The 57,671-nt window shown below is 46.6% G+C and carries 51 protein-coding genes; 24 read left to right on the forward strand and 27 right to left on the reverse strand.

The window, feature by feature from the left end; all coding sequences use genetic code 11:
- Both L4C42_RS13800 and L4C42_RS13805 read right to left on the reverse strand, forming a co-directional pair.
- On the reverse strand, window positions 1–209 hold a 209-nt coding region (locus L4C42_RS13800; protein ID WP_429760881.1), incomplete at its 3' end, for a transposase domain-containing protein.
- A 140-nt stretch (window positions 210–349) separates the two neighbouring features.
- Entirely contained in the window at window positions 350–787 is a 438-nt protein-coding gene (locus L4C42_RS13805; RefSeq protein WP_353498301.1) for a YcgN family cysteine cluster protein, read from the reverse strand.
- A gap of 137 nt (window positions 788–924) precedes the next feature.
- On the opposite strand from L4C42_RS13805, the gene L4C42_RS13810 reads away from it, so the two are divergent.
- On the forward strand, window positions 925–1,173 hold the full coding sequence (locus L4C42_RS13810) for a YkgJ family cysteine cluster protein (RefSeq protein ID WP_353498670.1): 249 nt from the start codon (window positions 925–927) through the stop codon (window positions 1,171–1,173).
- A gap of 84 nt (window positions 1,174–1,257) precedes the next feature.
- Window positions 1,258–1,971 (forward strand): aquaporin Z, encoded by a 714-nt coding sequence (aqpZ, locus tag L4C42_RS13815; protein WP_353498300.1) that lies wholly within the window; start codon window positions 1,258–1,260, stop codon window positions 1,969–1,971.
- Between the two features lie 121 nt (window positions 1,972–2,092).
- Here the strand turns inward: aqpZ and recR are convergent, their stop codons facing one another.
- The 6 genes from recR to L4C42_RS13845 form a co-directional block, all read right to left on the reverse strand.
- The gene (recR, locus tag L4C42_RS13820; protein WP_353498299.1) at window positions 2,093–2,692 is read right to left on the reverse strand and encodes a recombination mediator RecR; all 600 of its coding nucleotides are present in this window, start codon (window positions 2,690–2,692) and stop codon (window positions 2,093–2,095) included.
- A gap of 23 nt (window positions 2,693–2,715) precedes the next feature.
- A complete protein-coding gene (locus L4C42_RS13825; RefSeq protein WP_042474318.1) occupies window positions 2,716–3,045 on the reverse strand; it encodes a YbaB/EbfC family nucleoid-associated protein in 330 nt (109 codons plus the stop codon).
- A gap of 119 nt (window positions 3,046–3,164) precedes the next feature.
- Window positions 3,165–5,399 carry a DNA polymerase III subunit gamma/tau gene (gene dnaX / locus L4C42_RS13830; protein WP_429760884.1) on the reverse strand — a complete coding sequence of 745 codons (2,235 nt, stop codon included), beginning with the start codon at window positions 5,397–5,399 and terminating at the stop codon, window positions 3,165–3,167.
- A gap of 12 nt (window positions 5,400–5,411) precedes the next feature.
- A complete protein-coding gene (apt, locus tag L4C42_RS13835; RefSeq protein ID WP_042499230.1) occupies window positions 5,412–5,957 on the reverse strand; it encodes an adenine phosphoribosyltransferase in 546 nt (181 codons plus the stop codon).
- A gap of 158 nt (window positions 5,958–6,115) precedes the next feature.
- Window positions 6,116–6,490, reverse strand: a complete 375-nt coding sequence (locus L4C42_RS13840) for a YbaN family protein (protein ID WP_353498297.1) — start codon at window positions 6,488–6,490, stop codon at window positions 6,116–6,118.
- Between the two features lie 334 nt (window positions 6,491–6,824).
- A complete protein-coding gene (locus L4C42_RS13845; RefSeq protein ID WP_353498296.1) occupies window positions 6,825–7,919 on the reverse strand; it encodes a response regulator in 1,095 nt (364 codons plus the stop codon).
- Between the two features lie 355 nt (window positions 7,920–8,274).
- Here L4C42_RS13845 and L4C42_RS13850 point away from each other — a divergent pair, with 355 nt between their 5' ends.
- Complete coding sequence (locus tag L4C42_RS13850) at window positions 8,275–9,150, forward strand: LysR family transcriptional regulator (protein ID WP_353498295.1); 876 nt, start codon at window positions 8,275–8,277, stop codon at window positions 9,148–9,150.
- An 82-nt stretch (window positions 9,151–9,232) separates the two neighbouring features.
- Here L4C42_RS13850 and purF read toward each other — a convergent pair whose 3' ends face one another.
- The 10 genes from purF to fabB all read right to left on the reverse strand — a co-directional run bounded on the left by purF (window position 9,233) and on the right by fabB (window position 23,479).
- Window positions 9,233–10,747: an amidophosphoribosyltransferase gene (purF, locus tag L4C42_RS13855; RefSeq protein WP_353498294.1), complete on the reverse strand. Its 1,515-nt coding sequence runs from the start codon at window positions 10,745–10,747 to the stop codon at window positions 9,233–9,235.
- Between the two features lie 36 nt (window positions 10,748–10,783).
- On the reverse strand, window positions 10,784–11,272 hold the full coding sequence (locus L4C42_RS13860; RefSeq protein ID WP_353498293.1) for a CvpA family protein: 489 nt from the start codon (window positions 11,270–11,272) through the stop codon (window positions 10,784–10,786).
- Between the two features lie 61 nt (window positions 11,273–11,333).
- Window positions 11,334–11,876, reverse strand: a complete 543-nt coding sequence (locus L4C42_RS13865) for an SPOR domain-containing protein (RefSeq protein WP_353498292.1) — start codon at window positions 11,874–11,876, stop codon at window positions 11,334–11,336.
- A 20-nt stretch (window positions 11,877–11,896) separates the two neighbouring features.
- Complete coding sequence (gene folC / locus L4C42_RS13870; protein ID WP_353498291.1) at window positions 11,897–13,171, reverse strand: bifunctional tetrahydrofolate synthase/dihydrofolate synthase; 1,275 nt, start codon at window positions 13,169–13,171, stop codon at window positions 11,897–11,899.
- A gap of 42 nt (window positions 13,172–13,213) precedes the next feature.
- Window positions 13,214–14,140 (reverse strand): acetyl-CoA carboxylase, carboxyltransferase subunit beta, encoded by a 927-nt coding sequence (gene accD, locus L4C42_RS13875; RefSeq protein ID WP_353498290.1) that lies wholly within the window; start codon window positions 14,138–14,140, stop codon window positions 13,214–13,216.
- Between the two features lie 175 nt (window positions 14,141–14,315).
- Window positions 14,316–15,119 (reverse strand): tRNA pseudouridine(38-40) synthase TruA, encoded by an 804-nt coding sequence (gene truA / locus L4C42_RS13880; RefSeq protein WP_353498289.1) that lies wholly within the window; start codon window positions 15,117–15,119, stop codon window positions 14,316–14,318.
- Between the two features lie 222 nt (window positions 15,120–15,341).
- Window positions 15,342–19,631, reverse strand: coding sequence for a FimV/HubP family polar landmark protein (locus L4C42_RS13885; protein WP_353498288.1), 4,290 nt, complete (start codon window positions 19,629–19,631; stop codon window positions 15,342–15,344).
- Window positions 19,632–19,881: 250 nt separating this feature from the next.
- On the reverse strand, window positions 19,882–20,895 hold the full coding sequence (locus L4C42_RS13890; protein ID WP_353498287.1) for an aspartate-semialdehyde dehydrogenase: 1,014 nt from the start codon (window positions 20,893–20,895) through the stop codon (window positions 19,882–19,884).
- Entirely contained in the window at window positions 20,892–22,025 is a 1,134-nt protein-coding gene (locus tag L4C42_RS13895) for a 4-phosphoerythronate dehydrogenase (RefSeq protein ID WP_353498286.1), read from the reverse strand. Before L4C42_RS13895 ends, L4C42_RS13890 begins: the two co-directional genes overlap by 4 nt.
- Window positions 22,026–22,267: 242 nt before the next feature.
- A complete protein-coding gene (fabB, locus tag L4C42_RS13900; RefSeq protein WP_353498285.1) occupies window positions 22,268–23,479 on the reverse strand; it encodes a beta-ketoacyl-ACP synthase I in 1,212 nt (403 codons plus the stop codon).
- 175 nt (window positions 23,480–23,654) lie between these two features.
- On the opposite strand from fabB, the gene mnmC reads away from it, so the two are divergent.
- From mnmC to dgcA, 8 genes are all read left to right on the forward strand, one after another.
- Window positions 23,655–25,658, forward strand: a complete 2,004-nt coding sequence (gene mnmC / locus L4C42_RS13905) for a bifunctional tRNA (5-methylaminomethyl-2-thiouridine)(34)-methyltransferase MnmC2/FAD-dependent 5-carboxymethylaminomethyl-2-thiouridine(34) oxidoreductase MnmC1 (protein WP_353498284.1) — start codon at window positions 23,655–23,657, stop codon at window positions 25,656–25,658.
- Between the two features lie 205 nt (window positions 25,659–25,863).
- A complete protein-coding gene (locus tag L4C42_RS13910; protein ID WP_353498283.1) occupies window positions 25,864–26,940 on the forward strand; it encodes an ABC transporter substrate-binding protein in 1,077 nt (358 codons plus the stop codon).
- Window positions 26,937–28,760, forward strand: a complete 1,824-nt coding sequence (locus L4C42_RS13915) for a GGDEF domain-containing protein (protein WP_353498282.1) — start codon at window positions 26,937–26,939, stop codon at window positions 28,758–28,760. The genes L4C42_RS13910 and L4C42_RS13915 overlap by 4 nt, the downstream gene beginning before the upstream one ends.
- A gap of 143 nt (window positions 28,761–28,903) precedes the next feature.
- On the forward strand, window positions 28,904–29,977 hold the full coding sequence (locus L4C42_RS13920; RefSeq protein WP_353498281.1) for a DUF4056 domain-containing protein: 1,074 nt from the start codon (window positions 28,904–28,906) through the stop codon (window positions 29,975–29,977).
- A gap of 3 nt (window positions 29,978–29,980) precedes the next feature.
- Complete coding sequence (locus L4C42_RS13925) at window positions 29,981–30,355, forward strand: diacylglycerol kinase (RefSeq protein ID WP_353498280.1); 375 nt, start codon at window positions 29,981–29,983, stop codon at window positions 30,353–30,355.
- Between the two features lie 133 nt (window positions 30,356–30,488).
- On the forward strand, window positions 30,489–31,382 hold the full coding sequence (locus L4C42_RS13930; protein ID WP_353498279.1) for a LysR family transcriptional regulator: 894 nt from the start codon (window positions 30,489–30,491) through the stop codon (window positions 31,380–31,382).
- A gap of 108 nt (window positions 31,383–31,490) precedes the next feature.
- Window positions 31,491–32,495 (forward strand): N-acetyltransferase DgcN, encoded by a 1,005-nt coding sequence (dgcN, locus tag L4C42_RS13935; RefSeq protein ID WP_353498278.1) that lies wholly within the window; start codon window positions 31,491–31,493, stop codon window positions 32,493–32,495.
- A gap of 31 nt (window positions 32,496–32,526) precedes the next feature.
- Complete coding sequence (gene dgcA / locus L4C42_RS13940; protein WP_418642292.1) at window positions 32,527–33,492, forward strand: N-acetyl-D-Glu racemase DgcA; 966 nt, start codon at window positions 32,527–32,529, stop codon at window positions 33,490–33,492.
- 270 nt (window positions 33,493–33,762) lie between these two features.
- Here dgcA and L4C42_RS13945 read toward each other — a convergent pair whose 3' ends face one another.
- The 4 genes from L4C42_RS13945 to L4C42_RS13960 form a co-directional block, all read right to left on the reverse strand.
- Window positions 33,763–33,963 (reverse strand): hypothetical protein, encoded by a 201-nt coding sequence (locus L4C42_RS13945; RefSeq protein WP_353498276.1) that lies wholly within the window; start codon window positions 33,961–33,963, stop codon window positions 33,763–33,765.
- 1 nt (window position 33,964) lies between these two features.
- A complete protein-coding gene (locus L4C42_RS13950; protein WP_353498275.1) occupies window positions 33,965–34,111 on the reverse strand; it encodes a hypothetical protein in 147 nt (48 codons plus the stop codon).
- A gap of 326 nt (window positions 34,112–34,437) precedes the next feature.
- Window positions 34,438–34,650, reverse strand: a complete 213-nt coding sequence (cspE, locus tag L4C42_RS13955) for a transcription antiterminator/RNA stability regulator CspE (protein ID WP_353498274.1) — start codon at window positions 34,648–34,650, stop codon at window positions 34,438–34,440.
- A 440-nt stretch (window positions 34,651–35,090) separates the two neighbouring features.
- Window positions 35,091–36,473, reverse strand: coding sequence for an MATE family efflux transporter (locus L4C42_RS13960; protein ID WP_353498273.1), 1,383 nt, complete (start codon window positions 36,471–36,473; stop codon window positions 35,091–35,093).
- 269 nt (window positions 36,474–36,742) lie between these two features.
- Here L4C42_RS13960 and L4C42_RS13965 point away from each other — a divergent pair, with 269 nt between their 5' ends.
- On the forward strand, window positions 36,743–38,137 hold the full coding sequence (locus L4C42_RS13965) for a DEAD/DEAH box helicase (protein ID WP_353498272.1): 1,395 nt from the start codon (window positions 36,743–36,745) through the stop codon (window positions 38,135–38,137).
- A 91-nt stretch (window positions 38,138–38,228) separates the two neighbouring features.
- Here the strand turns inward: L4C42_RS13965 and L4C42_RS13970 are convergent, their stop codons facing one another.
- Window positions 38,229–38,864, reverse strand: coding sequence for a murein L,D-transpeptidase catalytic domain family protein (locus L4C42_RS13970; RefSeq protein WP_353498271.1), 636 nt, complete (start codon window positions 38,862–38,864; stop codon window positions 38,229–38,231).
- 285 nt (window positions 38,865–39,149) lie between these two features.
- Entirely contained in the window at window positions 39,150–41,339 is a 2,190-nt protein-coding gene (locus L4C42_RS13975; RefSeq protein ID WP_418641607.1) for a putative bifunctional diguanylate cyclase/phosphodiesterase, read from the reverse strand.
- Between the two features lie 345 nt (window positions 41,340–41,684).
- Here L4C42_RS13975 and L4C42_RS13980 point away from each other — a divergent pair, with 345 nt between their 5' ends.
- Both L4C42_RS13980 and L4C42_RS13985 read left to right on the forward strand, forming a co-directional pair.
- The gene (locus L4C42_RS13980; RefSeq protein WP_353498269.1) at window positions 41,685–42,968 is read left to right on the forward strand and encodes a DEAD/DEAH box helicase; all 1,284 of its coding nucleotides are present in this window, start codon (window positions 41,685–41,687) and stop codon (window positions 42,966–42,968) included.
- Between the two features lie 128 nt (window positions 42,969–43,096).
- The gene (locus L4C42_RS13985) at window positions 43,097–43,969 is read left to right on the forward strand and encodes an aspartoacylase (protein ID WP_353498268.1); all 873 of its coding nucleotides are present in this window, start codon (window positions 43,097–43,099) and stop codon (window positions 43,967–43,969) included.
- Window positions 43,970–44,037: 68 nt separating this feature from the next.
- On the opposite strand, the gene L4C42_RS13990 is transcribed toward L4C42_RS13985, so the two are convergent.
- From L4C42_RS13990 to L4C42_RS14000, 3 genes are read right to left on the reverse strand one after another with little or no spacing between them, the layout of a single operon-like run.
- Window positions 44,038–45,045, reverse strand: coding sequence for a CobW family GTP-binding protein (locus L4C42_RS13990; RefSeq protein WP_353498267.1), 1,008 nt, complete (start codon window positions 45,043–45,045; stop codon window positions 44,038–44,040).
- Window positions 45,035–45,391, reverse strand: coding sequence for a DapH/DapD/GlmU-related protein (locus L4C42_RS13995; RefSeq protein WP_353498266.1), 357 nt, complete (start codon window positions 45,389–45,391; stop codon window positions 45,035–45,037). The genes L4C42_RS13990 and L4C42_RS13995 overlap by 11 nt, the downstream gene beginning before the upstream one ends.
- 24 nt (window positions 45,392–45,415) lie before the next feature.
- Window positions 45,416–46,750, reverse strand: a complete 1,335-nt coding sequence (locus L4C42_RS14000; RefSeq protein ID WP_418641609.1) for a dihydroorotase — start codon at window positions 46,748–46,750, stop codon at window positions 45,416–45,418.
- 174 nt (window positions 46,751–46,924) lie between these two features.
- Here L4C42_RS14000 and L4C42_RS14005 point away from each other — a divergent pair, with 174 nt between their 5' ends.
- From L4C42_RS14005 to L4C42_RS14050, 10 genes are all read left to right on the forward strand, one after another.
- Complete coding sequence (locus L4C42_RS14005) at window positions 46,925–47,776, forward strand: hypothetical protein (protein ID WP_429760897.1); 852 nt, start codon at window positions 46,925–46,927, stop codon at window positions 47,774–47,776.
- Window positions 47,777–47,875: 99 nt separating this feature from the next.
- Window positions 47,876–48,823, forward strand: a complete 948-nt coding sequence (locus tag L4C42_RS14010; protein ID WP_429760899.1) for a hypothetical protein — start codon at window positions 47,876–47,878, stop codon at window positions 48,821–48,823.
- Between the two features lie 104 nt (window positions 48,824–48,927).
- The gene (locus L4C42_RS14015; RefSeq protein ID WP_353498262.1) at window positions 48,928–49,929 is read left to right on the forward strand and encodes a 5'/3'-nucleotidase SurE; all 1,002 of its coding nucleotides are present in this window, start codon (window positions 48,928–48,930) and stop codon (window positions 49,927–49,929) included.
- A gap of 9 nt (window positions 49,930–49,938) precedes the next feature.
- Window positions 49,939–50,574 carry a hypothetical protein gene (locus L4C42_RS14020; RefSeq protein WP_353498261.1) on the forward strand — a complete coding sequence of 212 codons (636 nt, stop codon included), beginning with the start codon at window positions 49,939–49,941 and terminating at the stop codon, window positions 50,572–50,574.
- Between the two features lie 209 nt (window positions 50,575–50,783).
- Window positions 50,784–52,088 carry an MATE family efflux transporter gene (locus L4C42_RS14025; protein WP_418641614.1) on the forward strand — a complete coding sequence of 435 codons (1,305 nt, stop codon included), beginning with the start codon at window positions 50,784–50,786 and terminating at the stop codon, window positions 52,086–52,088.
- 202 nt (window positions 52,089–52,290) lie between these two features.
- Window positions 52,291–53,046 (forward strand): ATP-binding cassette domain-containing protein, encoded by a 756-nt coding sequence (locus L4C42_RS14030; RefSeq protein WP_353498259.1) that lies wholly within the window; start codon window positions 52,291–52,293, stop codon window positions 53,044–53,046.
- A complete protein-coding gene (locus L4C42_RS14035; RefSeq protein WP_429760902.1) occupies window positions 53,046–53,900 on the forward strand; it encodes an ABC transporter ATP-binding protein in 855 nt (284 codons plus the stop codon). The genes L4C42_RS14030 and L4C42_RS14035 overlap by 1 nt, the downstream gene beginning before the upstream one ends.
- 12 nt (window positions 53,901–53,912) lie before the next feature.
- Window positions 53,913–55,418, forward strand: coding sequence for an ABC transporter substrate-binding protein (locus L4C42_RS14040; protein ID WP_353498257.1), 1,506 nt, complete (start codon window positions 53,913–53,915; stop codon window positions 55,416–55,418).
- A gap of 5 nt (window positions 55,419–55,423) precedes the next feature.
- Window positions 55,424–57,160, forward strand: coding sequence for an ABC transporter permease subunit (locus L4C42_RS14045; protein WP_353498256.1), 1,737 nt, complete (start codon window positions 55,424–55,426; stop codon window positions 57,158–57,160).
- 112 nt (window positions 57,161–57,272) lie between these two features.
- Window positions 57,273–57,527: a hypothetical protein gene (locus L4C42_RS14050; protein ID WP_353498255.1), complete on the forward strand. Its 255-nt coding sequence runs from the start codon at window positions 57,273–57,275 to the stop codon at window positions 57,525–57,527.
- The last annotated feature ends 144 nt before the right edge of the window (window positions 57,528–57,671 follow it).

Below are 57,671 nucleotides of genomic sequence, written 5' to 3' on the forward strand. Positions count from 1 at the left end.
CTCTTCTCCATGGACAAATGGCGATACAGAGACATCCCAACAACACTCCAAACCATCATTTCCATTGGTAACCTTCGTCTGCGAATAGTCGTAATTCCTGTATCTTCCAAACACTGGGAAATGAGTTCTGGAGAAAGCAGATCAGATAAACCCGAAAGTTGCTCTGCAGAGAATTGATGAACTTGGTTAAGAGCCTGTCTTAAAAACATAAAAAAAATCCGAGTGCATTGAATACACTCGGATTTTGACACTTTGAATGGATCGTTCAACCGATCATTTAGTTGTTAACTGATCGGCATTAGGCTGTCTCAGCCTGCTTTTTTATTGGATGAAGCCTTACCGCCTGTAATTAGCGTGAAGGGTGATTGAGGATGTGGTCTTCCCAATCAACAACATCAATTTCATACACGACTTTGTTGCGAACACTTTCGCCTGCTGCGTGCATCGCTGACTTGGAGCCAGTAATTAGAGGATGCCACTCTGGGATCGATTTACCTTCTGAAAGCAAACGGTAAGAGCAAGTTTCTGGTAACCAATTGAACTCGCTAATTTTATCGCGTGTTAGCTTCAAGCACTCTTCGCCTGATTCAAAACGATTCGGGTAGTCTTTGCACGAGCACGTTTTGCTGTTGAGCCAACTGCAAGCTACGTTGGTGTAGTAGACTTCATCGCTATCTTCATCCATGAGTTTATGCAGGCAACATTTACCGCAACCGTCACATAGAGATTCCCATTGTGATTCGCTCATTTCTTCAAGTGGCGTGGTTTCCCAAAACGCATTGCTCATTCGTGTTACCCTTTTCATCATTGGAGGCGTTTTATACCTCTAGAGGCTAAAAACTGCAAGCATTGATGCATGATTCACATATGTACAATTCTAGCGCATCTGGTAAACTCGCCGCCTTCATTATCGAGGGTGTTAAGATGGATTGTCGATTAGGCTGCGGTGCGTGTTGTATCGCCCCAAGTATTTCTTCTGCTATTCCAGGCATGCCAAAAGGCAAGCCAAGCGGCGAGCGCTGCGTTCAACTTGATGACAACAACCTTTGCAAACTGTTTGGAAAACCCGAGCGCCCTAAAGTTTGTCTGAGTTTCAAAGCTTGTCCAGACGTCTGTGGTGACAGTGATCGTGCCGCTATGGACAATATCTTTGAGCTCGAAAGGCTCACATAACCGTTTTTATCCGTTGTTTTAAAGCTAATTTCCATCCGAGATTCGCGATTTTCACCAAATAGACTATTGTCAGATAAACCTCCCATGCACAAGGTATCTGAAATGAACAAGTATTTGGCAGAGTTGTTTGGCACATTTTGGTTAGTACTTGGCGGCTGTGGCAGTGCAGTATTAGCTGCAGCCTTCCCCGATGTTGGTATTGGCTTACTCGGCGTATCCTTCGCCTTCGGTTTAACCGTCTTAACCATGGCCTTTGCCATCGGACACATTTCTGGTTGCCACCTAAATCCCGCAGTGAGTATTGGTTTATGGGCTGGCGGGCGTTTCGAAACGAAAGAGCTAGTGCCGTACATCGTGGCTCAAGTTATTGGTGGCGTTTTGGCTGGCGGCGTGCTTTATGTTATCGCTTCCGGGCAAGCCGGCTTTGATGCGGTAAGCTCAGGTTTTGCTTCCAATGGCTATGGCGCACACTCTCCAGGACAATACTCTCTCACCTCAGCACTGGTCACCGAAGTAGTGATGACAGCCATGTTCCTGCTGGTCATTATGGGGGCGACCGACAGTAGAGCACCACAAGGTTTCGCTCCGATTGCCATTGGTCTTTGTTTAACCCTTATCCACCTCATTAGTATTCCGGTCACCAATACCTCTGTTAACCCAGCAAGAAGTACCGGTGTTGCGCTGTATGTTGGGGATTGGGCAGTTGCCCAGCTTTGGCTATTTTGGGTCGCGCCTATCATAGGGGCCATCATAGGTGCCTGGATCTATCGCTCACTTATCAGTAATAACAGTGAATAGACCGGCATACAGAATCAACAACAGATTAAGGTTACCTAGATAACCGATACAGAAAAGGCGCGATAATTCGCGCCTTTTTATATAGAGTCGTTTGCACAATTGCTTAGATCTTTTGAATTGCTTAGATCTTTTGTCGTCCCATAAGAGAGTGCGACAGGGTTGTGCCATCAACAAGTTCAAGCTCACCACCTACCGGAACGCCATGAGCGATGCGGCTAGCTGACACTTGGTGTTCATGACAAAGCTCTGCAATGTAGTGTGCAGTGGCTTCACCTTCTACTGTCGGGTTAGTTGCAAGAATCACTTCTCCAATATCACCCTGTCGTAAACGGTAATCCAATACATCTAATCCAATATCGCTTGGTCCAATACCGTCTAATGGCGACAAGTGCCCCATCAGAACAAAGTAACGACCAGAAAACTGTCCGGTTGCTTCCACTGCTGCGATATCCGCAGGGCTTTCTACAACACACATTTGACCATTTTCTTTGCGTTTTGGGTTACTGCAAATATGGCAAACTTCTTCTTCAGTAAAGGTTCTACATTGCTGGCAGTGACCGATTTCAGTCATGGCACTTGAGAGTGCGTCCGCCAACTGTAAGCCACCTTTTCGGTCACGCTGTAACAAATGAAAGGCCATGCGTTGTGCAGACTTGGGACCAACCCCAGGTAAGCATCGCAAGGCCTCCATCAAATGCTCCAGCATATGGCTAGTTCGCATTAATTACGTCTCTAATCTTCCAATTAGAACGGCATTTTCATGCCAGGTGGAAGTTGCATACCACCCGTTACTGACGCCATTTTTTCCTTTTGAGTTTCCTCAACACGACGAGCTGCGTCGTTGAATGCTGCTGCAATCAAGTCTTCTAGCATCTCTTTGTCGTCTTCCATTAGACTTTCGTCAATTTCAACACGACGTGTGCTGTGGCTACCAGTGATAGTCACCTTAACAAGGCCAGCACCAGACTCGCCAGTTACTTCCATGTTCGCGATTTCTTCTTGAAGCTTTTGCATGCGGTCTTGCATTTGCTGGGCTTGCTTCATCAGGTTGCCCATACCACCTTTACCAAACATAGGTTTCTCTCGGTTTATTCATGTTTCAATTAATAACATGGGGTCTCATTCATCAAATGCAACCCCTGCTCACCGACAATCCCTGTACCCATTGAGTACAAATCACGTCGCCAAGCGACTTATAACGGTCGAATGCTTTCTTCGTCCAGCTGCGCGGAAAAACGCGTCAACATGAACTGCACATTGGGATCCGTTTGTAGGCTTTGCGCTGCATCCGAGAGTTTTTGCTGATACAAATTCTCACGAAGCTCAAGCGGCGTTATGCCTTGCTCAGAGATCTCAATGGACAAATGACACTCTTGTTGTAGTAAGACATTTAACCCAGCAAGTAGTTCGGATTGGTTTTTATCCGAGTTCAAGTGCGCGTGGGTGGGTCTTAATCCAAGCTGAATCGAAGTACCATCGATAGCGTAAACTGAGTTGAGTGCGAGTTGCTGAACTAACTTACCTACTTCCAGCTTCTCAATCATCTCCGCCCACTTATCTTGGACAGCAGCCTCTTCGGTCAAACGCTTTGCCATCTCAGGCGTTTTCTCGTGCTCAAGTGCTTTCTTTAGCGTCGACGGTTTAATCGTCGGCTCACTCTTTTGCAAAGTTGCATTATTCGAAGGTCGCCACTGATAGGGCTCACTCGAAGTCGGTTGTTGCACTTGTGGCGCTGCGACATCTGACACCGGAGCCGAGCTTTGGACACGACCCTGAGTACGCATTGCAACTCGCTCTAGTACGGAGCTTGGTTCAGATGACGCTTTAGGCTTTTTTGCAGGAGTCGCTCCTGAGCTTTGCGGATTCTGCCCACCAGCCTGTCTACGAGAGCGAAGCTGATGACGTAGACCACCTGCAGCAGGACGAGCACTGGTATTTTGCGAACCACCACTTGGTGCTGGCGCGCTTGCTGATTGCCCTTGCGGTGGTACTGGCTGATTCTGCGAGGGATGAGCCACAGGCGATGATTGCTGTGGATACCCTTGCGGTGCACTTGGCGGCTGAGAAGAACTCATTTGCGAGGTATCAATGTACGGCTCAGGCCCTTCATCATACTGAGGAATAGAACCCGCATACTGTGGCGCGCTTTGAGTATGTGACATTGGTGGTGTCGACATGGTTTCTACCGGTGCAGTCTGAGGTGGCGCCAGATTGACATTCGTAGCAGGTTGCACAGATTGTGGCTGCATTGGTTGTGACGGCACGTGTTTTGAAGACACTGCTTTTGAAGATTCTTCTTTTGAAGACAAGGTCGCTGCGGTTATTTCACTCGCTTGCAATTCAGTCACGGGTCTAAAGGCCAGCATTCTTAGCAAGGTCATTTCCACCGCAACACGCTGCGACGGTGAGAATGGCAGATCTTGGCGGCCTTTAAGGGCAATCTGGTAGTAAAGCTGCACATCTGTGGCAGGCAACACTGTCGCAAGATGACGAACTTTGTCTCCGTCAGCGACTTCTCCATCCACACTGGTTGGTAGTGCTTGAGCCATAGCGATACGATGCAGCTGTGTCGCTAACTCAGAAAGCAGAATGTCCCAATCAACGCCGTTGTCGGCTAGAACTGATAACGTCGCCATCACTTGCTGTGCATCGCCTGTGACAATTGAGTCAAGCAGTTGCAGAGCTTGTGCGGTGTCCAAAGTGCCGAGCATTTGGCTCACCACTTCTGTAGTAACATGGCCATTACCAAGCGCAATGGCTTGATCGGTCAGACTCAACGCATCACGCATACTGCCATCAGCGGCATGAGCAAGCAGCGACAAGGCTCTGTGCTCCTGCTCAACTTGTTCATGGCTCAGCACATGCTCTAGCTGTTGGTGAATGTTATCAACGGTAATCGGCTTTAGATGGAACTGCAGACAGCGTGACAAAATGGTCATCGGCAGTTTCTGAGGATCCGTCGTCGCCAGAAGGAACTTCACGTACTCTGGTGGCTCTTCAAGCGTTTTCAAAAGCGCGTTAAAGCTATGACGAGACAGCATATGCACTTCGTCAATTAAGTAAACCTTGAAACGGGAGCGTGCTGGCTTGTACTGAACGTTGTCCAGTAATTCACGAGTATCTTCTACCTTAGTGCGAGATGCGGCATCGATTTCTAATAAATCAACGCTGCGACCTTCATCGATCTCTTTACAGCTCGAACATTCACCACAAGGCGTTGCCGTAATGCCAGTTTCACAGTTCAAACCTTTGGCAAACAAACGACCAATCGTCGTCTTACCCACACCACGCGTGCCGCTAAACAGGTAAGCGTGATGAAGTCGGTTCTGGTCTAGCGCATTCTCAAGAGCAGTCAGGACATGAGTCTGTCCTACTACTTCAGAAAACTTCTTTGGTCGCCATTTTCTGGCTAACGCGAGATAACTCATGAGGCGTCCTAATTAGTGGCCTTCAAATTCACACAGACTGTATACGTCGATACCCAGCGCTTCAAGACGTTTGTCACCACCAATTTCTGGTAAGTTGATAACAAAAGCAGCGTGTGCAACTTCACCACCTAATTGGCGAATAAGTTTTGTTGTTGCTTCGATTGTGCCGCCGGTTGCCAGTAGATCGTCTACCATCAACACTTTGTCACCTTCAACAATAGCATCTGTATGAATTTCTAGTGTGTCCATGCCGTACTCTAGCTCATATGACTGCGCCACAGTTTCGCGAGGCAATTTACCTGGCTTGCGAACAGGAACAAAACCTAACCCTAGTTCAAGTGCTAGTGGCGCACCAAACAGAAAGCCGCGAGCTTCTGTACCAACAATTTTAGTAAAGCCTTGGTCTTTGTACTTCTCTACCAATAGCTCAATTGTCGCTTTGTAGGCTGCTGCATCTTCCATCAGACTGGTTACATCACGGAACAGGATCCCTGGTTTTGGGTAATCTGGAATACTTTTGATGCTTGCTTTAATAAGGGAAATTTTGTCGATAGTCATAGTATTGATCTCTGGAAAGGTCTTTGGGTGCCTGTCGTTCAGAGTACGGGTCTTGGCATGTCACCGCCGAAAAATGGCAACAACAAGCTAGATACGTTCATTCTGTAAGGTATTAAGTAAAACGCCCACATTTAAAGTGGGCACACAACCTTCTAATGTTAGTGATTTTCGTGGTGTTCAGCAACGGGCGGTTTCACAGGAATCCGCAAAAAGAAGACAAAAGTGACCACAAACACCGTCAACAGCATAAGTTTTAACCAAAGCGGTTTAACGACAAAGATAGATATTGAGAAGCTAGCAACAATAAGCATTGCACCTCGGCGCTTAACAGTTTTCGTTACGCAGCGATCTTGTTCCCAATCGGTGATGATAGGGCCTAATTTGGGATGCGATTGCAGCCATTGATGGAAGGCAGGACTACCACGAAAAAAACACGCACTAGCCAAAAGGAGAAAGGGGGTCGTTGGCAATAGAGGAAGGGCTATTCCAACCACACCCAAAACTACAGAAATAGTACCCACTGTGTTCCACATTAAGCGCTTTACAGTGGTCAAATTTTTTATGGTCAAAAACCTGCGTATCCGTTCATTACTCTGATCCAAGTCAGAGTAGCGGGAAGTGTTGGGATTAGCAATGCGGCGATAAAGCCTAGAAAGTAAAAAATGTTGTAAGGTTCTTTGAATTCTTGATCTGACATGACTCTTGCTCTTAGATTGGGCTAAAATTCAGCTCTTGAACTGGGCTAAAACGTGTACGAAAAAGGGAGGCAATTGCCTCCCGAAGCGTTAACATTTTTACTATAACTCAATTACAACCCGTCAAAAACCGAGTAATTGTAGGGGTATTGTTGCCCCTTAAAACGAGCGATTACACCATCAAACCAATATCCCAACTAAAGCTGCTGGATCCAACTCGACTCATCGTCAACTTACCCGATTCTTGAAGCGCGAGATCTTTGGTCATGAAATTACTCAAGCAATTATCGCCCAATCGTCGCCCTCCTGCGATGTTAAACTGTGCCTGGCCGTTATCCCATCGACAACCTAGACCCGCTGGCAATATAGACACCGAGCCTTCAGCAAGATCGATGGTGCCAAACAAGGCTTCTACAGTACTGGCTCCTCTGGCGCATGCCATGCCTTTTTCTAAATTACGTGCCAAACCTTTCAAATCAATGGAGTTATGCTGTAAGCGACGTACATAATCATCAAACAAAGTCCGAACCAGCAAGGTACTTGCCACGCCTCCTTGGTCGGCGGAATCGGCATCGACTAAATAGAAAGCGAGCTGCCCACTCATCAACCAACTGTAATCAAACACCAATGGCAAACTGGTCGTGGACTGCAGCAAGCGATAGCTACTACGCCAAGCTCCCAGCGATGAGTCTTTCTCCGGAAGCAGCGCTGTAAGTAACTCTCTTGCTGCATTTGGATTTTGCTGTAAGTAATCCAAGTGCCAATGAAGCTCTTGTTCCTGCTGCTCACTATCACTGCCATCCTCGTCCAACCGGAACCAACGGCTGACAAAGTCGGATTGCTCGGCAGTACTTGAGCTCTCTTCTAGTACAACCTCTATAGCTTCAGCGAGATAGCGATAATCGCTGAGCGGTTTGGTTAGAAAATCTTTCACTCCCATTCTCAGCGCTTTGGCTACATCGCCCATATCCCCTGTAGCGGAAATCACGATCACTGGCAGTGACGGATACTCCACTCTCACCTCTTCGGTGAACTCCATGCCTGTCAAAAGCGGCATAGCTAAGTCGCAAAGAACAAGATCAGGCTGAACCTCACCTAGCATTTTGAGGGCTTCGAGGCCATCTCCAGCCTCAACAACTTGGTGACCAATCGCTTCCAGGAACTTTCTGGTTACACTTCTAAATACTGGGTCATCGTCAACGACCATCACCCTAGCACTGTGTTGCTGCTCGATAGCCACAGCAACTTGACTGTCAGTTTTAGACATAAGACTACGCCTCACAAATTCCATTGAGCGTGTAATTGTTATTATTTTTGGTTTACATCAAACGTCGTATCGTAAGGAAACGCTACAATGATGCAATTCATTGACTATTGAAAACAGGACATACTCCGTTCCTGAGTACTTTAACTGTAGGCAGAAATCCACTTTTATACAAATGCCCCCAATTGTGGCATTATCTTGTGTTCTCGGTTTTGCTATAAAAGTGTCCAATTCGCTGATTTCCCCGTACTTAATATCTAAATACGCGAAATTTCTTGAGAGGGTCTGACTGAAAACCCGGTGGCTTTTCCAAGTTTTGGACTATATTAAAAACCAATAATTACAAATAGTTGAATATATGAAACTCGATGATCTAAATCTGTTCCGACTTGTTGTGGAAAATGGGAGTTATACAGCAACTTCTCGTAAGACCATGATACCTGTTGCAACAATCACTCGACGCATTCAGGCACTAGAGGATTCGTTGAACCTTCGCTTGCTCAATCGTCATGCGCGAAAACTGTCACTGACTGAAGCGGGCGAACGCTTTTACAATGAGTGCTCACCTTTACTGCAACGACTAACCTCTGCGTCAGAAGAAATTGCCGACGAGTGTAAAGGGGCATCGGGTAAACTGAAGATTTCCTCACCATCGAACCTCACTAAGCGTTTGATGATGCCTATGTTCAATGACTTTATGGCTCAGTACCCAGACATCAGCCTTGATTTGACCATGAGCAATCACGCAGATCAACTTGACCCGACTGAGTGGGATGTCATTTTCCGCGTTGGACCGCAGCGCGACTCTAGCCTCATCGCTCGCAAACTCAGCACAGTCAAAGATGTCTTAATCGCAACGCCTGAGTACTTAGCCAAATATGGCGAGCCTAAGCACGCTGAAGAGCTCTCATCTCATCGACTACTCAAAGGTGCACCACTGATTAAATGGCAACTTAAGAACGTCAGTGGCGAGTCCATCATCAACAATACTAAAGCTCGATTTGAAGCTAACAGCCTCAATGTAGTGCGTCGTGCCTGCTCCGCTGGACTGGGTATTACCTTGATGCCAGATGTGATGATTCAAGAGCACATCGACAACGGTGATTTGGTGCGAATTTTGCCAGAGTGGAGCTCCAACCCGCGTGACATCTACATGCTCTACAACCACAAAGATCATTTACCCGAAAAAGTGCGTTTGTTTATCGATTTCGTCATCGATTACTCTCTTCACTAAGTTTCTAGACCATAATCGCTAGACAATAAAAAACCAGAGCCAAGGCTCTGGTTTTTTTGTGCTTCTTTTAGATAAGAGCGTCTTAGATGCCTTCGTTATGAAGCTCTAAGTTAGCTAAATCTTGCTGAATATCGCGCTGGACTTTTGTATCATCGTTACGCAATGAGTCAACGTAATCCAAGTACGACTGATCGATATCACCCGTCACGTATTCACCATTAAATACTGAGGCTTCGAACTGCTTAACATCTGGGTTACCTAGGCCTACCGCTTCCAAAAGATCTGGAACCGTTTGGTAGATTAGCGCATCGGCACCTATTTGCTTACAGATTGCATCATTATCACGGCCGTGAGCAATAAGCTCATTAGCACTTGGCATATCGATACCGTATACGTTCGGGAAACGAACTTCTGGCGCAGCCGAGACCATGTACACTTTGTTAGCACCAGAGTCACGAGCCATCTCAATGATCTGTTCTGATGTTGTGCCACGAACGATAGAATCATCGACTAACAGTACGTTCTTACCTTTAAACTCAGAACGGATAGCATTGAGTTTACGGCGCACTGATTTCTTACGCTGCTGTTGACCAGGCATGATGAAGGTACGACCGACGTAGCGGTTCTTAACGAAGCCTTGACGGTATGGTTTATCAATCGCTTGAGCGATTTGCAGTGCGATATCGCATGAAGTCTCAGGGATTGGGATAACAACATCGATATCAAGGTCAGCAAACTCATCTTTGATGCGCTCACCAAGCTTCTTACCCATTTCAACGCGCGCGCTGTATACCGAGATTTTATCGATAAATGAATCCGGACGAGCAAAGTAAACAAACTCAAAGATACATGGGTTTAGTTTAGGATTGTCTGCACATTGACGGGTGAATAGCTCACCATCAAATGTGGCGTAAATCGCTTCACCTGGCGCAACGTCACGGACAAAATCAAAGCCTACTGCATCCAGAGCAACCGACTCAGACGCGACCATGTATTCGGTTTTACCTTCAACTTCACGCTTACCTAAACATAGAGGACGGATACCGTTTGGATCGCGGAATGCAATCATACCGTGACCGATGATCATCGCCGCAACCGCATAAGCACCTTTAATGGCACGGTGAACATTAGTCACTGCGCGGAAAACGTCATCCGACGTCACGTTGCCTTTTACGGTATCAATTTCGTGAGCAAGAACGTTAAGCAGAACTTCAGAGTCCGATGTCGTGTTTACGTGACGACGGTCTTTTTCGAACAACTTTTCACGAACTTCGTGTGCGTTGGTGAGGTTACCGTTGTGTGCCAGGGTAATACCAAACGGAGAGTTTACGTAGAACGGTTGTGCTTCAGAAGCGCTAGAGCTACCAGCGGTAGGGTAACGAACATGTCCAATACCTACGTTACCTTGAAGGCGCTGCATGTGCTTCGCTTCAAAAACGTCTTTAACTAGACCATTCGCCTTACGCAGACGAAAACGATTGCTTTCTATGGTAACAATACCAGCGGCATCTTGGCCACGATGCTGTAAAACGGTCAAAGCGTCATAGATAGACTGATTCACAGGCGTTGAGCCAACGATTCCAACAATACCACACATGTCCTAATCCTCGATTTGCGACATTAGCTGACGCCGCTAAGCGCCAGACAAGAAACTAGAAGTTGCTTCGATGTGTTCAAAAAACGGCTCAATGACCAATTTAAAGTGTGGAACCAGTTCTGAGGTTTCCCACCACTCGCTGTTATTCAGCGTGGTAAAGGTATCAACAAAGAACAGTACCGCTGAGACGATAAGCACACCGCGCAAACCGCCAAATACGATACCAAGTACTCTGTCTGTACCCGAGAGTCCCGTTTTCTGAACCAACTGCCCTATGACATAGTTAATGAGAGCTCCGACAATCAAGGTCGCAACAAACAAGGCAGCGATAGCGGCGCCATTACGAAACATGTCGTCTTCGATATTAGAAAAGTACACCGCTAATTTTGCGTAGTACTGACTGGCGATAAAAAACGCGCCAAACCATATCAAAAGCGACATTGCCTCTTTGGCAAAACCGCGAACTAAACTGATCAAGGCCGATAGCCCAATCACACCCAAAATGACAAAATCTAACCAATTCATGAATTCTTCATCTCAAGTTGGCGCGCATTTTAACAGAAAAATGAGCGACGCAAACGTTTTCTTATGGATTTAGTGGCTTAAATTTGAGCAGTTGACCTCTAGAGCCGGTAATTTCCTCTAATTCAATCAACTGCTTCTCTAATTTACTTTTTGAAACATCTGGACCGATAATCACGCGAGTAAAGGCCTCTTCTTGCTTCACGTGAGCTTGATAACCGCGCTTCTGCAGATCTTTCACAAGTGCCGCAGCATTATCGGCATTTTTCAGTGCCATCAGCTGAATAATCCAAGCACTATCAGCGTAATCGTTACGCTCTGGTACCTCTTGCGCTGACACATTGACAATATCCGCTTCAGGCTCTTGAATGATCTCTTCGCCGACAGTAGCCTGTACAGGCGCTTCTGGAAGTACCGAAATGTCCTCTTCTGGCTCCAACACTTCAAACGATTCCACGTCAGCGTTAATTTCTGGCTTAAGTGGAATGCTGGCAAATTCTTCTTTGTAGTGAAGCTTCTTACCGTCAAGCAGGTCTGGCAGGATAATCACCCCGACTGCCACCAGTACGATGGTGCCCACTAAGCGGCTTTGGAATTTACTCGCCATGATTTCTCCTAGATTCGATTTTACTCTGCGGTTTTACCGCCGCAGTGCTCCAACACCTCACCAACCGTATGGAATGAACCCACGACCAAAATCAGATCGTCTTGTTTCGCATCTGATTTCGCCGCTTCAAATGCCGCCACAGGCGAATCATAGCGAGTCAGAGTTTGGTTGGAATCAAGATGAGCACATAGCTCGTCCGCAGATGCAGCTCTTGGACCACTCAATGATGCAGGATACCAATGCTCTGTCAGAGGATTCAAAACTCGGATAGTTTCGGCGATATCTTTATCATGCAACATACCCATCACCACTTTAAATCGAGTGTTGGGATACAAGCGATTAAGCTGAGTGACTAAATACTCTGCTGAGTGAGGGTTGTGCGCGACATCGAGAATGGTGGTTGGCGTGCCTGCGATTACCTGCATTCGTCCGGCCAGACGAGCGTCTTTAAGACCGTTAACAATGTTTAGGTCGGTAATGTCCAAATTGGCAGCACCCAGCGCCATCAGCGCTGTGTTGGCATTCATCAGCGGAAGAACTGGCATAGGTAAATCTTCTAGCGCGAAGGTGCCGTGGTGCCAGCTCCAAGTCGTGTCTGAGGTTTGCTTATAGTCGAACTGAATACCCGTTTGATAGAACTCTGCACCAATGTCATCGGCATGAGCAGGTACTGTTGCAGGCGGTTTCGGCTGACCACAAATAGCCGGCTTTCCGGAACGATAAATGCCCGCTTTTTCAAAACCGATAACGTTGATGTCATCACCCAGCCAGTCGACGTGATCCACTGCAAGGCTGGTAATCACCGACACATCATGATCAACCACGTTCGTCGCATCCAGCCTACCGCCTAGACCAACTTCAAGCAGCACAACTTCCACCTTGTGCTGTTGGAACTGCTTAAGAGCCGCTAATGTCGCGTACTCGAAAAAGCTCAGGCTGACATCACCACGCAGCTTTTCGATATAGTCGAAAGCTTGGGTGTGTGACTCGTCAGGCAGTTCTTGGCCGTTGATACGTACACGTTCATTGTAACGAATTAGGTGGGGAGAACTGTAGACACCAACAGAGTAGCCCGCATCTAATAAGATGGCTTCCATTAATGCACAAGTCGACCCCTTGCCATTGGTACCGGCAACGGTGATAACGGTTGGGGCTGGTTTGGTAAGTTGACCTTTTTGTGCCACGACGGACACTCGGTCTAGGCCAAGATCAATGGCACTGGTATGAATACTGGTTAAGTAATCAAGCCACATCTGTAGTGTCGATGTGGCTTGTGGAATGGATTGTGAACTCATTTAGCCGTCAATATCTTAACGTTTGATAACTTAGTGAGTACTTTACCCTTTTTCGTCCGCTTCTGGTACTTCATATGCAGGTTCTTGTGGAGAATCTTCCACAGAAACCACAAGCGGTGACGCTTGGTTAGTCATTTTCGCAAGCAGACTACCTACGCGCTGACGCATTTCACGGCGATCAACAATCATATCAATCGCACCATGCTCAAGTAGGAACTCACTGCGTTGGAAGCCTTCAGGAAGGTCTTCACGTACTGTCTGCTCGATAACACGACGGCCAGCAAAACCGATAAGCGCTTTTGGCTCACCGATATTGATGTCACCCAGCATAGCAAGACTTGCTGAAACGCCGCCCATGGTTGGGTCAGTCATTACAGAAACAAATGGAAGCCCTTTTTTAGACAGACGCTCAAGTGCAGCACTGGTTTTTGCCATCTGCATTAGCGACATTAGCGCTTCTTGCATACGTGCGCCGCCACTTGCTGAGAAACAAACAAGACCGCAATTGTTTTCCATTGCAGCTTCGACTGCGCGTACAAAGCGAGCACCAACAACAGAGCCCATTGAGCCACCCATAAATGAGAACTCAAATGCACACGCTACCACTGGCTGACCAAGCAATTCACCTTGCATAACAACCAAGGCATCTTTCTCACCACTGTTTTTCTGTGCTGCAGAAAGGCGCTCTTTGTAACGCTTTGAATCTTTGAACTTAAGCTTGTCTTGAGGCTCAAACTCAGTCGCGAGTTCAACACGGTTACCTTCGTCTAAGAACGTTTCTAGACGACGACGTGCTTTCATTCGCATGTGGTGATTACACTTAGGGCAAACCTCAAGGTTACGCTCTAGTTCTGCGTGATAAAGTACTTGCTCACATGATGTACATTTAGTCCAGATACCTTCTGGGATAGATGCTTTGCGCGAGCTAACGATGTTGCTTTTTTCTAAAATCTTTTCAAGCCAACTCATGGAAGACCTTTTCTCTTGTTACCCCCGCCAAAATGGCGAAAGTGTGAAATTCTAATTAATGCCGTGGGATTAAACCATATTACAGCCAAACTGTAGATAAAAAACTGGTTGTACCTATCCTTGTGACCAAGCCATAACTCCTGATCACGGTAACTTTTCACTGTTTGGAGCCTAGTTACCAACCAGAGTTCAAATCATTCGGCAAAAATAGCGGACCAATTGGCATTTCTGGGAGCTGGTACTCATCTGGATAATCGACGTCGACCAAATACAGACCGTCAGCTTTCGCCGTAGCGCCAGCCAATTTGCGATCTTTTTGCGCCAGTAACCACTCTATCCACTCAGGTGGCTGCTCACCTCTACCGACCACAATCAAGCTACCGGTAATGTTTCGCACCATATGATGAACAAAGGCGTTCGCTTTAATATCAATCACCACGTAAGGCCCGTGGCGAGTCACGTTTAAGTGCATGATATTGCGCCAAGGGCTACGAGATTGACACTGCACTGCACGAAAGGACGTGAAATCATTTTCACCAAGTAGGTACTGCCCTGCTTGATGCATTTTTTCTACATCCAAGTTGCCATGATAATGACTGATACCAGAAGATAAAATTCCAGGACGTAAATCGTGATTGAAGATCACATAACGATAGCGACGAGCGGTTGCAGAAAAGCGCGCATGGAACGCTTCTGGAACTTCTTTTGCCCAGCGCACCGCTATGTCTTTGGGTAGGTTTGCATTAACGCCCATCGTCCAAGCAACAGGCTTACGTATCGCAGATGTCTCAAAGTGCACCACTTGCCCTGTACCGTGTACACCGGCGTCAGTACGCCCTGCACACTGAACCTCGATCGGTTCGTTGGCAACAATAGATAGCGCCTTTTCCAGTTTTTCTTGAACACTGGTAACTTCGCGCTGTCTTTGCCAGCCAAAGTATTTTTCACCGTTATATTCAATACCTAATGCAACTTTCATAGTTAACTCTGCATCTGTGATTTGTCAAAGGGGGCAAAGTATATACGCAACTCTACTTGGTATAAAGCCACAGCCTGTGAAAGCTCGGTCATTAATTACTAGTCATCGACGAAAGGTCATAACCAAAACCTGACCTAATGGCGACACTCAGTTTTTGAATATCGTCGAATCTAGGTTTACCCAAAAAAGAAAAACGGTGGCAAGCCACCGTTTTTTTGGATTTTACTGATGCTCAGAGAGCTTACTAAGTAACCGTTTCGCCTCTTGCTCAACTTGTCCTGAGCCTTCTAGCAAGACTTTTTCGAGTAGCTTTACCGCGCCTTCGAAATCATTCATCTCAATGTAGATTTTCGCCATATCAAGATTACCTGCAGCCTCAGAATCTGAGTCTACATCGACCTCAGAAATCGGTCCAATGACATCTGGGAATTCATCTAACCCAACATCGAGCTTAAGTTCTTCCTCTTCTTGCTCAGACGTCTCTCCGTCATCGACTTGAGCCATGAGCTCATCAATCGTCATAAATTGCTTTTCTTGAGCATCAAAATCAGCGACAGGATCTTGTGAAGACCAATCTTCATCGGACGCTTTCGCAAGAGCTCCTACATCGTTGCCACTCCAAATCGCTTGCTCTTCATCTGGAATGTCATGGTTAATGGCAGCTCTCTGCTCATCGGTAAGGGTAAAGCCATTCCAGTCTTCACCAGCCTCAGACCCTGCTGTCTCTTGCAACATGGCATCGATATCAAGACCAGCGCTGTCCGCTGTCGTTTGATCCACAGGTGAGATGTTTGAGAATGTCGCCCCTTCACTGTCTTGCAAAAGTTCGTCGAGATTGCCTTCTTGTTCAATCGCTGACATATCGACCATGCTAAACGCATCTGCAAGTGCATCAATTTCCGAATGATCTAGCGTTTCACCCACCATTTCTGGTGCAGACGCCAAAGGTTGATCCTCTGGTTCGAGATCCACAGCTGCTTGTTGCTCATCATATTCTGGGAGTGATTCAAGCGAGAAATCATCCTCAAAGTCATGATTATCCGCTTGCTGCACATCCGGGCTCTCAGCTGTCAGAGGCTCACTTTCATCCATATCAAGCAAGGCGTCTTGCTCTGTAAATTCTGGGAACTCAAAATCATCAAATGCGTCTTGTTTGGATGCTAATGATGGCTCACTAACTGGGTTTTCTGCTACTTGCTGTTCTGCTTCTGCCTGTTCTGGCACTTGTAGGTCGGCGACTTCATCACTAGCAACATCTCCGAGCTCATGGTCATCACTCTCAGCAGCATTCTCAACCAAACTGTCGGCATCTAGTTCTGCGACAGGTTCAGAGAATGAGTCCGTCTCAAGCTCACTCGCAGCATCACTTTGTGGTTCTTGTTCTGTAAAGGAGTCTAGTGGCTCAGACGCAGGTTCTGGCAATACCTCTTCTTTGCTGAGATTGGCATCAGCAAACGCGTCATCTTCGCTATACTCTGGCAGCTCATCGTCACTGAAAGCCAATTCTGCATCAGAAGAGTCTTCAGGCACTGGCTCATCATCTGAGTCACCCTCTGCATCGGCAAACGCTTGTTCTTCGCCGTATTCACTTTGCAGGGCATTAGCGAGGAAATCTGCATCGTCCTCTTGCGCCGTGTTAGCAAGCGGATCTTGTTGAGGCTCTTCCTCCACCCAATCATCATCTTGAGGTAACCCAAATTCATTGGCTACCAATGCGTCCAGTTCTTTTCGAGACTGCTCACTGTCATCTTCATGGTGAGAAAGGTTGCTACCGCTCTCAATTTCTGGTGCAAAGTCAAAGTCCGTATCAGAAGCAACCTGAGGAGTGAGCTCTGGCGATTCAACGGCTTCTGGCTCTGCACTATCATCGGCTATTGAGCTAACGTTTGAATCTTGTGACGATACTTCAAAAGCATCATCAGTTTCCGATGTTTCAAGTTGCTCAAACGATTCGTGATCGGTTGAAGTTGACTCAGAGGCTATAGACTCTTGAGCTAAAGAGTCGTCTGCTTGATGGGAGATTTGTTGCGCTAGAGTGCTCTCTACTTCCTCATCAAACACGTCCGATTCAGTATTAGCGTCAAAAGCTTCTTCAGTACGCTCATCTGCTGACAAGTCGGCTCTAGGCGGATCGACATCGGCAGCGTCAACCATTGGCTCATCACCTTGATGAAGCTCAGCCTCGGCGACTGACGCCTCAGTGAGATCAAGCTCATTGGCACCAAGCTGCTCATCTTCCAATGACAGTGACTCTGTAGTGCCTTCATCATCCAACTCTGCTGCTAACTCGACGTCATCACTCAATGAGTCTTGTGGTAGCTGCTCAGAGCTTGGGTCTTGGTGGGACATAGGCTCTGGCACGTTGGCAGCAAACAACGCATCCATTTCTTCATCGCTAATGTCTGATCCAAGTAGATCATCAGAGCCAAATGGATCCAGGTCGAAGTCATCTTCAACAGTGTCATCTTTAGCATCTGATAGGCTGCTCTCAAATAGCACTTCATCTAATAACTCAGTGCTATTCTCATCCAGCTCCGTTTCTTCATCAGCAAGAAGCTGCACATCCTCATCTTCATCTACCGACGCAGACTCTTCTGACAGTACTTCATCAAGAGTTAAGTCTGAGTCATCCAGATCCGAGAGCTCAAAGTCACCGGTAAGCATGTCGTCAAGCAAGTCGACATCGCCATTATCTAACTCACCCTGAGGCTCAGGCACAGCGTCAGGAGTCGCATCAATTTGCGAGAACTGAGCAAAGAGATCGTCAATATCGTCGTTATCTACACTCTCCGACAAGTTATCTGAAGATTGAGGCTCGTCATCGGCGTCACTTTCCTCTGCAATGATTTGTTCCAGAGACGCCAATGGAGAGTCGGCGGAAAGATCATCCAAATCGATATCGCCTTCATCGAGGTCAAAGTCGTCGCCAGCGAGCAGTTCGTCCATTTGCGCTTGGTTTAACGCGCTGTCTTCCTCCAGAAGCTCTTCAGCATCAACCTGTGCGTTACTTTCTTGCTCGGTATCACCTTGAGTATCTAAGCTAAAGTCTGCAAACAGGCTATCTAAGTCATCTTGTGAAACGACATTATTGCTGTCGTCTCCATCTTCGTCAGAAAGGTTGAAATCCAACTCTTCATCATCACTTGGCACTGCAACGTCGTTGAGCGCACGTTCCATTTCCTCGAGGCCCAGCGCTTTCTCACCATCTTTAACACTGATGCCGTTGTTGCTAGTATCAAGGTCGACTACGCCAATATCGAGCTCTCCATCGTCATCAATGCTGGCAAATGGGTCATCTTCATCATCTAGATTGAAATCAAAATCCGCCTCATCAAGGTCGGCGAACACATCATTCTCATCATTTTCTTGGCTTACATCACTCTCTTCAGCTTCATCATCCAAGCCTGCTAATAGGTCATCGGAGAACAGCTCATCATCGTCGTCACTGGCAACCGCAGCAGTGGCGACTCCCGCACCAGCACCTGCTGCTGCGGCCATAGCCGGTTTATCCGAGCTTTCAGTTTGAGCCTCATTAAGCTGCGCAGTTGGCTCATCATTTCGACGTTTACGAGAGCGTAATATTGCCATCACCAAAAGGCCAAGAAGCAGCGCTGGTACAAATGCTAGCAGAGCAACAAACCACGGTTTAGAGAGCCAAACATCGAGCTGGCTTGGCGCCAATCGAGCCATTTCAGCCTGTTTACGCTTTTCTTCACTAAGCTGACGTTCGACTTCAGTACGGATACGCTCTTCGTTATCCACTTCCGTTTTTAGTTCTTCCACTTCGTGTTGAACTTCAGAAAGCATCAACCTCAGTTGGTGATTTCGCTCTTCTAAAGACAAAAGTTCGCTTTCCGAGCGACTAAGTTCTTCTCGTAACGCTTCAGTTACATCAGGCGCTTTCGGAACATCCGGCGCTTTGGTAATCACTTCCGATTCGGCTTTAGGTGTTGCTTCAACTGGCTTAACTGGCTCGGGTTTTGCTGCAGTTGGCGTTGTGACTGCTTCTGGCTTGACTTGAAGCTTTTGTGGCTCAGGTTTCGGCTGCATGGGCGCTCGTGGAGACGCAACGACAGATGCAGGTTGGTTTAGTTTGGCCTGATGCGCAGCTAGAACCGCTAGCGCTTCTTGCAGATCAACACGATTTATCAACGCACTAGATGGGATACGAAGTTCACTGCCTGGCGACAACTGATGAATATTACCCTTTTCGAATTGGCCTGGGTTTAGTTCATAGAATGCATAAATGGTTTGCTGAACACTGGCACCAGATGGCTTAAAACGTGAAGCAATCGACCACAAGGTTTCATTTTGGGCAGTAGGACCATAGTAGCGCGCAGGTGCACCGCTTTCTTGATTGGCAAGTTGACGAACAGGTTGCGAATATTGCGGAGTCGAGATGACCTCACCGTTAGGCCCGGTTAATCGAATAGTATCAGCGCTGATAGATAAAGAAGTTGTCGCTCCTGCTAGTGCTAACGTCACTAACAAAGGCTTTAAAATTTGATGCATGGAAGGCTCAGCTGTCTGCGATATAAATTACAAAAATTATCTCGTTACTATATCGGATATTAGCTCCAAAACTATAGGTCAGCCTTTAAAAAACTTGATTCAAGCATGATATCGGTACCAATTTCACATTGGTTAACAGTATAAAGGCCCCTAAAAAGGAGCCTTTGATTAAAAAGTAACAGCAATGGTGCATAAAGCACCACTCAGTGCCTCGCAGACAGCGCAGAACAAGAGAGGGGCGTTCGACCTATTAGAAGTAGTCGCGAATCAGTACTTCTGCAATTTGCACCGCGTTAGTCGCTGCGCCTTTACGGACGTTGTCTGCTACAACCCACAAGTTCACACCACTGTGGTGGCTTATATCATTGCGAATACGACCGACCATCACATGATCTTTGCCGCCCGCATCACGAACTTGAGTTGGCATATCTTCACCATGGAAGACTTCAACACCTTCAGCTTGCTCTAGTAATTGCACCACTTCCTCTGCAGAAATAGGCGCGCTCGTTTCTAGATGCACGGCTTCTGCATGTCCATAGAATACTGGCACACGAACACAGGTTGGGTTAACCATTAGGTTTGGATCGTTGAAGATCTTTTGCGTTTCCCACACCATTTTCATTTCTTCTTTGGTGTAGCCGTTATCCATGAACTGGTCAATTTGTGGAATACAGTTGAACGCAATTTGTTGGCTAAATGCTTTGGGTTCAACAGGTTTGCCGTTTAGTAGCATTGCTGTTTGACCTGCCAGCTCATCAACACCGCTCTTACCTGCACCAGAAACCGATTGGTAGGTGGTTACGTTGATGCGCTCGATACCAACCGCATCGTGAATCGGTTTAAGCGCAACCAGCATTTGAATTGTTGAACAGTTAGGGTTCGCAATAATGTTGCGGTTTCTAAACTCAGCAATTGCTTCTGGGTTCACTTCCGGTACCACAAGCGGTACGTCGTAGTCGTAGCGGAAGTTCGAAGAGTTATCGATTACGACCACACCTTCATCTGCCGCGATAGGCGCCCATTTTGCTGATTGCTCACCGCCTGCAGAAAACAGTGCGATATGGACTTGTGACCAATCGAAGTTCTCTACGTTCTCAACTTTCACTGTTTTACCGTTGATACGATAAGTCTTACCTTCACTGCGCTCACTCGCAAGTAGGTAGATGTCACCCATCGGGAACTCACGTTCTTGTAGCACTTCGACCATAGTTTCACCTACAGCACCTGTTGCTCCAAATACAGCGATATTAAATTGTTGGCTCATTTAGTTACCTCGATTTGAAATCCTAGTTCTGCTAATGGAGCGAGATTACAAGACTCGTCACCCTTAACAAGGACAGCGCCATACTCGCGTCTATCCCAATAAAGTTTACGCATTTTATCGAAGCCATTTTCGCTGTGAATTTCACGGCGGAAAATCGCATCGTCCTTGCGTACATCATAGATTATCTGCGTCATACTGTGCAGCGTTGCTTCATCCCACGCACGATCTAGCGTCAATTCTGGGATTGGAGCAACGGGTAAAAGTGCATCAGGGTTTGCACGTTCAGATACTCCCAAAAACTCACAGTAGCTGTTAAAGATCATGGTCGTACCACGTGCTTTGCCTTCAAGACCGTAGCCCGCTATGTGAGGGGTCGCGAACGTTAACAGAGGTAGTAGCTCAAAATCAACCACTGGTTCAAACTCAAATACATCAAGAACGGCAGTAAATCCATCTTGCTTGAGTAAGCGCTGTTTGAGTGCCTGGTTATCTACAACAGGACCACGCGCAGCATTGATTAAAATTTGGTCTGCACGAAAATTATCAAGACGCGCCTGGTTGATTAAGTGATGCGTTGGATATTCACCCTCTCGAGTGATCGGCGTGTGCATAGTGACGACATCTGCCTGCTCTAACAGAGTATCAAGCTCAGTAAAGACTCTTTGGTCGCCTTGCTGCTCATTGAGTGGGTCATTAAGTAGAACCTTGATTCCAATGCCTTGTAAGCACTTTTGCAGGTAGCTACCTACCTGGCCACAACCAATGATACCCACTGTTTTATCAAAGATAGAGAAACCTTGCTGCTGAGCAATAACCATCAAACTACTGATAACATACTCGGCCACGCCCACTTTGTTGCAACCTGGAGCGGCAGTAAAGAAAATACCTCGCTGCTCTAGAAGCGCTTGGTCAACATGATCCATTCCCGCGGTTGCGGTGCCAACGAATTTAAGCTTATTGGCCTTTTCTAAAAGCGCTTCATTAACCTTAGTGATCGAGCGAATCATAAGCGCATCAACATCAACAAGATCGTCAGCCGTTAACTCGCGGCCAGGTTTGGCGATCACTTCTCCGAGTTGGCTAAACAGCTCAACGGCATAAGGCATTGCCTCATCAACAATAATCTTCATGGGAAGTTCCAAAGGGGTTGTCCTTACAATAGGCTGAATTGTGCAAGATATAGCAGCATGTGTCGAGTAGGTGGGAAAGAAAGATAGTGCATAGCAAAATTCAGGTACAAAAATGCCCAGCCATTTGGCTGGGCAAGATCCAGAACAAAAGGATTTTAACCCGCTCTCCAGGGATTAAAACTTGCGTCTGCGACTGGTTTTCACCAGTCAGCTCTGGAAATCATAGAACTGATTAGCCAGGGTTAACCTTGGTACTTCTTCAGTACTAGTGTTGCGTTCGTGCCACCGAAACCAAAGCTGTTAGACATCACCGTGTTTAGCTCTTGCTCACGAGTTTCAGTGACGATATCTAGGCCTTCTGCCGCTTCGTCTAGCTCATCAACGTTGATGCTTGGTGCAATAAAGCTATGGTGTAGCATCAGCGCTGAGTAAATCGCTTCGTGTACACCTGCCGCACCTAGCGCGTGACCAGTCATTGCTTTCGTTGCTGAGATAGCAGGACTGTTGCCGCCAAAGACTTCTTGGATAGCGCCAAGCTCTTTAACATCACCTACTGGCGTAGATGTGCCGTGAGTGTTCACGTAATCAATCACCTCAACATCTTGCATTGCCATCTTCATACAACGCACTGCGCCTTCACCAGATGGTGCTACCATGTCGTAGCCGTCTGATGTTGCACCGTAACCCACAACCTCACCGTAGATTTTTGCGCCACGTGCAAGAGCGTGCTCGAGTTCTTCAACAACAACCATACCGCCGCCACCAGAGATAACAAAACCGTCACGGTTCGCATCGTAAGTACGTGATGCTTTTTCTGGGGTTTCGTTGTATTTAGTAGACAGTGCACCCATGGCATCAAACATCATAGTTTGTGACCAATCTAGCTCTTCACCACCACCAGCAAATACGATGTCTTGCTTACCAAGTTGGATAAGCTCCATCGCGTGACCGATACAGTGAGCTGACGTTGCACATGCTGAGCTCATTGTGTAGTTCACACCACGGATTTTAAATGGTGTTGCCAGACACGCTGACACAGTTGATGACATAGTACGAGGTACCATGTAAGGACCAACACGCTTCACGCCTTTGGCGCGTAGTGTATCCACTGCAAGTGTTTGGTTAAGTGCAGACGCACCACCAGAACCTGCAACGATACCTGTGCGGTCATTTGAAACTTGATCGTCTGTCAGACCTGCGTCTTCGATCGCTTGCTCCATTGAAAGATATGCGTACGCCGCTGCGTCGCCCATGAAGCGCATTTTTTTACGGTCGATATGCTCAGCAGGGTTAATTTTCAAATCACCCCAAACTTGAGAACGAAGGCCCATCTCTTTGAATTGCTCAGAGGCGTTAATACCAGAACGGCCTGCTTTAAGAGACGCTAAAACTTCTTCAACGTTGTTACCGATGCTCGAAACAATACCCATACCGGTAATTACGACTCGTTTCATGTGACATTCCTATAAATTCATAAACGGCTAAATGATAACGAAGATACAGGATAAAAGTGGTCAGCTTTCCCATAAATTCGTACAATTCGCATCAATAAATGCTATCGATGCCCCACTAAATGTAGTTGTGATAACTTTCTACCTAGGGGTATAACACGAGATAAGTGTCAAAATTATGACTTCCATCACTCATGCGCAACTCGACTGGAATGAGTCGGGCACCCCGGTATCCGATCAATTTGACGATGTTTACTTCTCCAATGTCAATGGTTTAGAAGAAACTCGTTACGTATTCTTGAAGCAAAACCGACTTCCAGAGCGTTGGCACGATTTCGAGCAGCCGCGTTTTGTCATTGCGGAAACAGGATTTGGCACCGGACTGAACTTTCTCGCAGTATGGCAGTGGTTTGAACAATTCAGACAACAAAACCCAAACGCGGCGTTGCAAGAGCTGCACTTTATCAGCTTTGAAAAATACCCATTATCTCAGCAAGATCTGATCAAAGCACATGAATCTTGGCCGGAGCTGGCAACCTATGCCAAGCAGCTGCAAGCCCACTACCCTATCGCCGTGCCAGAATGCCACCGAATTGTGCTCGCTGATGGCGCCATCACACTCGATCTCTGGTTTGGTGACATTAAAGACTGCCTACCAAGCGTGCCAACCCCATCACAAGGCGTTGTCGACTGTTGGTTCCTTGATGGTTTCGCGCCTAGCAAAAACCCAGAGATGTGGAATCAAGACCTCTTCAATGGCATGGTGAAACTTGCCAAACAAGATTGCACCTGCGCCACGTTCACCGCTGCCGGATTTGTCCGACGCGGTTTGATTGAAGCGGGCTTTGAGATGAAAAAAGCCAAAGGCTTTGGCACCAAACGCGACATGATTGTTGGTCACATCGCACAAAAGCAGCCTTATAGTAACTATGAACCTCTTTACTATCGCAGTGAAAAACCGCGTCCACAACACGTCGCCATCATCGGTGGTGGTGTTGCCAGCGCAACCTTAATCGCCGCATTAGAGAAGCGTGGCATTCAAACCAGCCTGTTTTGCAAAGATTCACAACCGGCAGAAGGTGCGTCTGGCAATCGACAAGGCGCCGTCTACCCACTCCTCAATGGCGAACATCGTGGCGTGTCACGCGTCTTCGCACCCGCGTTTTTATATGCGAGACAATTCGCCGAACAAGCGGCAAACCAATTTGATTTTGACCATGATTGGTGCGGTGTCACGCAGCTCATGTGGGATGAGAAATCAGAGCAAAAGCTTACACGTATGCTCGAAGGCAATTTCCCAAGCGAGCTCATTCATCAACTCGATGCAAAGCAAACCAGCCAAGCGATTGGCGTAGCCTCGCCGCACGCTAGCGTTCATTACCCGCTAGGGGGATGGCTTTGCCCGGCTGAGTTAACTCAAGGCCTTATTCGCCACTACGCAAACAGTGGCAAACTTAGCGCGCATTTCAACGCTGAAATTGATTCGATTGAGCAAGTCGATAACGGTCACTGGCAAGTTAATGGTTCTAACTTGCCAGTGAGCCCAAATTTTGATGCCGTCATTATTGCCAATGGTCACGAGTTTAGCCATCTTGCTCAAACCAAAGCGCTGCATCTGACCGCAGTAAAAGGACAAGTCAGCCACATTCCAACCACAAAAACACTCGAAGCGATTAAGTCGGTTTTGTGTTACGACGGCTATATGACACCTCACAATCCAAACACCATGACGCACTGTATAGGCGCCAGTTACGATCGTAAGCACATCAATACCGACTTTGATTCGACAGCCCAGCAAGAAAATGGCGACAAACTGAAAGCGTGCGTACCTAATGTAGATTGGGTGAACGAGGTCGACACCAGCGACAAGCAATCGCGCCAAGGGATCCGTACGGTCAGCCGAGATCATTTGCCGTTTGTCGGCCAAGTGGCCAATTTTGAAGCGCTCAGCCATGCTTACGATGAGCAAGGCAGTCAGCTCCTTCAATTAGCTCAGCACCCTGAACTTTACTGCATGTTAGGTCTTGGCTCACGTGGGCTCAGCTCAGCGCCACTATTGGCCGAACTGCTAGCTTCCGAGGTTTGTGGCGACCCACTGCCACTGCCAGTCGATGTGCTCAATGAGCTTCATCCTTCAAGAACCTGGATAAAACGCATTAATAAGGCTAAGCCACTAAGCTAAGTTTCAAAGCGAATATAGAGGGTGCCCGGCACCCTCTAATTTCTTACCAGTTAGGCACCAAACTGCATATTACCCATTTACTTTCCCCCTGATATCCAACGTTTTATAATTGAGACTCCTGCCTCATTCATGTGATTTCACTCACAACTATTCGACGTTTTAACAAATCACTTCCATAATTTTCTCTAACACAGGGAGTGTTGTTATGAGAGCGATTTGGGCGCTTTGCGTCTACTGTTTATTATCAGGCACAGCCATTGCAGCAAAAGGCGACAATACGCCGCATCAAGCTGATAGCCGAGTGTTGTTCGTAAACCCCGGGTTTGCGCAAGAGAGCTTTTGGCATGATGTCGACCTCTATGCACAAGCGGCGGCAGATGCTTTGGGCTTACAGCTCGAGATCATCCATGGTAAACGTGACCGACTTCTCACCCGTCAAGAGCTTGTCGAAAGATTGCAGCAAAGTCCCACTCCGGATTTTGTCATTCTCGTGAACGAAAAAGGGGCAGGACTCGCCTTGCTGGAGTCCATAACGTCGCCACAAATCAAAGTTACTTTTGCACTCAATGACTTATCATCCAATGACAAACGACTTGTCTCCAACATACCTGACTGGTCCAAGCGTCTACTACCTGGGGTATTTCCAGACAACTATCATATCGGGTTTGTCAGTGCACAGGATCTGTTTGTTAAAGGCAGAGGACAGCCGGGTGACTTTCTACTCATCTCTGGTGATAAAACCACTCCTGCATCCAACAATCGAGAGGCAGGGGCAACATCATTTATCATGCAAAATGAGAATACTTCCTTAGCCCAACGCGTGCACGGAGACTGGTCGGAATCCATTGCCTATGAACAGACCAAAATCTTGTTGAATAGACATGACAACGTACGCTACCTATGGACAGCCAACGATCACATGGCGTTTGGCGCGATTAAGGCCATCGAAGAAGCCAATATCCCAATCGGCAGTGACATCTTTGTTGGGACAATCAACACATCCAACCAAGTGTTAAACGCATTGGCACAGGGCGAAGTCTCCTCTCTGGCGGGAGGCCATTTCACCGCGGTGGGTCTGTCGTTAGTCAAAATCCATCACTATTTGCACAATGAACCTTGGCCACAGCGCACCAAATACAATTTGTTCCAACCGGTACTTTATCCCTCTGAGTTCTACAACATATTAAAAGATAAAGACTGGCAGCGGATAGATTTCCGAAAAATCGACATTCAACAAAACCCTATCGATCCATTTGTACCCAAGTCTGAGGAGCTCAAGTGACATCGCTCCCTATGAAAACACTCAGACACAAAATCATCGCCATCATGGTGGTGGCGACCGGTTTATTGGCGTTATTAAACATTTCAATCCAAGCCTACGTCGACTATCAACAAGAAATGAAGCAGGCCGAAGATAATACCCTGCGCCATGTACGCTCCCTGTATTACCCGATTTCAGAGGCGCTTTGGGATCTGGATCTTCGTCAACTGGAGCAACTGCTAATAAGCGTCAGTAAAGACAGCAACATCCAGAATATTCAGCTCAAAAGTACCGATGGCACCATGCTCGATGCCAACGTATCCGAACCGTTAACTTCGACGACTCACAGCTATGATCTACGCCACCACGGTAGAATGCTCGGTACCTTGTCCTATCAAATTGACGACTCAAAGATTCAAGAAGAAGTATTATCTCGGTTAGCATTAGGATTTCTTTTAAACACCCTAGAAGCCTTAGTGATCATCGCCATTGTTGTGGTGGTGGTTTACTCGCTAGTCACTAAACCGCTTAACGAGCTTTATACGATATCAAAAACCATCAACCCTCAAACGTCGAGTAAATTAAAGCTGCCCAACAGTCTGACTCAGCGTCAAGATGAGCTCTCCTACGTTGCGAAAGCACTGCAAAACCTCAATAACGCTTCAAGGCGCGCGATAGCGGCACAAAGACGTACAGAGCGACAACTGCTTCATCATCAGAATCAACTCGAGCAGAGCATCGAGATTCAAACCAAAGCCTACAAAACCCAAAGTAAGCTGCATCGTATCCTCGCCGATATGTCACTCAATATTCTGACCTGCAGCGAGGACAACATGGCGACAGTTATGTACCGTGCATTTGAGCCCATAGGCCGTTTGCTCGACATCGACAGACTCAGCGTACTCACTATTGACGACAATATTGCGCACTATCGCTATTCATGGCGAGCAGATGGGAGTAAAAACCCTTACCTCGAGGGGTTCAATATCGGCTCGATGGCATTGCTGCAACGTCGTCTACTTTCTCTAGAACCTATTGTGATTAATGACATTGAGTTTCTAAAGAGCCAAGCGGATTCTGAGTACAGCATGATGAAGAAGCTAGGAATCGATTCGGTAGCCATTTTTCCCCTGATCGATGGTAAAGCGATATTTGGCCTTCTTATTGCTTCCAATATCCATGGCGCACATGACTGGAGTGACACGCAGCGAGCCATTTTAAGTCGGCTTTCAACCACAGTCAGTGAAATGCATCTGCGGCTACGCAGCCAAAAAGAAATGACCGCGCTGCAAGAGGAACTTATAGAGGCCAATCAACGTTTACACATCGCCGCAGAAACTGACGAGCTAACTGGGTTGCCGAATCGCCGCCCATTCATGAGCGAGCTTGAACATCATACTCATAGCCTCTTTGTCAGTAGTATTACTACCATGATGATTGATGTCGATCACTTCAAACAATACAACGACCTGTACGGTCACGTTCAAGGTGATTTTGCGCTGCGTTATGTGGCCAACACTTTAAAGCAAGTGCTTGTACCTTGTGGTCATATGGTCGCGCGTATTGGCGGCGAGGAGTTTTGTGCCCTGCTGGTCAATGTCTCAGCTCAAGAAGCCATGACCTTGGCGGAAAAAATGCGCCAAGAAATAATATCACTCAACATTCCACATTCAGGAAACAATCCGTTCAACGTGCTATCGATTTCTGTTGGCGTTGCTCATCAGCTCGCCGAAGAACAGCTAACAACGCAGCAATTATTGGAAAGCGCCGATGCTGCTTTATACAGAGCAAAACAAAACGGGCGAAACCAGGTTCAATCTGAGCCGTCAAACCTTGATTAGCGAATTGGCAGCAAATGGTAAATACTATTTATTCAAACGGTTATTATCCTCACGACAAATTATTGCATTTTTTTGACAAACCGCAGGTGCGTACACTGCACAATCTTGCGCTTTTTTGTTCCACTCACTGATTTGGTTCACCTATGACAAAAATACTATTGCTACTGAGTCTTACTCTGACCGCTGCAGCGCCAAGCTTCGCGGATTCCGAGACCGTACCAGTAGGGATCAGACCATGCTGCGCCTTTGGAACTGGCCTTAAAGCAGAGCTAGGAAGCGTCCCGGTTCCTTTCTACTCGATCAAGAACGTTCTTAATACCGAAGATGTCGATGCGCACGTATTCAACGATGGGTCAGCCAGTGTTGTCGGCAGCCTATTTGGCGCATCTGACGAAGTGAATGGACTCATTTTCACCAATAAAGGCGGCTTTATTGATACCGCACACGTCAGAGATACCGCGGATTTTGCCTTCTATTTATATCGTTCTCTTAAGCAGCGCAACAGCGACAACTATCAAGTGAACCTTACGCCTGAACTGCGTGACCGTCACATCGTATTTAATAACCTAGACCAACTAGACACAGAACAAGACGATGAAGCCAAACTAGCCGCACTGCTCGCGTTTCGTCTTGCTCAATGGCATGAAATTGCACAATGGTACGGCCTAGTTTCTGTGGGCGGTTTTAAAGAGTATCCATCGGCGTTTTCGCCAGAAGATCTCTACTCGAACATGCTCGGTGCACTCATCGCCTATGAGATTTTGCGAATTAATCCAGACATTACCCAAGATGCGTTCATCGTTCTGATGCCGGAGTATTTCCGTAAGCACCTTAAGATGCTTGACGCTCAAGATGAAGACACCAGTATCGAAAAGCTTAAAGAGATCGATGGCATCTGGTGGGACAGCAGCAAACGTCTGCCAAACAAATGGGTGGTGAAAACGCGAGATTATCACTTTAGTTTGAATTTGATTCCAAACGTGGTTTCTAACGGCACACCGCTGAGCTTATCTGAGTTTGCTAAGCTTGAGCAATACGGACAATTGCAGTTGGTAAAAGCTGACAATATTCAATCGTTTGATATACTGCCGGCGTCATTGAAAGATAAAACCGTTTGGACTCACGAAGAGTTCCAAGCAATTGGCGACATTTCTAAATCTGTTGATGATAAGCACGAGAACAATCGTAACGACGCACTTACTTTAAAGTTGAACTAAACCATGACTGAGATTCAAAAAAATACTGGCATTAAGCGCGTTATTTACGCCGCTCGTTACTCTTGGTACGGCCTCATTGCTGCTTGGAAAAACGAAGCGGCATTTCGCCAGGAATGTGCAGCGCTGATCTTTGCAGTCATCATCGCAGCTGTGTTAGATGTCTCTTTGTTCGCTAAAGCCGCCCTCGTGGGCAGTGTTATCTTTGTCATGATTGTTGAATTGATGAACTCTGCGGTGGAAGCCGTGGTAGACCGTGTCGGGCTTGAACGTCACGAGCTATCGGGGCGTGCAAAAGATCTCGGCTCAGCGGCCGTGTTTCTAGCCATTGGCCTCGCCATGATGGTGTGGGGCTCAATTCTCTGGACTCATTTCAGCTAACACTCACTTCCCAATAGCAAATACCATTGGGTAGAAGAAACAGATAGGCTTGATCATGTCGCGATCAAGCCTTTTTTCGTTCTGTTGTTTGCATTACAGTGATTGTTAATGAGTTAGCGCCTTTGGAGCCACTGTGAATCTTCGACAATTGGAAGTCTTCTACGCCATCATGCAAGCCGGAACGGTATCGGGAGCTGCCAGAAATCTGCATGTTTCCCAGCCCAACGTGACGCGCGTATTGGCTCACACCGAACAGCAACTTGGCTTTTCACTGTTTGAACGCATTAAAGGACGGCTAGTTCCGACTCAAGAAGCGCAGACACTGCTACCTGAAGTGGAAAAGATCTATCGACAGCTTGGTCAGTTCCAAACTCTGACCAACAAAGTTAAAGCTGGACATCAACATATCCGTATTGGTGCACCGCCGGTGCTAGCCACTAAGCTGCTCACCCCTTTAGTGTCTGAGTTTGCCCAGAAAAACGCCTGCTCTATTGACCTCACTACGGGTAATCACGCCGAACTATGTCAGGCGCTGCTCGACAATGAGCTCGATCTTGCCATCACGTTTGGCCGCGAAACACCTGCGGGCATATCACATCGCCTTTTACTGCAGCAATCTATGACCGTGCTCCTTAGTCGTGAGCATCATAAAGCGCTGAGTCCCGAGCTCTCATCACTCTCACTTTCAACATTGCTTCATAGTGACATCGGCATAATTGCACTCGATGAACGCGATCCACTAGGCATGCGCTTGCACGATTCGATAACCGCTCACAAAGCAAATTTTACGCCGACATTTCGCGTCAGAAGCTACAGTGCAGGCGCAGAGCTTGCCAAACTCGGCAGCGGTATCGCCATTGTCGACCCTTGGACTGCGCAGCAATATGCGCTTGAACCCAATCTCATGCGTGTCGCGTTAACTGACAACATTGATTGCTCCGTATCCCTTCTTTCCAGTGATGTTCACCCTATGTCGATTGCCAGTAGGCAGTTTCTAGAAACGCTTTCGGAGATCACCAGCCCATAACTTAATGTTATAGAGGACACACATTAGAGTATTCGATTGTGCTCCTCGTCCTCGCTATCTTGATAGCTCTGATTCACCAATCATTTATCAAGATTCATGAGGGACGATATGAACATTGCTCAACCTTACCTACTTTTCCTTGGGGACGTGACCGACCCTCTAGCAGCAAAAACAGCGCGCGGCATCGTTAAATGGCGACCAGATGCCTGTTTGGGTGAGTTACGACTGACTGAGCAAACAGTATCACTCGGCCTTGAGCCTCTATCATTGGCAGACGCAAAAGCGATGGGTGCTAAGACACTGGTTATTGGCACAGCGAATGCCGGTGGTGTTATCCCGCCAAGTTGGGTCGAAACGCTTGTACAAGCGGCGCAGCTTGGGTTTGATATTGCCTCTGGCATGCATCAACGCCTTGGTGATATTCCCGAGCTCGCGTCACTTGCTACCCAAAACGCCATACAACTGTTTGACGTTCGGCATTACGATGCTCAGCTTGATGTTGGCACAGGCAAAAAGCGCCAAGGAAAACGCCTCTTGACCGTCGGCACAGATTGTTCGGTTGGCAAAATGTTCTCCGCTCTCGCAATTGAAAAAGCCCTTGTCGATCAAGGCTGCCAAGCGCGCTTTAAAGCAACCGGGCAAACCGGCATTCTAATTGAAGGCCAGGGCATTTCGGTCGATGCTGTGGTCGCAGACTTTATTTCTGGTGCGGTTGAAAAGCTGAGCCCGAGCTTTACCGAACATGAGTGGGACATTATTGAAGGCCAAGGTTCGCTGTTTAACCCTTCTTTCGCTGGCGTAAGCTTAGGTTTACTCCATGGTGCTCAACCCGATGCGCTGGTACTGTGCCATGAAGTCGGACGCGAGCACATTCGTCACTTACCTCACGCGGCTCTACCAAGCATCGAGCAAACCATCGAGGCCAACTTAATGGCAGCGCGAGTTACTAACCCTGCAGTGCAGTTTGTTGGCATTTGTCTCAACACCTCAAACATTTCTGGCAAAGAAGCGAAAGCGCTGTGTCTAGAATGGAGCGAAGAATTCGGCATGCCCGTCACCGACCCTGTTCGATTTGGTGTCGATGCAATCGCAGATCGTGTTCGCTCACTTTAACCCTGACTACAGTAAGGAAGCTCATTACATGCTGTCTATTAGCGCTCATCATCACTCTATTAAACTGGCAAAACCGTTTAGCATCTCTCGCGGTACGAGGACGCATGCAGAGCTAGTTCGTGTCACCTTGCGCTATCAAGACTTTGAAGCAGAGGGGGAATGTACTCCTTATCCAAGGTATGGTGAGTCTGTCGAATCTGTCATCGATCAAATAACCGAATTTGCTAAAGCGCTCACAGCAATGACGCCAAATGAAGCAAGGCTTAGTCTGCAATCTTTCCCAGCCGGTGCCGCGCGAAATGCTGTAGATTGTGCATTATGGGCTTTGGAAGCTCAACTTGCTGACAGTCACTTCCCTTCCCCATTATTTAGTATTGCACCAAGCATAGAAACAGCTATGACGGTATCGGTAGCAGAACTGACCAGCATGGCTGAGCAAGCGAAGGACTATGTGAGCCAAGGGGCAACTCTGCTCAAAGTGAAACTCGACGATCAAGCCGTCGTCGACAAGATCGCTGCGATCCGCGCAGTAGCACCAAACTCGAAGATAATCATAGACGCCAACGAAGCTTGGTCTCAGCTTGACCTTAGTACATTGTTTGCATCACTTAAGCCATTCAATATCACCATGATTGAACAACCGGTGCCAAGTGGCCAAGACCATCTACTCAAAGGGATTGAGCATCCTATTCCTTTGTGCGCCGATGAAAGCTGTCATACCCGAGAACAACTTTCCAACCTGGTTGATTGCTATGAAATGATCAATATTAAGCTCGATAAAACCGGCGGCCTTACCGAAGCGTTAGCACTCGAAAAAGATGCGCGTTTAGTAGGACTTAGTATTATGAGTGGCTGTATGCTTGGCTCGTCACTCGCCATGAAGGCCGCATTACCGATAGCGACCAATGCTGAAGTTGTTGACTTAGATGGTCCGGTGCTACTTGGGAGTGATGTGGAGAATGGTTTGACCTTTCGAGAAGGTCAGTTGAAGTTATGATTAAATAACAAAGCTGGAAACATAGTGTATCTATTAGAGTCGGTAGGTACATTATTTGAGCTTTACTTGCATACTAATTAAGAGACACATTCACTTGTTTGCAAGAGGTTATTCGGCACGCTTAGAAAGCATAACGGACTGCAATAGCAGTCCATTCCTGATTTTATACATCGCATAGAATAAGTGCCAAAGTAGTCCGAGTTCACACCTGCTTCCTTCAATCGCGCTTTAGGACTGATCGCTCTTTAGGACAGATTAAAAGAGAGCGATTTAATTTGCATTGATAAACCGTTCAGCACTAGCAAACAACTTATCGCAGATTCTTTTTTGCTTGTTATACTCAGGTGTACCTTCAACCAAAGAATCTAAAACTTCTTTCGCTGTTTGATATTCAGCGACCATATTGGAAAACTTCTCTTCAAAGCTGCTCTTGCGGTTTCTGTTACTTGATTTCTTTGCAGGTTTTCTCATTTTATAGATCCCATAATTTTTTTCGCTCACGTTCTATTAGAATACTCTCGATCTTTTTTCTTACTTCATGAATAGTATCTTTGCGAACTTCATTTTCATTATCATCGACAATTTCTTTTTTGACTTTACGAGCTGTTGTTTTTTTCAATGACTAATCTCCTTGATTTAAGAAATATAAAAATTCCCTAAGACCATATTTTGGGAGTTTAGTATTTTTCCTGTTTGTTCCAACTCACTACAAAAGAAATGCAAGTTTAAGTAATTGACATTCCCTCTGTGAGGAATATGACGTGTCAGAACGTCGTTATTAAGCTGACTATTGGTCGCAGACCAGGGTATGTTGTTGTGATAAAGATAGTAATTAACTTGATACTACTAGATTTTGCTCTTAAGTTGATTCTTATCGCGCAAAACATAGTACTAAGATAGAGATCTTTCCGTTACTAGAAAGTCGAAAAGATCTCATCAGAATTCTTACAGTGCAGTAACGTCTGCTGCCTGTGGACCTTTAGAACCCTGCTCAACGTTAAAGGAAACTTTTTGACCTTCCGTTAGTGTTTTAAAGCCGTCACTGGTAATTGCTCTAAAATGAACAAATACATCAGCACTGCCATTATCTGGTGCGATAAAGCCAAAGCCTTTTGTTTCGTTGAACCATTTTACTGAACCAGTTGTTTTATTTGACATGTATATCTCGATAGTTTAATTATTTTAGAAAGAGAGCTACTAAATAAGGAATGAAGAAAAAGGTATCGCAGGGCAGGATAGAGATGATGAATCAAATCGATAGAGAACTGAGAAAAGCTTGAACTAAATAAGTTATCAATAGCTCACTGTTTGAGCTGAGCTACACTATACACTGTATCAACCAAATAGATATACATTTCTTTGTATATTTTTTATTCTTTATAAATTATACAGTTAAATGCAAACACTCTATACCTTTATTGGGACATTCAACAATCTATCGGTACTGGAAGTCACAAAATGCTAACGATAGCGGGTTGGAACAGAAGCCTTCTTACAGAAAGTCGAACTCCTTACTATATAATGAAAGCCCTTGGTACGAAAAAGGCGCGATAAATAACTCTATCTATCGCGCCCAATTTCATTCTAGGTACAATCGTTTAAACACCATTTACCAACAGCGCATCACGCCGCTTTATCACCGTTCGTAAACGCAGCAACATGAGTAACGCAGCAAACGTCAATCCACTAAGTATACCCACCCAAAAGCCTTTCTCGCCCATGGCAGGTACTATGTGATCCGTCAGTCCTAACACTACACCGAGCGGCAGAGCTAAGCCCCAATAAGAAGCAATCGCCAAAATCATCGGAACCTTGGTATCTTTATAGCCACGCAGTGCTCCGTTGGCAGAGGTCTGCAGCGCATCACTAAACTGATACATAGCAGTGAATACTAGCAAGGTAGCCGCCGTCGCGCTCACCGCTGGGTCAGTGGTATAAAGACGAATAATCCAATCCGGGAACAGCAAGAACATCGCCACCGAACACAGTGACAACATTGCCGCGACCACGATACCGATTTTGCTTCGCTCCACTGCGCCAGCGTCATCTTTTGCACCTAAAGCGTGGCCAACACGAATGGTAATACCAAAAGAGATACTCATTGGAATCACATAGGTCATACTTGAAATGTTAAGCGCAATCTGTGCTGCTGCGACGTTTTCTGCGCCAATTCTACCAATCAAAAGTGCAATCACTGCGAAGATGCTGCCGCACACCGCAATGTTCATCCCAATAGGCAAACCTAGCTTTAATAGGTTGAAGATCTCAGCAAGCCTTAGCTTTACATCGCTAAAGCGAATGATGGTTTTAAAATGGTGATGACCACGAATGTATGAGTACAGCAGCGCAGACATCAACCAATACACCAAACTGGTCGCCCAGCCACAACCTACAGCGCCCAGTTCAGGGAAGCCAAACTTACCGTAAATAAGCACATAGTTAACAGGAATGTTTACTAATAGGCCAATCACAGAAATGATCATTGGCGCCTTGGTATTGTTCATACCTTCACAAAAGCCGTTTAAGGTATAAAACAGCGCAATCCCGGGCACGCCGAACGCCAATGCGTAAGCGTAATCACTGGCAATAGGAATGATTTCCGATGCCACACCAATCCACTCTAGGATCGGTTTTGCGCTAACCAAATAGGCAATCAACAAAGCACTTGAAGTGAGCGCCAGCCATACCATTTGGAAGAACTCGATAGAGATACTATCAAAATCACGAGCACCTCGATGAAACGCCACCACTGGCGTTAAAGCCATAATAACGCCGCGTAGCAGAAGAAGTACCGGGATCCACAAGCTTGCTCCCAGAGCAATCGCGGCAAGATCAGCCGCACTGACTTGGCCAGCCATGGTTGTATCAACAAAACCCATTGCCTGAGTAGCAAGCTGGGTAAGAATAATAGGAACCGACAGGTTCATAAGAGCACCCGATTCACGGGTAAAGCGATTTAAAGGACGCATTGTCGTTTGCATGGGAAAGTTCTAACACCAATATAAATGCACCAATGGAGGCGGGATGGCGAGTGTGCATTTTAGGGTGTGCCTGTCTAAGGCGGCGACAATATAAACACCTTAGCGGGTAAATTCAATACTGCTTTGGGCCTAAATCGCTGAAATAATGCAACCAAAATTGTATTGAACTTCATCACAAAACCACGCAGAATAGCCCGCCTTGCCCTATTCTTGGGTTTACGGCACGTCACGGCGATCTGCCCTCCTCTTTTCTTAAACTGAGTATCACTATGAGTTTTGATTCTTTAGGTCTTTCCCAACCTATTCTGCGCGCGATTAAAGAATTAGGTTACGAGAAAGCATCGCCCATCCAAGAGCAAGCTATTCCTGCCGTCATTGAAGGCAAAGATGTCATGGCAGCCGCTCAAACGGGCACTGGCAAAACCGCTGGCTTTGCTCTACCACTGATTCAAAATCTCGACAACGGTACTCGCGTCATGAGTAACCACATTCGCGCGCTGATTTTAACGCCGACTCGCGAGCTGGCAGCACAGGTTCACGAGAGCGTATTCAAATACAGCGTTCATCTACCACTGACTTCTCAGTGTGTATACGGTGGCGTAAAAATTAACCCACAGATGATGAAGCTCCGCAAAGGTTGCGATGTTATGGTGGCAACACCAGGTCGCCTGTTGGATTTGTATCAGCAAAACGCCATCAAGTTTTCTCAATTGGAAGTACTGGTACTCGATGAAGCCGATAGAATGCTGGACATGGGGTTTTATCGTGACATTAAAAAGATTCTCGACCTATTACCTGAAAAGCGTCAGAACCTACTATTCTCAGCCACCTTCTCAAACGAGATCCGTGACCTAGCCAAAGGCCTAGTCAACGATCCGGTAGAAGTGTCAGTGACGCCACCAAACTCAACCACAGCATTAGTTGAGCAAAGTATTTACCTTGCTGATAAAAAGCAAAAGCCCGCGATGCTTGCCAAGCTTATCCACGATGGTGACTGGAAGCAGGTGCTGGTATTTAGCCGAACTAAGCATGGTGCCAACCGTCTTGCTCGTTACCTAGAAGGCCAAGACATTACAGCTATGGCAATACACGGGAACAAGAGCCAAAGTGCTCGCACGACCGCGCTGGCTAACTTTAAAAGTGGTGAAGTCCGCGTATTGGTCGCCACCGATATCGCCGCGCGCGGTCTGGACATCCCTCAGCTGCCACAGGTGGTCAACTTCGACTTGCCAAACGTATCTGAAGACTACGTGCACCGTATCGGTCGTACTGGCCGTGCTGGTGAAACGGGTAACGCTTACTCACTGGTTTGTGCAGACGAAGCGAAAGAGCTGTTTTCTATCGAGCGTTTGATTGGTAAGTTGCTGCCAAGACATGAACTGGAGGGCTTCAAACCCGTTCATGAACTGCCGGAATCAAAACTCGATACTCGCCCAATCAAAGCGAAAAAACCTAAGAAGCCGAAAAAGCCACAGCCGCAGAAGGCACAAGGTCAGCAAAAGCAAGGCAACGGCGCAGCTTCAAAGGAAAACAAAGGTTCAGACAAGCCACGCAAGCCAAGAAGTTTCAAGCGCAAGCCAAATAGTGGTGGTGAACAAGCAGCGAACAAGTCTCGCAAACCAAGACCAAATCGCTCCCGCCCTAATAAAGCGAAACCAAGTTAATTTACCAAATACAAAAAAGGCTCACGATATATGTGAGCCTTTTTCTTACTAATCAATTAACTAAGCTATTCAAACTCAGCTATTTATTATATTAAGCACTCGCGTAAATAACGCTTCCGCCTTTGATAGTATCGATAATTTGTCGCGACAAATGCTCAGGCAATGCCGGGCAGCCCCAACTGCGCCCTAGATAGCCATTCTGCTTAAGAAACGACTCATTCGCGTAATCTGCGCCATGAACAACAATGTAACGCTCTCGAGCATTATCGTTGATACCTTTCGTCAATCCATCCAAGCGTAAAGAGTAGCCGTTCGAGCCATAGTAAGTCGAATCGGTTAAAAAGGTGCCTAAAGATGTCTTGCGAGAGTTAATAATATTAGAGAACTTAGTCGCTGTTTTCTCACCACTGTTCACGCCATGAGAGACATAAGTGTTAAACACTAACGATTTCTTATCCATATCAATGACAAAAAAGCGTTTTTCCGTCGATGGTTTTGAATAGTCGATGATGGTCAACAACGACTTACTGCGGTTGGTGGTTTTCTCATAAGCAAGGTACGCATCCTTAAATAATTGAAAATCAACCACTCCGTCGAGTTGTGCACTGCTATAAATACGTTTAATCGTACCTGATTCTAATTTTACTTCGCTACGTGCGCTGTGGGAAAACAGTACAACGGCCGTCAATGCCAACACCCACAACGGCGAAAAAATACTTTTTACCATTATTACAACAAGTTAAGCTAAGTTAAATTTAAATACTGGACGTCACTGTCCTGACAAGTTGCCAATAATAGCCTAACTATTCGGCAATTAGAATCGTATTTACCGATTTTTACATCATTATTTGAATACGATCGTGAAATAAACAAACTCTATGAAACCAATGCTTTTAACATCAATAAGTTGCCACAACCAAATAAACAACTTTGCTTAGTGAACACAGTTAAATACTCACTCAGTTTCATTTTTACTTACTATCGAATAAACGCCAAAAACTATGTGATGCACTCAATGCCGAGTCTTCAATAACTTCTGCAACTCACTCAATGGCATAGGTTTATAGTGTAGAAAGCCTTGTGATAAATCACAACCATTACTCTTAAGCCATTCAAATTGCTCATTATTTTCAACCCCTTCAGCCACACATCGACAGCCTAACGAGTTTGAGAGCTGGATCAAAGCATGATAAATATCCTGCGAGCGCTTACTTTGTAGCAAAGTATCGGCAAAGGTTTTGTCTATTTTAATCTCATCTATTGGGAAATCAGTAAGATAGCTCATTGAAGAAAAGCCCGTTCCAAAATCATCTAATGAAATACTGACACCGATATCTTTTAACTTCAGCAACTTATTTAATGTTTCTTCTCTATCTTCAACTAATAATGTTTCCGTGATCTCCAGTGTTATATGTTGCGGGTGACTATTTTTTATCAATTCAGTCAATGAGTTAAAAAATGTTGCGCTAGCAAAATCCGCTGGCGAGATATTAATTGAGCATGGGATCATCTTTAGTCCACTTTGTGACAAGGTGTCTAAAGATTGCGTCACGTTTTCTATTACCCAGCGGGTAAAATGGTGAATCATCCCACTACGCTCGGCGATAGGAATAAATTCTGCCGGTGAAAGTTGCCCAAATTCCTTATTCGTCCAACGCATAAGTGCCTCAACACTCACCACTTCTCCGGTACTCATTGAGACCTGCGGCATAAAGTATAGCTGTAGCTCCTGATTCTGGAGTGCCATATAGAGCTGCTTCTTGATGCGAAACTCGCGACTAAACTTGTTCAATAGCTCAGGATCACAGTACTCAAATGTTCCTTTACCCACGGCTTTTGCTTTGTACATCGCTGCATCCGCGTGTTTGAGCAAACTATTCAGCTCTTGACCGTCTTCTGGGTAGTTGACAATGCCGATAGAAATTGAGGTCGCAATGGCATTTCGATCAAGCTGAAAAGGACGCGTAATCACATCGATAACTTGCTGTGCTTTACTTTGTGTCAGGCTGGCATCCGCATCGATTAAAAACAAGATAAACTCATCACCACCAATACGAAACAGGCGATCGCTACGACGAGTAATCCCATTAATTCGACGTGTGAGGTACTTGAGAATTTTGTCGCCGGCATCATGGCCATAGGTGTCATTGATAAGCTTAAAGCCATCAATATCAATAAACAGCAGTGCAAAGCTACTTGGAGTGCCTTTACTTTGACTGTCTTGAATCAACTGACTTGAGAATTTTCGCATCGCTAAGCGGTTGCCGCATCCGGTTAATGTGTCGTAATACGCAAGTTTCTCGATGCGCTTTTCTCGGCGTCTGGATTCTGTCATATCTTGAAATACAACAATATAGTTACTTGGTTTGTCCGCATGCTTTGGATACGCACTGATGTTTACCCATTGAAGATAGCGCACCCTTTCTTTTGACATTGACTGGAGCTCGCCTTCCCAATAATGATCCCTAGCAAGATGTTTGAGCTGTTCTCGACCAAAATAGCTTTTCTCATCAGAGTCAAAAAACAAGCTCACATGCTGGCCTATGACCTCGGCAGATTGGTAACCGGAAATGTCGCTAAAAGCTCGGTTAACAAAAGTGATCACGTGCTCTTTGTCGGTAATAATAATGGCTTGGTTACCCTCACTAAATACCTGCATCGCAAGCTCAATGTCACGACGATTCGCGATTTTTTGGGTTTCATCGGAAACAATAAAGCCGCTGCCATACAGCTCGCCTCCCACTGTTAATGGAAAGCGGCACACCCGCACATTTCCCGAGCCACTAAGACCTTTTGCCAAATTGTAGGCAGAGCTTGGGGTTCGCAAATCAAAGTTACGCACGCCAAAGCCATCTGCTTGTCTAACTGAAACACTGTAGTCTCGAATAAACTTTTCTATTGGGGCTGGTAACGAGGAAAGGATCTGTTCGAAAGCAAGATCGCTAGAAAGTGCGAACAAGCTAGCAAGGTGATCCGAGTACCACACCAACTCGCCACTTTTATCCATCACGATAAGGCCATCGCTACAGTGGTTGAGCAGAGGTTGAACGATGTCATCGAGATATGCCGGACATCGTCGTTGAAACGCGCTATTCAAGTTCGCTTGTACTTTGCAACTCTCATCTTCGCTATCCAAGTGCTGCTCTAACTGCTGCTTTAGATGGAGCGCGTGCCCATGGTGACCGGCTTTCATCACTGACATCCCCTATCCGATGGTAAAACTCTTGTATCTATAGGTAGTTAACAAAGACGGACTTAGTTATCTGTGGCACCTTTAGTAGACACTATTCGAGTTCACTTTCGAATCAGTATAGGAGTCTTGTTGTAAGAGCCCAGTCGAGACTAATACTCAAGGTTTAAAGTAGCAAAATTGAGACATACCCTTAGGTATTAGCTAGGCTCATTCCCTCGATCATGAAAAGATCCGAAATTAGTCGCCACATAGCGCGAGATTTCCCTTATAATCAGCGGCCATCTTGACCATGACGCTCTAAACTTACTCTGTTGTGGTCAAGAGAACACGGTCATCTGCTTTTAGGAACATAGAATGTCATTTTCATCACAAGGTTTTTCACCAGAGATAGCACAAGCCCTCACTGAGTGCGGCTATGAAAAACTCACCCCTGTTCAGCAACAGGCGATCCCTCATGCACGTCGCGGACACGATATCCTTGCTCATGCACAAACGGGAACGGGTAAAACGGCTGCATTCTCTTTGCCAATCATCCAGCAATTGCTGGATGCACCAAAGCAAGTTGGCCGTGCGACTACTCGCGCACTGATTCTGGCGCCAACGCGCGAGCTTGTTGATCAGATTGCCAACAATATTGCTGACTATACTAAGTATGTTGACCTAAAGGTCACTGCTGTTTACGGCGGTGCAAAAATGTCATCTCAAGAGCGCAAGCTTGAGAACGGTACTGATGTGTTGGTAGCAACCCCAGGCCGCCTGATTGAGCACATTGAACTTGGTAATCTCAACCTCGCAAACCTTGAGTTCCTCGTTTTCGATGAAGCAGACCGCATGCTGGATATGGGCTTCATCGGCGCTATCCGCACTATCATGAGCGGCATCGCGGAGCATCCGCAAACCATGCTGTTCTCTGCAACCTCTTCAGCGCAAATGAATGCGTTAGCACAAGATCTTCTTCGCAAGCCGAAGCGCATTATTGTAAACGAAGAAAACTCAACCGCAGCGACGGTTTTCCACGTGGTTTACCCTGTTGATGAAGAGCGCAAGCTAGAGCTACTTTCGGAACTTATTGGCCGTAAAAACTGGCAGCAAGTTTTAGTATTCGTAAACTACAAAGAAACCGCAAACGACGTCGTTAAGGAGCTTAAGCTTGATGGCATCAAGGCGGTTCTTTGCCACGGTGATAAAGCACAAAGCTCACGCCGCCGTGCACTAGAAGAATTTAAGTCGGGCAAAGCACGTGTCATGGTCGCGACAGAAGTTGCAGCGCGCGGTCTTGATATCCAAGGTCTACCGCACGTAGTGAACTACGACATGCCATTCCTTGCCGAAGATTACGTTCACCGCATCGGTCGTACTGGCCGTGCTGGACAACAAGGCCATGCTGTTTCTTTTGTAAGTCGTGATGAAGAGCTAACGCTGGTTCAGGTTGAAAACCTCATTCAGCAGCGTATCAAACGTATCCAACTTGCTGGCTACGAGCCAAAAAGCCGTGATGCCCTGCTGACAAAGATGCACAGCAAGCCTGCTTATAAAGATCGCCAAGGTCGTAAGAACAATCCTCAGCAAGAGCAAAGCTCTGCAGAGCGCCGTCTCAAGATGATGCGTGCAATCCGCAATAAATCTAAAGGCGAGTAAAAACGCTAAACTGTTCTAAGAACGCCGCTTACGTGTACGTCAGCGGCGTTTTTTTATTATTACTAAGCCAACTCTAGATTTTATTTAAAATGTTATGTTATAACAATTCAAATTTGGTAGATCTAAATATGGCTCCCCCCTCAATTAATCAGGTACTACTTGTTGCTGGCACACATGGCAACGAGCTTTCAGGTCTTTACTTACAAAAACTCATTCGGGATGGCGTATATCAAGCCGACCGATCAACATTTCAGGTCAAAAGCACGGTCGCTAACCCTCTTGCAGTGAAGAAAAATACTCGCTTTGTCGACATAGACTTGAATCGTGCCTTCTCTGCTGCGGATTTAACATCGGATGCCAACGAAAAACGATTGGCCGCTGAGTTTGTTAAGCAACACGCTGGCAATGAAAATCAATTGATTATTGACCTACACAACACCACCAGCAATATGGGCGCAACCCTGATTCTACTTTCCAGCGACCCTTACTACACAAAGATGGGCGCCTACATCAAACAGCGCATGCCTGAAGCGAATATCCTGTTTGAAGATCGTAAGTCTTGGCAAGACCAGCCTTATTTGTGTACGACTGGTCAGCATGGATTAATGCTTGAAGTCGGCGCGCAAGCTCATGGCTCCCTCAAGTACGAAACGCTTGAGCTAATGAAGAATTTACTCACCGCAGTACTCGACTACATAGAAAACACAAACTTAAACCATACAGTTAAGCTCAGCGACTATGAGGCTTATGGATATATTGAAGAGGTCATGTTTCCACTCGATATCGATGGAATGCGCCTTGCGACCGTCCACCCAACGCTTTGTGGCCGTGACTTTGTCGCCGTCGAACCGGGCGAACCTATTCTAGCAACCTTCCTTGGCTACGATATGCACTGGCAAGGTGAAGAAACCGTCTATCCCCACTTCATCAATGAGAGTGCTTATTGTCAGAGCAATATTGCGATGGCGATGGCAGAGAAACGCATCGTCCGTGTGAGCTAGACATCAAACAGGCGGGACTAAAGTCCCGCCTGTTTACTTAAGTACAGAGTGATTGAGATATAAGACTGCTAAACACTGGTGACACAAGCAAGGAGTCGCTGTTCGATGCTCTCATCAAGCTTATGAGCAATGAACTCAATTCGACTTTCGGCACAATCATCCAGCTCCATTTCGGTTATCCCGTCTGATGTCAGGTTGTAACCAAAAATTCCCATATTGGTAATAAACACCGCCTTCATACGCTCGACATCCAAGTCTAAGAGCAGCAGCGCTAGTTTTTGGCGGTCAAACACTTTGTCTGGTGCAAATCGCCAGCCAACACTCTTAAATCCTTCCCCTTCATTCTCTGCCTTGATCAGACCGCTCTCCGGCATCGGCAATTCAGACGCAAGCGGTTTTGAAGAATGATGATGATGGTGATGATGGTGATGCTGATCGTTCGCGAGTGTTGCTCCTTCAAAGGCCGAAAACGGAATATTGCCATGTTCTGCAAATATCAGTTGAGCCTCAGGATGGCCTACCTTCTCTACATAGTTTTTCAGTGATTGCTTCTCGTCGGCTTGGTACAAGTCAATTTTGCTACCTACGACGATATCCGCAATGGCTATTTGCTGATTGAATGTTGCGTGGTCTGTGTAGCGCGTATCAGAAAGCTTTCTAGCATCAACCAACGTCAGTGTCTTTTGCAGCGATAACACTTTTCGGTAATGTTCAGAGGACAGCACTTCGAGTACTTCTTTGGGATGCCCAAGCCCTGTCGGCTCAATAAGTAAACGATCAGGTTTGGCCTCGTGCAATAGCTGGTTAAGCGCAATTTGCATTGGAAGTCCCGCTGCACAGCACATACAGCCGCCAGGCACTTCGCGAATAAAGACCTGCTCGGCCTCACCAGATTGTCCTTGCACTAAGCTGCCATCGACACCGATCTCTCCAAACTCATTCACAAGGACAGCCCAGCGCTCATCTGCAGGTTTATTCTTGAGTAGATGTAAGATTGCCGATGTTTTGCCGACACCAAGAAAGCCGGTGATGATGTTCGTTGGTACGCTTTCAATAACCGTGCTCTCAGAGCTCATTTGCGATTCTCCTATAACCTTGCACTAACGTGTGGTTCGCTGACACAACAGACTCTGAAAAAGCGGAGTACTTTGGTGGTACTTTTGAAATGCTGTTGAGATCAAAGTCAGCGCCAATGTTCGTCATTGGCGGAACATGGAAGTCGTTAGGCAAGTCTAGTCCATCAATAACGCAGTTGTGGCGAATGACGCAGCCTTTACCAATCACGGTATCAAATACGACGGAGTTGAAGCCGATAAACACATTGTCCTCTATGACAACTTTCCCACAGATGATCGCGGTAGGATCAACAAAGGCATTTTCGGATACGACAGGCATATGACCAGTTGGGTTTTTTCTTAACATTTTGGTGCCTCTACAACTTCAGGATTAGCGGCTAAACGACAGCGGCATAGCATTGGAATCTACGAGCAGTGGTTGGGTGTCGTCAAATACTATTTGACCATTTACCCAGGTACGCTTAATGCGAGATGCGAAAGAGTGCCCAGCAAAGGGTGACCAGCCACAATGGTAGAAGCTGTTTTCGTGTGTCACTGGTGTGACTGAATCACAATCAATCAAGACAAGGTCAGCGTAGTAACCTTCACGAATAAACCCTCGGTTCTCGACTCCGTAACGAATGGCAGGGTTATGCGCCGTCTTTTCGACCACGTCACTCACACTCAATCGACCGTAATGGACGTGATCCATAAGTGTAAGCAGTGCGTGCTGCATCAATGGCAAACCCGCTGGTGCTTTGTCGTATTCAACTTGCTTCTCTTCAAACGTATGTGGGGCATGGTCAGTTGCAATAATATCGATTTGACCCGCCTTAATCGCTTCAATAATCGCATCACGATCACTTTGATATTTGACCGCTGGATTACACTTAATGAGGTTACCCTTCTCAGCATAGTCTAGATTGGTAAACCACAAATGATGCACACAAGCCTCAGCGGTAATGTTCTTTCCGGCAACAGGACCAGCCTCAAACAAGCTCAACTCTTTTTCTGTCGTGATATGCAGAACATGCAGCTGACTTTGATGTTTCTTCGCCAGATCGACCGCATAAGATGAAGAGGCATAACATGCTTTGTCATCACGCAGTAAAGGATGATCGTCAATGGTGAATTCAGAGTGAGTCTTAAGCAAACGAGCTTTGTTCTCAGCGATCACTGCGCCACTTTCACAGTGCGTTACGATCAATACAGGAGAATCACGAAAAATCTTGTCTAACGCTTCCGGATGCTCCACTAAGAGATCACCTGTTGATGCCCCCATAAAGACTTTCACGCCGCAGTGTTTGCTAGGATCCAGTCTTTTGATTTGCTCCAAATTATCTTCTGTCGCACCAAGATAGAAGGCATAGTTGGCGGCAGAATTTTTTGCAGCGATAGCGTATTTCTGCTCAAGCGCTTCAATGGTTGTAGTCGAAGGGCTAACGTTGGGCATCTCCATATAACTTGTGATACCACCAGCGACTGCAGCCAATGACTCCGTTGCAATCGAGCCTTTATGAGTGAGCCCTGGCTCTCTAAAATGTACCTGGTCATCAATCATGCCAGGCATCAAGTAGGCCCCTTTTGCGTCAATCACTAGCTCGTTAGGCAGAGCACTAAGATTTGCTGCAACCTGCTCGATGCGTTGTCCTTTGATACGCACGTACGTCTCTCGAACTTCGCCTTCGTTGACGACTTTTGCGTTGATGATTAGCGTTGATGACATGGGGTTACTTAATCTCCTTTGTAAGTTCTATTTATCTCACTCGAGATAATTTAGGGCAATGTTATAACATAACATTTTTGCTGCGCAATCTTTACTAAAGGAGAGTTAGCACTACCCTAGTCACTCAAGCGTAACATTGGTCGCGTACGATTCTTTGATTATCAAGGAAGGACTATGCTCAACAACTCCCGTTTTATAATGGTGCTATGGACAGCCCTAATCGCATTATCATCGATTGGCATTTTGCTGGTCATGCCATATTCACTTGTGACAAGCGCACCACTTAATCTCAATCAACTCAGCTGTAATGTCATCAAGCCAATAGGCGACCAAACGTTTCGCATCTACACACCGTCAGACTGGCAAGCCAACGAACTGACGACTTTTTTTTGCGAATCTGTGCTTATAGGCAGCGACTATGCTCATGTAGAACTATCCTGGAAACCACGCGAGAATATTTCCTCTGACGACATCCTCTCTCAGCAGTTTGATATGTTATTTAGTCGACCGCGAGTACTAAACGGCTTGCTACCTGATCATGAAACATTTTATCAGCAAGGTTTAATTCTCCCCCCATACACCGTCTATCTATACGCTCATATCCCCATCAATAGATTGTCGGCGGCCACCTTATACAAAAGAAACATAGGTCTTCTCGATGATAAGCGCAGCCAGTCTGGATTTTTGATTCCGGAAGTAGAACTCAGAAAACGCGGCGTCACATTAGATAACACCAACACACACTGGTTTCATCACCGCAATGATCTTATCAACGCGTTCACCTCAAAGAGCGTCGATTTTATCCCAGCGATCGGTATTGAGCCTGAACTTACGGGATGGCCTGAAGGACAACGTATAGAATTGAAGACCATCCCTTCAGCGGGCAGTTGGTACATTTCCAACGCGGTTCCTAACTCCATCAAATGTGCTGCCAGCGTATCCCTACTCACGAAGATGAGGCAATCAAAGCCAATGCACCAGCTGTTAGATAACACCCACATCAACATTGACAACTGCACCCAATAAAAAGAAGACCTAAAGATCATGTCCTTTGCCTCCGTCTCCCAAAAGCAAAAAGCGCTAGTACTATCGACTTGTCTCGGCGTAGCTGTTTTGGGTGCTTTGATGTACCTATATGACTTCGCGTTACATTTTGCTATCCAAACCTTGCTTGCTCAGCATTTACCAGTTGCTCTAAATGATGCGCTTGTGAACAGCTACGACGTCACACAGCTGTTAGTGCATTCTGAATCCGTATTGAAGCGTTGGATTGAGTCTTTTCGTTTATTTTCAGTGTTTGGTTCGCCTATTATTAACAACATCGAAATTTTAGAGATATCTCTAACTGCAGCCACGTCGCAATATTCGGCGGATCTTCTCTTTAAACTGGGGGATGAGCATTACGCTTTGAACTGGATAATCTCCTCGCCAATCTCAAACCTATCTTTATCCATAATGATTGCTATCAGCGCACTGTGTACAGCTAGTACCTATTGCGTTTTGCATTCATCAGCAACCAAGCGCACCAAACTAGATCCTGCTACAACGGGGCATGAATATGATGTCGAGTTGGAGCCATTGCCAAGCCAAAAAGATTCGCTCTCGATAGAGACTGCAGCCGATAGTCAGTCTGAACCCAGTAACACGCAATCGGTGCCTACTTCGTTACTAACCATCAACTTGCTCGAACGGTCAATCAGTTTAGATGGCCACACACTGCTGATGCCTAAAACACCTTTTTTCTATTACTACTGGTATGTAAAAAGGAGCATCGACGACCTTCCTGCCTACATCAATCCTTCAATCTCAAAGCCCGATATTGACAAGGGTCGAGAACTGGCGCAAATCATGCGCTGTTTTGGTGGGCATGCCAGAGCAATTAATGAGCTTGAGCTGCACGGATTAAAAGCTAAAACGCTCGATCAAAACCGAAACAAAATTAAAGATGAGATGTTGGCGTACTTTGGTGAATTAGCGAATCCCTATCTGTTCCAAAAGAGCCGTGACCCAAAGACAGGTCGCTATCAACATCAACTAAACAAGGATATTTTTATCATAAAAACAAATACTTAAACTTAGAGACATCTCTAACCACTAAGCAATCTCGTTTTAACATAACCGTCATCAATCCCTTCTAGCTTAACTATCAACTTTTCAAGCACACAAAGGGAAATACTATGAACACCAAGTTTGCTGCGTTGACATTGGCAATCGGTTTAGGGATCTGTGCTCAAGCAAACGCACTGAATATTGTTTTAACTAACGATGACAGCTGGTCCACGACCAATATTCAGACTCTTCATACGACACTTAAAGCAGCGGGACACGACGTGATTATGTCGGCGCCATGCACAGGACAAAGTGGCAAAGGTGGAGCTATCCACTTTATGAAAGAAGTATCGGTTGACCGAACTCAACTCGACAAAGACCAAGTTTGTGTGGGTGATACTGACACAACCGTCGCTTTCGAAGACTACACAGAAGGCACACCAACAATGGCTGCGCTGTATGGTATCGATGTCTACGCTATGGAGCGTTGGGGCAAGCAGCCTGACCTCGTTATCTCTGGCCCTAATGAAGGCAACAACGTGGGTTACTCAACCAACATGTCGGGTACGCTTGGTGCAACTAATGCCTCTATTGCACGTGGCATCCCTGCGATTGCTGTAAGCGCTTACGATGGCGAAGCCAGCAAAGCACAAGACGTTGCAAACATCGTTGTTGAGCTTCTTGATCAACTTGTTGAAAAGACAGCAGACGGCGCACCACTATTGCCTAAGTTCACTGGTCTCAACGTTAACATTCCTGAAGATCCAGCGAATCATCGCGGATTCAAACACACCCAAGTGGGTTGGAACGCAGGCCACGACAACATGATTGTCAAGTTCACCGACGACCTAGCCTCAAGCGACATGTTTATGGGTTACGTCGCAATAGAAATGATGAAACATGACCCAAGTCTGACGATGGACGAAGCCATGGCTATCGCCAGAAGCATGTATAAAGACAAAGCAGGCATCAGCATGGATTCAGACGCGAACTACGCTGATCAGTCAGAAAACAGTGAAGGCATTGCTGTTGGCCAAGGATATGTCACCATCAGTGCGATTCAAGCTAACGTTCAGGGTTCTGTAGCTAAGTCAGAGTGGGTTCGCTACAAGCTAAACGAACTGTTTTAAGGAGTCGGCATGAAAAAGCTATTACTACTGAGTGCTGCGACCGCGGTTTTAGCAGGCTGTAACGACAGTTCAGATTCAAGCTCTGCAATGAGCCAAGGTGACTTTGTTTCTACCTACCAGGGTCAATACGTAGGTAGCCAACTGATAGATTCAGAGCCAATGCACTTGGGGCTTACTGTCAACGAAGGCGCATTTTACCTGACCGTGACCGACGCTAATGAATCATCAACCGTCTACACCGGCGACTACAGTGAACAGTCTGGTAAGCTAAGCTTCAATCAAGGTGAGATCCAATGTGAGTTAAACGGTGTGTATCACTGTGAATCGGGATCAGATAGTGTTGAGTTACGAACTCACGCTCCAACTGATTGGATCGCTATTGAAGAGCTAAGTGGCACATACCGCAATTCAGAAGAGTCTAGGCTCACAATTGTGCAATCTGGTGAGCAGATTTATGTTGAGCTAGCGAATTGCATGCAAGCCGGCCAGAAAATGGGTGCCAACGAGGTCAAATTTGAAGCTGGTTTTTGTTTTGACCAAGAGGTATTAGTCATGATTGAACCTCAGACGCTTGAAACGGATGGCGACACACTCAAAGTAACCTCATCCAACCCACTTTTAGGCGGCTACTGGTTTAAAGGTTAGTCGCCCCCCTAACATACTGAGTACCATCGCAAATACCGTCTCAGGTCGACATCTGGGGCGGTATTCTCTTTGCTGGCTTTCTAACCTTTCAATCAATATCCACAATTCTTTTGGTGACACTGCTCACGGAACCGACTATCATCCTCTAACGCAAATCATTCTCATTGCCATCAATAAGTGCTATCGCTGGCCACTCGCTACTATCTATTATGACTATCTCTCACAAAGACTATTACAAGATTGCCCTGCCCTTTATTATCTCTACCGTCACTCAGCCACTGCTTGGCGCGGTAGACACTGCCGTCATCGGCCAGTTAGGCATTGCTGAGCTTATTGCCGGCGTTGCCGTCGGTACGGTAATTATGAATACCTTGTATTGGTTGTTTGGCTTCTTTCGCGTCAGCACGACGGGTCAAAGTGCGATGGCTCTTGGAAGAGGTGATCAAAGTCTTCTGGCAAGCAGCCTGATGAGACCGTTTGTACTCGCAGCCTCAGTTGGCCTGGTGTTTATTGTCCTGCAATCTTTGCTCTGGCAAGGTGCTCTCTGGATTATTGAACCCGAAGCCGATGTGGCGCAGCAAGCTGAGATCTACTTTTCTATTCTTATCTTTGGCGCCCCGTTTGTCCTGCTCAACTACACGGTGATCGGTTGGTTGATGGGTCAAGCGAAAGCGAAAGAAACACTTTATACCCAAGTCTTTGGCAACGTTCTTAATATCGTGCTTGATGCTGTATTTGTATTGTATTTTGACCTTGGCGTCGCCGGGGTTGCCTATGCAAGTTTAATCGCTCAAATAGTGATGTTTGCCATCGGTATGAGTTTGGTTCTGAGAACTTCAGGGGTATCGTTGTCATCGCTCATGTCAGCATCAAAGATGAGCAAAAGCGATCTTGCGACCATCGTCTCATCAAATACAGATCTACTGCTGCGCACGATTTGCTTGCTCACCTTCTTCAACATGATGGCACGAACGGGCGCTCAGCTTGGTACCGACACTCTCGCGACTAACGCCATCCTGATGCAGATAACCTTTATCGTCAGCTACCTTTTTGACGGCGTGGCGAATGCATCGAGTGTCTTCGCAGGAAAAGCAGTCGGTGAAAAAAATCCATCCATGCTTGATCGCGTTTTGAGGCTCAACTTTCAATGGACTGCTGGCTTAATTATTCTGCTCACACTCGTCATCGCTCTATTTCAGACTCAATGGGTTTACCTATTTACAAGCCTAGAGACCATCGTCGACTTGTATCAGGAAATGACGCCATGGCTACTAATGTTCCCTCTAGTGGCAGGTTTCGGCTTGACCGTGTACGGCATCTTTACGGGTACAGGAACGACAAGGCCTGTCAGAGACTCAAGTATCGCGACACTAATTGTGTTTCTTGTCGTGCAAGCACTTAGCGTGGATTTATGGGGAAATCATGGACTTTGGCTCGCCTTTACCCTGTTCTATTGTGGTCGTATTGCTTTCTTGTATCCGTTCATAGCTCAAGTCAAAAAGAAGTGTATATAGGTAGAGACAGACAACGCTATCCATACACTAAAAAAATAACTAAAACACATTGATAAAAGCGCTCATTAAGAGCGCTTTTAAATTAGTCATTTGAGCTAATTAATATCGATAAGATACAAAATTGGCGCTCTTTCACACTTCTCAGTGAACGAGGGGAATGATACCATTGTTACGTTATAACATAAGCTATCAGAGCCATTCCGTGACCCCCTCAATCCTTACTGTCAATCAGCTTTCAATCCAGTCAAAAGAACGTGTCTTGTTCCAAGACATTCAGTTCGACATCAACGCGGGAGAAATGCTTGCAGTAATGGGACCATCTGGTATCGGTAAGTCAATGTTATCAAAGGCAATTGCTGGCTTTACTCCAGACTCGATGTCGGTTTCAGGCGATATCTTCTTAGCGGGTACCAACGTCAGTAATGTGTCCCTGATAGAGCGAGCACCAGAGCAGCGTCCAGCGTTTATTTTTCAAGATGCTCTGCAGGCTCTAAACCCTTTGGTGGCGGTCGAGGCTCAGCTGACACTGGCACATACAGGTTGGCGTACCAAGCCTAAAGCAAACGAGCTAAGCTCTATCGTCGCGCTACTTAAGCGACTTGGCTTTTCTGATCCTTCTGCAATCCTCAAGCTTTACCCAAGCCAGTTATCCGGAGGTCAGAGACAACGAATCTGCATCGCGATCGGACTGCTAAGTAAAGCATCTCTATTAATTGCAGACGAACCAACCAGTGCGCTTGATCCGGTTACGGAACAAGAGATCCTAACTCTAATCCGCGAAAGTGTTCGAAATGCCAACATGGCAGGTATCCTGATCACCCACGATCTCCACAGTGCATTAGAGTGCGACAAAATGGTGGTTATTGATGAAGGCCGAGTTATCGCTTACGGCGAACCCCGCCACGCACTTGAATGTAGTTCACATGATTTTTGCAAAGCTTTAAGGGGATTGATCTGATGCAAGCCATTTCTTCTCAGCAAACCTTTCGAGCAGAAAGCGCAGAAGCATCAGGCGTGCTGTTTGAGCATGTAGGCGTGCATCATTACTCAGTGCCTAGGTGGTTGGGCGGTAAGCCTTTTAGAGCACTAGATCAGGTCTCGCTAAAGATTGCTGAGCGCAGCGTTGCGATTGTCGGCCCTTCTGGTGCGGGCAAGTCCACTATGATTGAGCTCTTATTTGGGTTACGCGCTCCACAAGAAGGTCGCATCACGGTGTTGGGACACACTCTGCCTATCGCCTCTAGCAATGAGCGGCTTGCGCTTTGTAAGCAGATCCAGCTGATCCCGCAGGAGCCACATACTAGCCTCAACCCTTATTACACCGTTGCTCAAGTGTTGATTGAACCGCTGGAAAGTCTGGGTATTGAGGGCAATCATCAGCAAAAAGCACAGAGAGCACTGGAAGAGGTTGGGCTTCGACCTGAACTAATCGCTCTAACACCAAGCCAGCTCTCCACAGGTCAGGCACAGCGTGTCGCGATTGCTAGAGCGCTTATTGTAGAGCCAGAGGTGCTGGTTGCCGATGAACCTACCAGCAGCCTTGATCCCGTTAACCGCCAGCGACTTATTGATCTACTCAACACGCTCAAACAACAAAGAGCACTCAAACTCATTTTAGTCACACACGACCTCGACGCAGCCAATGCATTGTGCGATGACATAGTCGTCTTAGATCAAGGGAAAATCGTGGAACATGATGAGGCAGATCGCATCATGACCTCCCCGACTCACCCAACAACCAAGGCGTTAATCCACGCCCAATCGCTATCTTCAGCGATAAATAAACACAACACTAACTCACAAACACAATAGAGAACACTCACCATGCGTTTCCATTCCATTAAACTAGCATGTGCGCTTGCTTTAGCTTTGCCATTGACAGGCTGTTTTGATTCTAAAGAAGAAGCTCAAAATACAGCAGCCGACACAGCGGCAAAATCAGAGATTCGTGTTGCTATGATGCAGCCACCGCGTACTGGTCTATCGCCACTTTCAGACGATGCTTTCAAGCTATCTCGCTGGAGCACGGCGGAAACGCTTATCAACCTAACGCCGAAATCAGAAGCAGAGCCAATGCTCGCTACGGTATGGGAACAAGTCGATCCATTAACTTGGCACTTTACCATTCGTGAAGGCGTTAAATTCCACGACGGTTCAACGCTAGATGCTAATGCAGTCGTAAACTCACTTCAAAAGGCGCTCGATGCTGCGCCCAAGCCGCGTATTCTTGACGGTATCGACCTTGAAGTGACCGCATTGGATGCAAGCCACGTTGAGATCAAAACGACCTTCAACGACCCACTGCTCCCAAGCCGACTATCCAGCCCTCAGTTGGCGATTCTGGCTACCAGCGCATATCAAGATAACGGCCGCGTCATCCCAACAGGTGCAGGTACTGGTCCATTCGAACTAGTAGAAATCAACGGCACCACCAGCGCAAAACTAGAGCGTTTTGATGGCTACTGGGGTGAGAAAGCTAAGATTGAAACCGTTATCGCAGAATACGTACCAAACGGCTTTGCTCGCGCAGCAGCACTTCGCACAGGTACAGCTGATGTTGTAGAAGCCGTACCCGTTTCCCAAATCGCGACACTAGATGAAAACCTGTTGCACGAAGTAGCGATGCCGCGCACCAACACGCTTTACCTCAACAACAAGTCTGAGGTATTTAGCCAGCTTGAGCTTCGTAAGGTGGCAGCTTCAGCGGTTGATCGTGAACAGATCATTCGTACCGTTTACGAAAACCACGCTGATATCGCAGAAGGCTTGCTAGGTCCTGCTCTCGCTTGGGCTGCACCAATCCGTCCAGAAGCAGCAGCTCTAGAAGAAGGTAAAAAAGCCAACGGTGAGAAAATCGTTATCGGTACCTTTACCGACCGTGCAGAGCTACCAGAAGTTGCAGCACTACTTAAGCAGCAACTAGAAGTAGCAGGCTTCCAGGTTGAGCTTGATATCCGTGAATACGCACAAATTGAAAACGATGCACTTTCTGGCAAGTTTGATGCGTTCATCCTGTCACGTGCGACCGTACTAGATTCGGGTGACCCAGTGGCATACATGCAGAGCGACTTCGGCTGTGAAGGCTCATTCAACCTAGGTCAATTCTGTTCAGAGACCGTAGATGAAGCACTGACTCACGCAGACCTTCAGCCTCTTGGTGAACAGCGTCAAAAGGCGATCATTACTGCTGAGCAAAAAATTCTTGGTGAGTTCGCTGCGATCCCACTGCTGCACGAGCGTGTGGTTCAAGGTGAAAGTGAGCGTGTAACGGATGCGGTTCGCGATCCAAGCGAGCGTCGTCTAATCAACGCACAAACCAAGGTTAACTAAACCCAATGATGCCTGCTGGTGCCCATAGACTATCGTTAAACGCAATCGCCCCATGGCTATCGCGTTTGGCGTCACTTATTGTCGTTGTTATTCTTGTCGGTTTAATGCCGGATATTGCCGGCATCGACCCAAGCCAATCTATCCTTCGAGCACGTGCTGGTCAGCAACATATGCTGACGCCTGAAGCACTTGCGGCGGTTAGAGAGGACCTTCAACTCGATCGTTCTGCCACAGAAAGGCTAATTGATTGGTTGGGTGATGCCCTTCAGGGCGACTTAGGTGTGTCTTGGATAGATGGCACATCAGTGTCAGATGGCATTCAGCAGACATTGTCTACCTCACTTTTCCTAATGTCACTCGCACTCGGGCTGACATTTTTTCTGTGCGGACTTGGTTTACTGCATACGCTCTATCGATGGAAGGCCAACAAACTCGCTCAAACTCACAACAGTTTGAGTACGGTACTGATATCGCTGCCAGAGTATGTCATCGCCTCGGTACTAATACTGGTTTTCTCCATCTGGCTGGGTCTATTTCCACCTTATGGTTGGCAGAGCTGGCAAGATATCTGGCTGCCAAGCCTCGCTCTGGCATTGCCTGCCAGTGGTTTGTTTAGCCGACTCCTCAGAGACAGCTTGCAACGCGTTCTTAACGAGCCTTGGGTCATTACTTGGCTGAGTGCGAATGTGAGCCCAAACCAAATCCTAAGATTTGCCGTTAAACGCGCCATTAGCAGCCTCATTCCTCAGATTTCGATGATCATGATAGGTCTAACTGGCGGCGCGGTAGCGGTAGAACAGATTTTTTCGATTCCAGGTATTGGCCGACTCATTCTTGGCGCAGCTAAGGCGCAAGATTTACCGATGCTACAAGGTGGGCTTCTAGTACTGCTACTGATCTCCATCTTTATTAGTAGTGTTGGGCTACTCATACAACAATGGATTCTTGGGCAGAGTTTAAAAAGTGGCAAATTGATCAGCAGCCACACAACATTTTCGTTTACTTCGAGTAAGGGCAAACGCCTCACAGCCTACTCTATTTTTGCCGTTCTATTTCTGGTTGTCTTTTGGTCGCTAATTCACGACCCATATACTAGCCAATACGTTAGATTGGCAGCACCAAGCCTTGAAGCGCCGCTCGGCGCCGACGGTATCGGCCGAGACTTAATGGCTCGCATTGGTGCAGGCATGCTATCGACATTCAAAGAAGGTTTTATCGCGACCTTACTCAGCTTATTTGTTGGCATCATCCTGGGTTTCAACACCAGAATAAGCCAAGGTCTTATCGAGATTACTAAGGGCGTCCCTTACATTATTGCCGGTCTGTTGGTTGCGGGTGTAACCGGGATGCACCCGAGTAGCGCAATGATCGCCATCGTCTTTGTTTCTTGGGCACCGCTCGCTGCACATTGCTCAAGCCTAATTGCGGAGGCCAGAGCCCAGCCCTATACCCACTTAGCCCCAATCTGGGGAACGGGTTCCGTCAAGGTGCTAAGGCATTACATTCTGCCTTACGTTATGCCACCACTACTAAGGCACGCATTACTAAGATTGCCAGTGATTACCTTAAGCCTTACGGCGCTGAGCTTTATTGGTCTGGGTGCCAAGCCTCCTTCACCAGAGTGGGGCTTGATGATTGCCGAGAACTTACCCTATATCGAGCGAGCACCAATGGGTGTGATGGGACCCATAGCGGGTCTTGTTATGATGGGTGTTGCCATCAATTTGTTGTTTGATGATTAAGCTGTCCATGATCCGAATCAAGGTAAAACGCGTGCAACAAGATTAACATCTCGCAACACGAAATTTTGAGATCATTAAGATCTAACATCGCTCTCAATATAAAAGCCTAATAATGAACAATAACAACACTCACCTTACCCTCGAAATGATCGACGGTGCGATCGCTAAAGTCGAATCAGCAAACCACGTTTCCCTAGAAGGTTTGAAAACGCTTCTCAGCCTGCAGCCGGAGCAAACTGTGGAAATGTTTGGAGCGATGCGTGCTCTTGAGTCAATCGACGATAGATATAAGCAGTTGATGACCAAGTATCCGCAGCTACTGGACAATGCCCAGCACGTTTTGGAAACCTCCATTCTGCTTGGATAAGTTGACCAAAATATAGATTCAGCGCGCCACACTCTCTTAATTGGCGCGCTCAATTACCTGCATTCCGCCGCTATAACTCGCGCAACTCCAACACCCTCGCCTACCCCTTGATAATGAACGCAATTGAACATATCCCTATTGCCA

Origin of the sequence: Vibrio wakamikoensis, from assembly GCF_050337275.1 — a bacterium.
In the GTDB taxonomy this organism is placed as follows: Bacteria; Pseudomonadota; Gammaproteobacteria; order Enterobacterales; family Vibrionaceae; genus Vibrio; species Vibrio chaetopteri.

Bases quoted from the DNA above. Each gene is read 5' to 3' on its own strand.
- L4C42_RS13805 (WP_353498301.1), bottom strand. From the start codon at position 787: ATGAGCAATGCGTTTTGGGAAACCACGCCACTTGAAGAAATGAGCGAA.
- L4C42_RS13810 (WP_353498670.1), top strand. From the start codon at position 925: ATGGATTGTCGATTAGGCTGCGGTGCGTGTTGTATCGCCCCAAGTATT.
- aqpZ (WP_353498300.1), top strand. From the start codon at position 1,258: ATGCACAAGGTATCTGAAATGAACAAGTATTTGGCAGAGTTGTTTGGC.
- recR (WP_353498299.1), bottom strand. From the start codon at position 2,692: ATGCGAACTAGCCATATGCTGGAGCATTTGATGGAGGCCTTGCGATGC.
- L4C42_RS13825 (WP_042474318.1), bottom strand. From the start codon at position 3,045: ATGTTTGGTAAAGGTGGTATGGGCAACCTGATGAAGCAAGCCCAGCAA.
- dnaX (WP_429760884.1), bottom strand. From the start codon at position 5,399: ATGAGTTATCTCGCGTTAGCCAGAAAATGGCGACCAAAGAAGTTTTCT.
- apt (WP_042499230.1), bottom strand. From the start codon at position 5,957: ATGACTATCGACAAAATTTCCCTTATTAAAGCAAGCATCAAAAGTATT.
- L4C42_RS13840 (WP_353498297.1), bottom strand. From the start codon at position 6,490: ATGTGGAACACAGTGGGTACTATTTCTGTAGTTTTGGGTGTGGTTGGA.
- L4C42_RS13845 (WP_353498296.1), bottom strand. From the start codon at position 7,919: ATGTCTAAAACTGACAGTCAAGTTGCTGTGGCTATCGAGCAGCAACAC.
- L4C42_RS13850 (WP_353498295.1), top strand. From the start codon at position 8,275: ATGAAACTCGATGATCTAAATCTGTTCCGACTTGTTGTGGAAAATGGG.
- purF (WP_353498294.1), bottom strand. From the start codon at position 10,747: ATGTGTGGTATTGTTGGAATCGTTGGCTCAACGCCTGTGAATCAGTCT.
- L4C42_RS13860 (WP_353498293.1), bottom strand. From the start codon at position 11,272: ATGAATTGGTTAGATTTTGTCATTTTGGGTGTGATTGGGCTATCGGCC.
- L4C42_RS13865 (WP_353498292.1), bottom strand. From the start codon at position 11,876: ATGGCGAGTAAATTCCAAAGCCGCTTAGTGGGCACCATCGTACTGGTG.
- folC (WP_353498291.1), bottom strand. From the start codon at position 13,171: ATGAGTTCACAATCCATTCCACAAGCCACATCGACACTACAGATGTGG.
- accD (WP_353498290.1), bottom strand. From the start codon at position 14,140: ATGAGTTGGCTTGAAAAGATTTTAGAAAAAAGCAACATCGTTAGCTCG.
- truA (WP_353498289.1), bottom strand. From the start codon at position 15,119: ATGAAAGTTGCATTAGGTATTGAATATAACGGTGAAAAATACTTTGGC.
- L4C42_RS13885 (WP_353498288.1), bottom strand. From the start codon at position 19,631: ATGCATCAAATTTTAAAGCCTTTGTTAGTGACGTTAGCACTAGCAGGA.
- L4C42_RS13890 (WP_353498287.1), bottom strand. From the start codon at position 20,895: ATGAGCCAACAATTTAATATCGCTGTATTTGGAGCAACAGGTGCTGTA.
- L4C42_RS13895 (WP_353498286.1), bottom strand. From the start codon at position 22,025: ATGAAGATTATTGTTGATGAGGCAATGCCTTATGCCGTTGAGCTGTTT.
- fabB (WP_353498285.1), bottom strand. From the start codon at position 23,479: ATGAAACGAGTCGTAATTACCGGTATGGGTATTGTTTCGAGCATCGGT.
- mnmC (WP_353498284.1), top strand. From the start codon at position 23,655: ATGACTTCCATCACTCATGCGCAACTCGACTGGAATGAGTCGGGCACC.
- L4C42_RS13910 (WP_353498283.1), top strand. From the start codon at position 25,864: ATGAGAGCGATTTGGGCGCTTTGCGTCTACTGTTTATTATCAGGCACA.
- L4C42_RS13920 (WP_353498281.1), top strand. From the start codon at position 28,904: ATGACAAAAATACTATTGCTACTGAGTCTTACTCTGACCGCTGCAGCG.
- L4C42_RS13925 (WP_353498280.1), top strand. From the start codon at position 29,981: ATGACTGAGATTCAAAAAAATACTGGCATTAAGCGCGTTATTTACGCC.
- dgcN (WP_353498278.1), top strand. From the start codon at position 31,491: ATGAACATTGCTCAACCTTACCTACTTTTCCTTGGGGACGTGACCGAC.
- L4C42_RS13945 (WP_353498276.1), bottom strand. From the start codon at position 33,963: ATGAGAAAACCTGCAAAGAAATCAAGTAACAGAAACCGCAAGAGCAGC.
- cspE (WP_353498274.1), bottom strand. From the start codon at position 34,650: ATGTCAAATAAAACAACTGGTTCAGTAAAATGGTTCAACGAAACAAAA.
- L4C42_RS13960 (WP_353498273.1), bottom strand. From the start codon at position 36,473: ATGCAAACGACAATGCGTCCTTTAAATCGCTTTACCCGTGAATCGGGT.
- L4C42_RS13965 (WP_353498272.1), top strand. From the start codon at position 36,743: ATGAGTTTTGATTCTTTAGGTCTTTCCCAACCTATTCTGCGCGCGATT.
- L4C42_RS13970 (WP_353498271.1), bottom strand. From the start codon at position 38,864: ATGGTAAAAAGTATTTTTTCGCCGTTGTGGGTGTTGGCATTGACGGCC.
- L4C42_RS13975 (WP_418641607.1), bottom strand. From the start codon at position 41,339: ATGTCAGTGATGAAAGCCGGTCACCATGGGCACGCGCTCCATCTAAAG.
- L4C42_RS13980 (WP_353498269.1), top strand. From the start codon at position 41,685: ATGTCATTTTCATCACAAGGTTTTTCACCAGAGATAGCACAAGCCCTC.
- L4C42_RS13985 (WP_353498268.1), top strand. From the start codon at position 43,097: ATGGCTCCCCCCTCAATTAATCAGGTACTACTTGTTGCTGGCACACAT.
- L4C42_RS13990 (WP_353498267.1), bottom strand. From the start codon at position 45,045: ATGAGCTCTGAGAGCACGGTTATTGAAAGCGTACCAACGAACATCATC.
- L4C42_RS13995 (WP_353498266.1), bottom strand. From the start codon at position 45,391: ATGTTAAGAAAAAACCCAACTGGTCATATGCCTGTCGTATCCGAAAAT.
- L4C42_RS14000 (WP_418641609.1), bottom strand. From the start codon at position 46,750: ATGTCATCAACGCTAATCATCAACGCAAAAGTCGTCAACGAAGGCGAA.
- L4C42_RS14005 (WP_429760897.1), top strand. From the start codon at position 46,925: ATGCTCAACAACTCCCGTTTTATAATGGTGCTATGGACAGCCCTAATC.
- L4C42_RS14010 (WP_429760899.1), top strand. From the start codon at position 47,876: ATGTACCTATATGACTTCGCGTTACATTTTGCTATCCAAACCTTGCTT.
- L4C42_RS14015 (WP_353498262.1), top strand. From the start codon at position 48,928: ATGAACACCAAGTTTGCTGCGTTGACATTGGCAATCGGTTTAGGGATC.
- L4C42_RS14020 (WP_353498261.1), top strand. From the start codon at position 49,939: ATGAAAAAGCTATTACTACTGAGTGCTGCGACCGCGGTTTTAGCAGGC.
- L4C42_RS14025 (WP_418641614.1), top strand. From the start codon at position 50,784: ATGACTATCTCTCACAAAGACTATTACAAGATTGCCCTGCCCTTTATT.
- L4C42_RS14035 (WP_429760902.1), top strand. From the start codon at position 53,046: ATGCAAGCCATTTCTTCTCAGCAAACCTTTCGAGCAGAAAGCGCAGAA.
- L4C42_RS14040 (WP_353498257.1), top strand. From the start codon at position 53,913: ATGCGTTTCCATTCCATTAAACTAGCATGTGCGCTTGCTTTAGCTTTG.
- L4C42_RS14045 (WP_353498256.1), top strand. From the start codon at position 55,424: ATGATGCCTGCTGGTGCCCATAGACTATCGTTAAACGCAATCGCCCCA.
- L4C42_RS14050 (WP_353498255.1), top strand. From the start codon at position 57,273: ATGAACAATAACAACACTCACCTTACCCTCGAAATGATCGACGGTGCG.